The sequence below is a fragment of the Streptomyces sp. NPDC007971 genome (genome assembly GCF_042958635.1).
Classification (GTDB): domain Bacteria; phylum Actinomycetota; class Actinomycetes; order Streptomycetales; family Streptomycetaceae; genus Streptomyces.
Genome location: NZ_JBIBJK010000001.1, coordinates 645870 through 703540, shown reverse-complemented (window position 1 = coordinate 703540; position 57671 = coordinate 645870). Strand labels below are relative to the sequence as shown.

At 70.7% G+C, this 57671-nt stretch carries 47 protein-coding genes, 1 tRNA gene and 2 pseudogenes (2 of these 50 cut by a window edge); 25 read left to right on the top strand and 25 right to left on the bottom strand.

Going from position 1 to position 57671, the window contains the following annotated elements:
• The 4 genes from ACFZCP_RS03190 to ACFZCP_RS03175 form a co-directional block, all read right to left on the bottom strand.
• On the bottom strand, positions 1–937 hold the 5' portion of the coding sequence (locus ACFZCP_RS03190) for a homoserine dehydrogenase (RefSeq protein ID WP_362692265.1). 356 nt of this gene lie to the left of the window's left edge; the window shows 937 of its 1293 coding nt (coding positions 1–937); the start codon lies at positions 935–937; its stop codon lies beyond the left edge, outside the window.
• Positions 938–1083: 146 nt separating this feature from the next.
• Positions 1084–2475, bottom strand: a complete 1392-nt coding sequence (gene lysA / locus ACFZCP_RS03185; RefSeq protein ID WP_391423512.1) for a diaminopimelate decarboxylase — start codon at positions 2473–2475, stop codon at positions 1084–1086.
• Positions 2476–2534: 59 nt separating this feature from the next.
• Entirely contained in the window at positions 2535–3518 is a 984-nt protein-coding gene (gene nrtL / locus ACFZCP_RS03180) for an ArgS-related anticodon-binding protein NrtL (protein WP_391423510.1), read from the bottom strand.
• A gap of 329 nt (positions 3519–3847) precedes the next feature.
• Positions 3848–4444 carry a response regulator gene (locus ACFZCP_RS03175; protein WP_391423508.1) on the bottom strand — a complete coding sequence of 199 codons (597 nt, stop codon included), beginning with the start codon at positions 4442–4444 and terminating at the stop codon, positions 3848–3850.
• A 288-nt stretch (positions 4445–4732) separates the two neighbouring features.
• Between ACFZCP_RS03175 and ACFZCP_RS03170 the strand changes: the two genes are divergently transcribed.
• Both ACFZCP_RS03170 and ACFZCP_RS03165 read left to right on the top strand, forming a co-directional pair.
• A tRNA-Arg gene (locus ACFZCP_RS03170) sits at positions 4733–4804 on the top strand.
• Positions 4805–5203: 399 nt separating this feature from the next.
• Positions 5204–5653 carry a hypothetical protein gene (locus tag ACFZCP_RS03165; RefSeq protein WP_391423506.1) on the top strand — a complete coding sequence of 150 codons (450 nt, stop codon included), beginning with the start codon at positions 5204–5206 and terminating at the stop codon, positions 5651–5653.
• A 104-nt stretch (positions 5654–5757) separates the two neighbouring features.
• Here the strand turns inward: ACFZCP_RS03165 and ACFZCP_RS03160 are convergent.
• Positions 5758–6641, bottom strand: a protein-coding gene (locus ACFZCP_RS03160) for an IS5 family transposase (RefSeq protein ID WP_391423505.1) whose coding sequence is annotated in 2 segments (ribosomal slippage) — positions 5758–6593 and positions 6593–6641 — 885 coding nt in all. Because the reading frame shifts where the segments join, the coding sequence is not laid out codon by codon here.
• A 1379-nt stretch (positions 6642–8020) separates the two neighbouring features.
• Between ACFZCP_RS03160 and ACFZCP_RS03155 the strand changes: the two genes are divergently transcribed.
• Complete coding sequence (locus ACFZCP_RS03155; protein ID WP_391423503.1) at positions 8021–8221, top strand: SCO3870 family protein; 201 nt, start codon at positions 8021–8023, stop codon at positions 8219–8221.
• Positions 8222–8481: 260 nt separating this feature from the next.
• Here the strand turns inward: ACFZCP_RS03155 and ACFZCP_RS03150 are convergent, their stop codons facing one another.
• Positions 8482–8856 (bottom strand): MerR family transcriptional regulator, encoded by a 375-nt coding sequence (locus ACFZCP_RS03150; protein WP_391423501.1) that lies wholly within the window; start codon positions 8854–8856, stop codon positions 8482–8484.
• A gap of 45 nt (positions 8857–8901) precedes the next feature.
• On the opposite strand from ACFZCP_RS03150, the gene ACFZCP_RS03145 reads away from it, so the two are divergent.
• Positions 8902–9783 carry an NAD(P)H-binding protein gene (locus ACFZCP_RS03145; RefSeq protein ID WP_391423499.1) on the top strand — a complete coding sequence of 294 codons (882 nt, stop codon included), beginning with the start codon at positions 8902–8904 and terminating at the stop codon, positions 9781–9783.
• Between the two features lie 99 nt (positions 9784–9882).
• Positions 9883–10803: pseudogene (locus tag ACFZCP_RS03140) on the top strand (IS481 family transposase); the annotation flags it as partial.
• Between the two features lie 442 nt (positions 10804–11245).
• Here the strand turns inward: ACFZCP_RS03140 and ACFZCP_RS03135 are convergent.
• From ACFZCP_RS03135 to ACFZCP_RS03125, 3 genes are all read right to left on the bottom strand, one after another.
• Positions 11246–11464: a hypothetical protein gene (locus tag ACFZCP_RS03135; RefSeq protein WP_391423497.1), complete on the bottom strand. Its 219-nt coding sequence runs from the start codon at positions 11462–11464 to the stop codon at positions 11246–11248.
• A gap of 805 nt (positions 11465–12269) precedes the next feature.
• Entirely contained in the window at positions 12270–12683 is a 414-nt protein-coding gene (locus tag ACFZCP_RS03130) for a hypothetical protein (RefSeq protein WP_391423495.1), read from the bottom strand.
• A gap of 1147 nt (positions 12684–13830) precedes the next feature.
• Positions 13831–14934, bottom strand: a complete 1104-nt coding sequence (locus ACFZCP_RS03125; protein ID WP_391423494.1) for a hypothetical protein — start codon at positions 14932–14934, stop codon at positions 13831–13833.
• A 200-nt stretch (positions 14935–15134) separates the two neighbouring features.
• On the opposite strand from ACFZCP_RS03125, the gene ACFZCP_RS03120 reads away from it, so the two are divergent.
• The 3 genes from ACFZCP_RS03120 to ACFZCP_RS03110 all read left to right on the top strand — a co-directional run bounded on the left by ACFZCP_RS03120 (position 15135) and on the right by ACFZCP_RS03110 (position 18011).
• Complete coding sequence (locus tag ACFZCP_RS03120) at positions 15135–16406, top strand: hypothetical protein (protein ID WP_391423492.1); 1272 nt, start codon at positions 15135–15137, stop codon at positions 16404–16406.
• A gap of 133 nt (positions 16407–16539) precedes the next feature.
• On the top strand, positions 16540–17706 hold the full coding sequence (locus ACFZCP_RS03115) for a hypothetical protein (protein WP_391423490.1): 1167 nt from the start codon (positions 16540–16542) through the stop codon (positions 17704–17706).
• Positions 17703–18011, top strand: a complete 309-nt coding sequence (locus ACFZCP_RS03110; RefSeq protein WP_391423488.1) for a hypothetical protein — start codon at positions 17703–17705, stop codon at positions 18009–18011. Before ACFZCP_RS03115 ends, ACFZCP_RS03110 begins: the two co-directional genes overlap by 4 nt.
• 31 nt (positions 18012–18042) lie before the next feature.
• On the opposite strand, the gene ACFZCP_RS03105 is transcribed toward ACFZCP_RS03110, so the two are convergent.
• Positions 18043–19476: a DUF234 domain-containing protein gene (locus tag ACFZCP_RS03105; RefSeq protein WP_391423709.1), complete on the bottom strand. Its 1434-nt coding sequence runs from the start codon at positions 19474–19476 to the stop codon at positions 18043–18045.
• A 718-nt stretch (positions 19477–20194) separates the two neighbouring features.
• Here ACFZCP_RS03105 and ACFZCP_RS03100 point away from each other — a divergent pair.
• Positions 20195–21046: a LysR substrate-binding domain-containing protein gene (locus ACFZCP_RS03100; protein WP_391423486.1), complete on the top strand. Its 852-nt coding sequence runs from the start codon at positions 20195–20197 to the stop codon at positions 21044–21046.
• 118 nt (positions 21047–21164) lie between these two features.
• Here ACFZCP_RS03100 and ACFZCP_RS03095 read toward each other — a convergent pair whose 3' ends face one another.
• On the bottom strand, positions 21165–22166 hold the full coding sequence (locus ACFZCP_RS03095) for a helix-turn-helix domain-containing protein (RefSeq protein ID WP_391423484.1): 1002 nt from the start codon (positions 22164–22166) through the stop codon (positions 21165–21167).
• Positions 22167–22348: 182 nt separating this feature from the next.
• On the opposite strand from ACFZCP_RS03095, the gene ACFZCP_RS03090 reads away from it, so the two are divergent.
• Both ACFZCP_RS03090 and ACFZCP_RS03085 read left to right on the top strand, forming a co-directional pair.
• On the top strand, positions 22349–23119 hold the full coding sequence (locus ACFZCP_RS03090; RefSeq protein WP_391423482.1) for a glucose 1-dehydrogenase: 771 nt from the start codon (positions 22349–22351) through the stop codon (positions 23117–23119).
• Positions 23120–23240: 121 nt separating this feature from the next.
• A complete protein-coding gene (locus tag ACFZCP_RS03085) occupies positions 23241–24200 on the top strand; it encodes an NAD(P)-dependent oxidoreductase (protein WP_391423480.1) in 960 nt (319 codons plus the stop codon).
• 241 nt (positions 24201–24441) lie between these two features.
• Here the strand turns inward: ACFZCP_RS03085 and ACFZCP_RS03080 are convergent, their stop codons facing one another.
• Positions 24442–25512, bottom strand: coding sequence for a hypothetical protein (locus ACFZCP_RS03080; RefSeq protein ID WP_391423478.1), 1071 nt, complete (start codon positions 25510–25512; stop codon positions 24442–24444).
• A 278-nt stretch (positions 25513–25790) separates the two neighbouring features.
• On the bottom strand, positions 25791–26912 hold the full coding sequence (locus ACFZCP_RS03075) for a Ku protein (protein WP_391423477.1): 1122 nt from the start codon (positions 26910–26912) through the stop codon (positions 25791–25793).
• A 62-nt stretch (positions 26913–26974) separates the two neighbouring features.
• Here ACFZCP_RS03075 and ligD point away from each other — a divergent pair, with 62 nt between their 5' ends.
• Positions 26975–27856, top strand: a complete 882-nt coding sequence (ligD, locus tag ACFZCP_RS03070) for a non-homologous end-joining DNA ligase (RefSeq protein ID WP_391423475.1) — start codon at positions 26975–26977, stop codon at positions 27854–27856.
• A 237-nt stretch (positions 27857–28093) separates the two neighbouring features.
• Here the strand turns inward: ligD and ACFZCP_RS03065 are convergent, their stop codons facing one another.
• Entirely contained in the window at positions 28094–28897 is an 804-nt protein-coding gene (locus ACFZCP_RS03065; RefSeq protein ID WP_391423473.1) for an NERD domain-containing protein, read from the bottom strand.
• Between the two features lie 102 nt (positions 28898–28999).
• On the opposite strand from ACFZCP_RS03065, the gene ACFZCP_RS03060 reads away from it, so the two are divergent.
• The 5 genes from ACFZCP_RS03060 to ACFZCP_RS03040 all read left to right on the top strand — a co-directional run bounded on the left by ACFZCP_RS03060 (position 29000) and on the right by ACFZCP_RS03040 (position 34862).
• Complete coding sequence (locus ACFZCP_RS03060; RefSeq protein ID WP_391423471.1) at positions 29000–29506, top strand: protein phosphatase; 507 nt, start codon at positions 29000–29002, stop codon at positions 29504–29506.
• Positions 29507–29601: 95 nt separating this feature from the next.
• Complete coding sequence (locus tag ACFZCP_RS03055) at positions 29602–30336, top strand: hypothetical protein (protein ID WP_391423469.1); 735 nt, start codon at positions 29602–29604, stop codon at positions 30334–30336.
• Positions 30333–31586 (top strand): ATP-binding protein, encoded by a 1254-nt coding sequence (locus ACFZCP_RS03050; RefSeq protein ID WP_391423467.1) that lies wholly within the window; start codon positions 30333–30335, stop codon positions 31584–31586. The genes ACFZCP_RS03055 and ACFZCP_RS03050 overlap by 4 nt, the downstream gene beginning before the upstream one ends.
• A gap of 433 nt (positions 31587–32019) precedes the next feature.
• Complete coding sequence (locus tag ACFZCP_RS03045) at positions 32020–33381, top strand: FtsW/RodA/SpoVE family cell cycle protein (protein WP_391423466.1); 1362 nt, start codon at positions 32020–32022, stop codon at positions 33379–33381.
• Positions 33382–33404: 23 nt separating this feature from the next.
• Complete coding sequence (locus ACFZCP_RS03040) at positions 33405–34862, top strand: penicillin-binding transpeptidase domain-containing protein (RefSeq protein WP_391423707.1); 1458 nt, start codon at positions 33405–33407, stop codon at positions 34860–34862.
• Positions 34863–34988: 126 nt separating this feature from the next.
• Here the strand turns inward: ACFZCP_RS03040 and ACFZCP_RS03035 are convergent, their stop codons facing one another.
• Complete coding sequence (locus ACFZCP_RS03035; protein ID WP_391423705.1) at positions 34989–35825, bottom strand: hypothetical protein; 837 nt, start codon at positions 35823–35825, stop codon at positions 34989–34991.
• A gap of 86 nt (positions 35826–35911) precedes the next feature.
• A complete protein-coding gene (locus ACFZCP_RS03030; protein WP_391423464.1) occupies positions 35912–37021 on the bottom strand; it encodes a diiron oxygenase in 1110 nt (369 codons plus the stop codon).
• Positions 37022–37144: 123 nt separating this feature from the next.
• On the opposite strand from ACFZCP_RS03030, the gene ACFZCP_RS03025 reads away from it, so the two are divergent.
• The 5 genes from ACFZCP_RS03025 to ACFZCP_RS03005 all read left to right on the top strand — a co-directional run bounded on the left by ACFZCP_RS03025 (position 37145) and on the right by ACFZCP_RS03005 (position 40895).
• On the top strand, positions 37145–38083 hold the full coding sequence (locus ACFZCP_RS03025) for a diiron oxygenase (protein ID WP_362692168.1): 939 nt from the start codon (positions 37145–37147) through the stop codon (positions 38081–38083).
• A gap of 93 nt (positions 38084–38176) precedes the next feature.
• Entirely contained in the window at positions 38177–38533 is a 357-nt protein-coding gene (locus tag ACFZCP_RS03020; RefSeq protein WP_362692165.1) for a peptidase inhibitor family I36 protein, read from the top strand.
• 227 nt (positions 38534–38760) lie between these two features.
• On the top strand, positions 38761–39420 hold the full coding sequence (locus ACFZCP_RS03015; RefSeq protein ID WP_362692163.1) for a TetR/AcrR family transcriptional regulator: 660 nt from the start codon (positions 38761–38763) through the stop codon (positions 39418–39420).
• Complete coding sequence (locus ACFZCP_RS03010; RefSeq protein WP_391423461.1) at positions 39407–39730, top strand: hypothetical protein; 324 nt, start codon at positions 39407–39409, stop codon at positions 39728–39730. Before ACFZCP_RS03015 ends, ACFZCP_RS03010 begins: the two co-directional genes overlap by 14 nt.
• A gap of 112 nt (positions 39731–39842) precedes the next feature.
• Positions 39843–40895, top strand: a complete 1053-nt coding sequence (locus ACFZCP_RS03005) for an NlpC/P60 family protein (RefSeq protein WP_391423460.1) — start codon at positions 39843–39845, stop codon at positions 40893–40895.
• Positions 40896–41166: 271 nt separating this feature from the next.
• On the opposite strand, the gene ACFZCP_RS03000 is transcribed toward ACFZCP_RS03005, so the two are convergent.
• From ACFZCP_RS03000 to ACFZCP_RS02975, 6 genes are all read right to left on the bottom strand, one after another.
• Positions 41167–42669 carry a tyrosinase family protein gene (locus ACFZCP_RS03000; protein ID WP_391423459.1) on the bottom strand — a complete coding sequence of 501 codons (1503 nt, stop codon included), beginning with the start codon at positions 42667–42669 and terminating at the stop codon, positions 41167–41169.
• A gap of 668 nt (positions 42670–43337) precedes the next feature.
• A complete protein-coding gene (locus ACFZCP_RS02995) occupies positions 43338–44591 on the bottom strand; it encodes a styrene monooxygenase/indole monooxygenase family protein (protein WP_391423458.1) in 1254 nt (417 codons plus the stop codon).
• Positions 44592–44620: 29 nt separating this feature from the next.
• Positions 44621–45283 carry an ATP/GTP-binding protein gene (locus ACFZCP_RS02990; RefSeq protein WP_391423456.1) on the bottom strand — a complete coding sequence of 221 codons (663 nt, stop codon included), beginning with the start codon at positions 45281–45283 and terminating at the stop codon, positions 44621–44623.
• The gene (locus tag ACFZCP_RS02985; RefSeq protein ID WP_391423454.1) at positions 45264–45698 is read right to left on the bottom strand and encodes a DUF742 domain-containing protein; all 435 of its coding nucleotides are present in this window, start codon (positions 45696–45698) and stop codon (positions 45264–45266) included. Before ACFZCP_RS02985 ends, ACFZCP_RS02990 begins: the two co-directional genes overlap by 20 nt.
• On the bottom strand, positions 45695–46192 hold the full coding sequence (locus tag ACFZCP_RS02980) for a roadblock/LC7 domain-containing protein (protein WP_362692139.1): 498 nt from the start codon (positions 46190–46192) through the stop codon (positions 45695–45697). The genes ACFZCP_RS02985 and ACFZCP_RS02980 overlap by 4 nt, the downstream gene beginning before the upstream one ends.
• Positions 46189–49143 carry a nitrate- and nitrite sensing domain-containing protein gene (locus ACFZCP_RS02975; protein WP_391423451.1) on the bottom strand — a complete coding sequence of 985 codons (2955 nt, stop codon included), beginning with the start codon at positions 49141–49143 and terminating at the stop codon, positions 46189–46191. The genes ACFZCP_RS02980 and ACFZCP_RS02975 overlap by 4 nt, the downstream gene beginning before the upstream one ends.
• Positions 49144–49528: 385 nt before the next feature.
• Between ACFZCP_RS02975 and ACFZCP_RS02970 the strand changes: the two genes are divergently transcribed.
• A complete protein-coding gene (locus ACFZCP_RS02970) occupies positions 49529–50317 on the top strand; it encodes a hypothetical protein (protein ID WP_391423449.1) in 789 nt (262 codons plus the stop codon).
• Between the two features lie 38 nt (positions 50318–50355).
• On the opposite strand, the gene ACFZCP_RS02965 is transcribed toward ACFZCP_RS02970, so the two are convergent.
• Entirely contained in the window at positions 50356–50847 is a 492-nt protein-coding gene (locus ACFZCP_RS02965) for a MarR family transcriptional regulator (protein ID WP_362692130.1), read from the bottom strand.
• A gap of 229 nt (positions 50848–51076) precedes the next feature.
• Here ACFZCP_RS02965 and ACFZCP_RS02960 point away from each other — a divergent pair, with 229 nt between their 5' ends.
• Together ACFZCP_RS02960 and ACFZCP_RS02955 are read left to right on the top strand one after the other, a co-directional pair.
• Complete coding sequence (locus ACFZCP_RS02960; protein WP_391423447.1) at positions 51077–51901, top strand: GH25 family lysozyme; 825 nt, start codon at positions 51077–51079, stop codon at positions 51899–51901.
• 344 nt (positions 51902–52245) lie between these two features.
• Positions 52246–54654 (top strand): SpoIIE family protein phosphatase, encoded by a 2409-nt coding sequence (locus ACFZCP_RS02955; RefSeq protein ID WP_391423445.1) that lies wholly within the window; start codon positions 52246–52248, stop codon positions 54652–54654.
• A 714-nt stretch (positions 54655–55368) separates the two neighbouring features.
• Here ACFZCP_RS02955 and ACFZCP_RS02950 read toward each other — a convergent pair.
• Positions 55369–55536: pseudogene (locus ACFZCP_RS02950) on the bottom strand (serine/threonine protein kinase); the annotation flags it as partial.
• Positions 55537–55671: 135 nt separating this feature from the next.
• Positions 55672–57671, bottom strand: partial view of an endopeptidase La gene (gene lon, locus ACFZCP_RS02945; protein ID WP_391423443.1) — the 3' portion only. The gene runs 421 nt beyond the window's last position; the window shows 2000 of its 2421 coding nt (coding positions 422–2421); its start codon lies off the right edge, out of view; the stop codon is at positions 55672–55674.

Genomic DNA, 57671 nt, shown 5'->3' with positions numbered 1-57671 from the left:
CGGAGGCCGTGGGCGCACCGCCGGCGCCGGGGCCGTAGAACATGAGCTGCCCGGCCGCGTCGGACTCCACGAAGACGGCGTTGTACGCGCCGCGCACGGAGGCGAGCGGGTGGGTCAGCGGAATCATGGCGGGGTGCACCCGCGCGGTGACCGACGCGCCGTCCTTCGAGCGCTCGCAGATGGCGAGCAGCTTGATGGTGCAGCCCATCTCCTTGGCGGAGCGGAAGTCGGCGGCGGTGACCTCGGCCATGCCCTCGCGGTAGACGTCGTCCAGGCGCACGCGCGTGTGGAAGGCGATGCCGGCGAGGATGGCGGCCTTGGCGGCGGCGTCGAACCCCTCGACGTCGGCGGTCGGGTCGGCCTCCGCGTAGCCGAGGGCGGTGGCCTCGTCTAGGGCCTCCTGGTAGCCCGCCCCGGTGCTGTCCATCTTGTCGAGGATGAAGTTGGTGGTGCCGTTCACGATCCCCAGCACCCGGTTGACCTTGTCGCCGGCGAGGGACTCGCGCAGCGGCCGGATCAGCGGGATGGCACCGGCGACGGCGGCCTCGTAGTAGAGGTCCTTGCCGTGCTCCTCGGCCGCCGCGTGGAGGGCGGCCCCGTCCTGGGCGAGCAGCGCCTTGTTGGCGGAGACGACGGACGCCCCGTGCCCGAAGGCGGTGGTGATCAGGGTCCGGGCGGGTTCGATGCCGCCGATGACCTCCACCACGACGTCGATGTCGCCGCGTTTGACCAGGGCGGTGGCGTCGGTGGTGACGAGTTCCGCGGGAATGCCCTCGCGCACCTTGGAGGGCCGCCGCACCGCGACCCCCGCGAGCTCCACGGGGGCCCCGATCCGGGCGGCGAGGTCGTCGGCGTGCGTCGTCATGATGCGCGCCACCTCTGAGCCGACAACTCCACAGCCCAGCAGCGCCACCTTCAGCGGACGCGTACGCATCATCCGACCTCGTTTCCTCTTACCGTCTACGGTTGGACCAGTCTCACTCACCGGACGGGGGTTTCTACCCTTCGTCCGGATCGTGAGACATCTATTTCATTTGTACAGGGGTGCAGGACCGAAGATCTTCCGCCCCCGGGGCTTTTGCGTCACCCGACGTCGAGACGCAGGAGATCCTCCTCCGTCTCGCGCCGGACGATGACGCGGGCCTCGCCGTCCCGCACGGAGACGACGGGCGGCCGCAGCACGTGGTTGTAGTTGCTGGCCATGGACCGGCAGTAGGCGCCGGTCGCCGGTACGGCGATGAGGTCACCGGGTGCCAGGTCCGCCGGCAGGAACGCGTCCTTGACCACGATGTCCCCGCTCTCGCAGTGCTTGCCGACGACACGGGCGAGCATCGGCGCGGCGTCGGAGGTGCGGGAGACGAGGGCGACGCTGTACTCGGCGTCGTAGAGCGCGGTCCGGATGTTGTCGGACATGCCCCCGTCGACGGAGACGTACGTCCGCAGCCCGTCGAGGGGCTTGACGGTGCCGACCTCGTAGAGCGTGAAGGCGGTGGGGCCGACGACGGCGCGTCCCGGCTCGACCGAGATCCGCGGGGTGCGCAGCCTGGCCGCGTCGCACTCGCGGCTGACGATCTCGGTCAGCGCCTTGGCGATCTCGTGCGGCTCACGGGGGTCGTCGTCGCTGGTGTAGGCGATACCGAGGCCGCCCCCGAGGTCGATCTCGGGCAGCTCGACGCCGTGCTCGTCCCGGATGTCCCTGAGCAGCCCGACCACGCGGTGCGCGGCGACCTCGAAGCCGGACATGTCGAAGATCTGCGACCCGATGTGGGAGTGGATCCCGATCAGTTCGAGCCCGTCGAGCTGGAGGGCCCTCCGTACGGCCTCGGCGGCCTGCCCGCCGGCCAGCGGGATCCCGAACTTCTGGTCCTCGTGGGCGGTGGCGATGAACTCGTGCGTGTGGGCCTCGACCCCGACGGTGATCCGGATCTGGACCTTCTGCCGCTTGCCCAGGGACTGCGCGATGTGGGCGACCCGCACGATCTCCTGGAAGGAGTCGAGGACGATCCGCCCGACGCCGGCCTCCACGGCCCTGGTGATCTCCTGGACGGACTTGTTGTTGCCGTGGAAGGCGATGCGCTCGGCGGGCATGCCGGCGGACAGGGCGGTGGCCAGCTCCCCGCCCGAACACACGTCCAGGTTGAGCCCCTCCTCGTGCAGCCAGCGCACGACGGCACGGGACAGGAAGGCCTTGCCGGCGTAGAACACGTCGGCGCCTGCGCCGAAGGCGTTGCGCCAGGCACGCGCCCGGGCACGGAAGTCGGCCTCGTCGAGGATGTAGGCGGGGGTGCCGAACTCCTCGGCGAGCCGGGTCACGGTGATCCCGCCGACGGTGAGCACGCCGTCGGCGTCACGGCCGACGGTCTGGGCCCAGACCTTGGGGTCGAGGGTGTTGAGGTCGGCGGGCGGGGCCGAGTAGTGCCCCTCGGGAAGGACGTCGGCGTGACGGGGCCCGGCAGGGTGCGCGGAACGGCTCATGACGTAGCTCTCAGACTCTCTGTCTCTTCTCCGGGGCGCATGACTTCGGTCTCCGGCCCTCAGAGGTGATCGGGTGCGTCGATGCCGAGCAGGGACAGGCCACCGGCCAGCACCGTCCCGGCGGCTTCGGCGAGAGCCAGCCGGGCGCGGTGGGCGGCCGAGGGTTTCTCCTCGCCGCGCGGAAGCACGGAGGGCAGCAGCGGCAGGACGGCATCGGCGACGGTGACGAGATGCCGGGCGAGCCGGTCCGGGGCGCGATGGGTGGCGGCCGCGGTGAGGATGCGGGGGTGGTCGGCAAGGGCGGTGAGCAGCTCACGCACCCCTTCCCCGACAGGTACGGGCCCGGGCTCGGCACCGAACCCGAGGCGCCCGGCGTTGCGGGTCAGCGCCCGGACACGTGCGTGGGCGTACCGCACCCGGAACAGCGGATTGCTCTCCCGCTGGACGAGGTGATCGGCGGTGATCCGGGGTCTGTCGTGCGCGGCGGGGTGCAGCAGGGCCCACTGAGCGGCATCCGCCCCGAGCGGCGCGGGATCCTCCGGCGCCGGGACGGGCCTCAGGTTCACGGGCTCGGCGTGCTCGACCTCGCCGCGTCCGCCCTGGGTCGCGACGATGCGCACGACGGCATCGGCGACGGCCTCGGCCCGCGCCTCGTAGGGCACGCGCATGACGACGACCTGCCCGGCGAGGGCGTCACCGCAGCCGTAGGCGGCGCCGCGCTCGCGGATGTCCCGCACCAGGCCGCCCGCGAGGTCGCCCTGCGCCTCCAGGCCGATGTTGAGAAACCCGGGCCCGGTGACGACGACGTCCCGGATCCCCTCGGCACGGAGGAGATGCGACCGCAGAATCTCGGCCACCTGCCGTGGGGGCAGCCCGGCCGGCCCTGCGAGCTGCAGGGCGACATTGGTGGCGTAGTCCCCGCACCCCCCGGCCCCCGGCTCCCCCACCACAACCCGCTCCGGCACGGTCACATTCAGCTCCCCCCGCTCAACAGCACACCGCACCGCACACAGCACGGTACGAGAGAGCTCCACGGGGGTCACGGGACAAGCGTAGGGGAGGAGGGGGGTGGGTATGCGAGGCGGTTTCCGCCGGGGAGGGAGGGGCGGGGCGCGTTGGGGGGTGAGTCGGGTGTGCGTTGGGGGTGAGTCAGGGGTGAGTCATGGGGGGAGGTGATTCGGCGGTGAGTCATGGGAGGAGGTGATGGGGGCACGGTGAGGCCATGGGTGGTGAGGGCGATCGGGTGAAGGCCCTGGTCGGGTGGGAGGGATTGCGGAGGGAACTACGGAAGGGCCTGGTGGGAGGTGGGGCGGGGTCGGACGGGCCAGCGCGATCGCCGGGCACAGTGCCGGACCTGCCGGGAAAGGGTCGGCTACCTCGATCCCCCGCCCGGAACGGTGTCGGCTGCCTCAGGCGCCGCGACGTGGGGAGCCGAATCGCTCACCCCGCCGCCCTCACCGCCTTCGCCTTCACCGTCGTCCCCGTCGCCGTCCCTCTCACTTCCACCATCACCTTGGCTCCGCTCCCTTCTCCTGCTCCCCTCCGGCCTCCGCTCGATGAGGTGCTTGACGAGCCGGACGAGTTCGGCGGGTTCGAAGGGCTTGGCGAGGAAGGCGTCGACACCGACGTCGAGGCCGGTCTCCACCTCGTACTGCGTGCAGGCGCTGATGATGGCGAGGGGCAGGTCATGGGTGCGGGGATCGGCCCGCAGCCGGGCGGCGGTGCGGAGCCCGTCCAGTCGCGGCATGACGACGTCGAGCGTCACGACGTCGGGCCGCACCTGATGCACCACATCCAGACACTCGGCACCATCGGCCGCGGTCACGACCTCAAGCCCCTCAAGCTCAAGGTTGACCCTGATCAGCTGCCGGATGACCTTGTTGTCGTCCACAACAAGCACCCGACCCGACGCGCCTGGCACAAGTCGAGAGTAGGTCCGCCCCGGCCACCGCGTCCGGGTTTTCCCCACTTCCGCCCCCACCGGGGGACCCGTTCCGCTCCCACGGAGGAGATCCGTTCCGTCCCCACGGAGGATCCGCTCCGTCCCCGCCGAGGATCCCCACGGAAGATCCGTCCCGTCCCCGCCGAGGATCCGTCCCGTCCCGGCCGAGGGACCGTTCCGTCCCCGCCGAGGGACCGTTCCGCGACCACCAGGGGCTCACCCTTGCTGGGCGCCGGGAAACCTGTTCCTGATCACCCCGAAAGACCTGCTAGGGTTCTACCCGTCGCCGCGAGCGAGAAGCTCAGCGCCCGACACGCCCCCGTAGCTCAGGGGATAGAGCAACGGCCTCCGGAGCCGTGTGCGCAGGTTCGAATCCTGCCGGGGGCACTTCGCCTCAACCAGCACAATCATGTGGTTGACCAGCGTAGATGCCTAACGCGAAGAGCGGGATCCAGTCTCACTGGATCCCGCTCTTTCTCGTTGTTGCGCGCTGATCGCGTGTGAGTGGCGTGTGAGCCAACCGGCGATGCACGCACGCTGGTCGTCGGCGGCCACAGCCGACAACGTCTTCGATGGCGCCCCGGATCCGAATCGCCTAGGGGCTGTCCGATGAGTCGCGTGAGCTGATCAGGGCCGTGGCCTCAGGCGTAGATGGGCTTCTCCGAAGGCGTCGTCGTCGGGCTCGCTGGCATGGAGAGCTCGTCGCCAATCCGCCCACCGTTGCCTGAGTCGGCCGGTTGAGGAATTCGGTTGCGGTGGATTAGGCGGATGCGGTGATACTCCGGCATGAGTAGAGATGCCGAGGTCATCGTGCTCGCCCGCTGGTCGGACGAGGTGATGGAACCGCTGACCCAGGACGATCCGGAACGCATGTGGCGAGGCCGCTTCGTCCCGATAGCGGGGCAATGGGGCTACGAGTTCGGGTGGGCCCTGGAGTTCGAGAAAATGCGTGCCCGCAAGGGCCTGCTCAAGCACCTGGAGTCGCTGCCGTGGCCGCATCCGCATACGGTGCAGGTTCTGCTTCGCGACCAGGACGACGACTGCTTCGGGCTATGGATGTTCCAGGAGGGCCGACTGGTGGAAGTCACCATTCCGCGCACCGAGCGTTTCCACCAGCCGGCACCGCCCAATGAGGACTTCGAACCCGACCCGGGCATGCTGCTGCGCACCGACCAAGACACGGCTCTGCCCGAGCAGACCCCGGAAGCACGCCGCGACACCCGCCCACCCTGGTAGACCGAGTTCGACAGCTCATCGTGGGACGTCAGGGCTGTCGACGCGCGCGCTCGGCGAACTGCGCCACCGCTACCCGGGTGCCGATAGGCTCTGAACGGGGCGTTTCACTGCGGACGGAGCCATAGCCGGATAGCAGCCACGGTAACGGTCCCGTGGAAGACGTACGCCCGCTTGTCGAAGCGTGTGGCGACGGCTCGGAAAATCTTGAGCTGGTTGATGGTCCGCTCGACTTCGTTGCGTCGGCGGTAGATCGTCTTGTCGAACGCTGCGGGTCGGCCGCCTTGGCTGCCGCGCCGTCGACGGTTGGCCCGCTGGTCCCTCGGTTCGGGGATAGTGTGTTTGATCTGGCGTCTGCGCAGGTGGCGCCGGTTACTACGTGATGAGTACGCCTTGTCTCCTCCGACGTGGCCGGGCCGAGTGCGCGGTCGTCCACCAGCCTGCCGGGGCACACGGATCTCTTCCAGGACGGGAATCATCTGTGGTGCGTCCCCCCACTGGCCGGGCGTGATGACAAACCCGAGCGGGCGGAGCCCGCCCTCTCCCGCAAGGTGGATCTTGCTTGTGAGCCCACCTCGCGAGCGTCCCAGGGTCTCATCGGAGCGGTGGCGCGACGGGCTCTTGCGCCGTCCCTGGGTCTTCGGGGCGCGGGTGGAGGCGCCAGCCGCGTGCTGATGAGCGCGGCAGGTCGTGGAATCGACGCTGACCATGCTCCAGTCGATCCGGCCCTCGGCATCGGCGTTGGTCTGGACGGCCCGCAGGACTTTCTCCCACGTGCCGTCCGCCGACCACCTGCGATGACGGTCATGAACCGTCTTCCAGCTACCGAAGCAGGGAGGCAGGTCCCGCCAGGGGAGGCCGGTCCGCTGCCGGAACAGAATCCCGTTGATCACACGACGGTGGCATTGCCAGCGTCCGCCCCGCCCGTGATTCGTTGGCAAGGCGGCTCCAGCCGAGCCCACTCTTCATCCGACAGATCTCCCCGCCCCATGTCCCACAGAACGAGTGCCCAGCGGGAGCATCACGCGAGCCATCGGACACGACCTGGCGCTGCGACCGGAAACCTTTGCCGGGTCGCCTGTTGCGCTGGGCCGACTTGCGGTTCCGGACACGCTTCGAGAAGGCCTCGACGTATGCCTCGAACTTCGGAGACTTCACGATCTCCGTGACGATCGCCTGCACAAGGACACCGTTTGCTTGCCGAGTATTCGAGAGGCCGCGAAAGAGGAGGAAAACCGCAGGAAGCGATAGGAGAGCCCACCACCTCCCAACGTGGACGGCAGCCACAAAGCTCAGGAGAATGGCAACCGCTCCGACGTTGACCTTAAGATCTGCTTCAGCGGCCAGGCGATCGTAGTCACCGTACAAATCCTTGTTCGCCCCATACAGGCGGGTGCGCAACTGAGGCAGATCCTCAAGCAGGGTGAAGCATGCTACGAGATCCATTCAGCAGCGGGGTCGAAGCTCCACGTGCCGACCTCTTTCCAGTAGAAAACCGGTCTTTTCGAAGAGGCAATCGAGCCGAGGGGAGTCAGCTGGAAAAGTGCGTCATGGATGACCTCGACATCCTGGGTCTTGGTGCGACGCCGTGCACAAATGGGCTGCTACAGCCGCGGGCGTAGTCGCCCTAGCCTTTTCGCTGTATAACTTCACAGAACTTCAAAAGAAACCTGAAATCGATCTGGCGCTTCCTCATCTCATGCGCATTGGACTGGTGGGCAAGGACACCCATTTCTATCTTCAGCCGACGGTGTCCACGAAACGACTACTCCGAGACGTCGTCGCCGCGTCATCGCTGTCGACCATGCTCTTATCTTGGCCAAGATCGCAGCCCTCAACCCGTTGCACTGCTCCATATGGCCAGCAAAATCAACAACCCAGCCAGAGCGTTCACTCGTCCTGCGACGAGGTACATGCCGCCAGCACCGCCGCAAGGTGCTGCGCCTGCGCACCTCAGTCGCAGGGAGCGCCCTGCGAGCCCCGCCCGTCACGATGGGCGGGGCAGGGGTGGCGTCGTCAGATCAGACCTGCCCCACCTCAAGCGGCGTCGGTGTCAGCAGAGCGATCGGACGGGTTAAGCCATCCATCCCATAGCCACCTCGATCCTCCTGTTGTTCTCAGCCTCGCTGTCGTCGATACAGCCCGCGTAGCGACGGTGAATGACCTCCGGCGAGTTGCCGGCGCGCCGGGCCACCTCAGCTACCGGGAGGCCTGCGCGGACGCCCGCTCCACGGTGTGTGGGTCGACGGCGGACGGGATGGGAGCTGGGGTGGGTGGTGGGTTGGGCAGGACTTCGGCTGCACCTTCTGAAATCGCGCTGCATGTAGTCTCGGTTGTGATCAGTCGTCTCTTGGCTTGGGGGAAGTACCAATGACGAAGGGCCCGTTCGTCGCCATGGCCGCCGCTACCGCATCGCTTGGGACCGCACTTGGTTCCCTCGCGCTCCAGCTTCGTGCAAACGGCCACGAGCAGTACGTCGAATCCGTAGCCACCTTCAGTGTCCTGATGTACGTCACCGCGGTTCTGGCTGTGGTGACATGGGTCCGTGACGGTCGACCGCACGCGAACTGAAGCGCGTCGGCGGGTGTGTCAAGGGCGTTCCTCTGCTCTGACACCAACGCCTGACACCAACAGGCACGAACAGCGGCGATCGATGCCGAAGCCCACCGGACGTACAGGCGAGACGTGAGCCGGTTCAACCTCGATCGCTAGATGTTGCGGGACATGACGTTGGTGACGGCAGAGCAGGCCACACGTTGCTGCTGGGCCGTGAGGAAAAGCCAAAGGGGGGCCACTCGGCGCTTGAGCTTGCCGGCGGGTGGGTGGGTGGCTCAGGCTTCACGGACGAAAGTCGCGCAATCTGGACATTCGTCGAGATATCGATGCCGACACTCAACGGTGTGTTGCAGGAAGGCAATCGCCTCCTGCCTCTGTATGACTTCACCTTCAAGTTCAGCGATCTTCGCCCTCACGACTGCCTGCGCTGCCGACTTCTTCGGCGCCATGGCGGCGGTGGCCTCGGGCAATGAGAGACCAACACGCCGCAGTTTCAGGACCGTGCGTGCCTGTTCCACAGCCTTGTCGTCGTAGACGCGGTAGCCATTGCCATCGCGACGCACGGTGAGTGCCCCAACATCTTCCCAGTGCCGCAGCACGTGGGCTTCGATTCCGAGTTCTGCGGCTACTTCTCCGATCGTCTTCACCATTCGCGCCTTGCCTTCATGTCGACCTGAACCCTTAGCGTCTCGATCATGCCTGATACCACTGGCCCCACGGGCACCCCTTGCCGTTCATCAATCCTGGTCACCGGCGCCGCCGGCAACCTCGGCCGTGAGGTCGTCGACCGTCTCCAAGCACACGGTGCGCTCGTACGATGCCTTGTGCGCGATCAGACCGGTCCGCGTCCCGGAGTCGAGTGGACGGTCGGCGACCTCACAGACGCCGCTGCCGTGCGCGCGGCGCTCGTGGGCATCGACGCCGTCTTTCTGATCTGGCCACTGCTCGATTCGGCCCCTGCCCACGACCTGGTTGCGGAACTCGTCGCAGCGGCCCCCCGTGTCGTCTACCTGTCCTCGACAGCCATAGACGACGAAGCCGCTCGCCAGAGTGATCCCATCGTTCAGGTGCACGCGGACATGGAAGCCCTGCTGCGCAATGCTGGTCTGCGCCCCCTGGTACTACGTAGCGACACATTGGCGTCCAACGCGCGGGGCTGGGCGCCGCAGCTACGGGCGGGCGACGTGGTGTCCGGCCCGGACATGGCTCGCACAGCCGTCGTCGACGAGCGCGATGTCGCTGATGCGGCCGTAGCCGTATTGCTCGCGCAGCACAACCCACTAGATCACGAACCACACCTGTTGACGGGCCCCGAGGTACTAAGTCGCACCGACCAGGTCGCTCTCCTTGGTGCCGCGCTCCGGCGCCGTCTGCGCTTCCACGCGGTCACCGCCGACCTCGCACGGTCACGGATGCTCGCAGACGGACGCCCCGAGCGGCTGGTGGAAGCGCTGATCGCCGCCTCGATGCGCCGGCCAGAGTCAAACCGCGCCACCGATCATATTGAGCGCCTCACTGGCCGACCGGCCGGCACCTTCGCGAGGTGGGCCATCGACCATGCGGCCGAGTTCAGCTGACGGAAGATCCGCGGCACGGCCCACCCGCCCCTTACGGACATACTCGATGACCTGCGTGGATCGCCAGGTCCACCATCGGTTGTCGACAGGAAGGCACTCATGGCGCACGCCAACGCTCCGCTGTCCATCGAAGGGCGACGTCGCCTTGTCGAGCGATGTCGCACACGGCCGATCTCACATGTTGCTGCCGAGATGGGCATCTCCCGTGCCTGCGCGTCGAAGTGGGTCAACCGCTACCGACGCCACGGTGAGCTCGGCCTGCTGAACCGATCCTCAACACCCCACTGTCAGCCGACCGCGACAGACACCAATGTCGTGCGCCGGATCGAGGAGCTCCGTCGTACTCATAAGTGGTCGGCAGTGCGGATCGCGTTTTAGCTCCAGACCGAAGGTGTCTCGCTCAGTCGCCACACGGTATCGCGGCACTTGGTCGCGCTCGGGCTGAACCGCCGCCGGTTCATCGACCCCAACGGCGAGAGCAACCGAAAACAGCAGAAAATAACCGCTCGCCGCCCCGGGCACATGATCCACGTCGATGTAAAGAAGGTTGGCCGCATCCCGGACGGCGGCGGCTGGCGCGTTCATGGCAAGAACAGCGACCACGCCCGTGAGGTCGCACGACGCAAAAACAAGAGTAAGCGCGGCGGCTACGTCTACCTGCACTCCGCTGTCGACGGATTCTCTCGGCTCGCATACACCGAAGCGCTACCCGACGAGAAAGCAGCAACTGCGGTCAGGTTCCTCCACAGAGCCAGAGCCTGGTTCGCCGCTCACAGCATCACCCACATCGAGCGCATCGTCACCGACAACGGCGCGTGCTATCGCGCCGACGCATTCGCCCGCGCGCTGCTCCACTCTCGCCACCAGCGGATCACGCCTTGCACTCCTCGCCACAACGGCAAGGTCGAGCGCTATAACCGCATCCTCGCCGAAGAGTTCCTCTCCGCCCACACCTGGCTGTCCGAAGCCCAGCGGCGCGAGGCCCTCCGAGTCTGGAACATCCACTACAGCGTCCGCCGCTGATCAAGGAATGCTTGGAGCTGCTTCGGGAGCCGGTCTACAGGGTCAGAATCCAAACAACGGTCCCGACTGCTGTGAGTGCGCAGACCAAGCCAACACACAGGAACAGAACGGCCAGGACCTTGAACTCCTTGTGCCGCTGGGCCCGACACGCGGCGAAACACGTGAAACTGACGATGGCGAGGCACGGCAACGCAACGCAACGCAACGAAGGACAAGGCCAGTACTTCCACGGATCCCCCTGATCACGGCTGCCGTACAGCAGGAAAGTACAGCAACGGACGCGACGCCAGCAGTCCGCTACCGACCTCGAAATCGAGGGGTCGTGGCACGGTCCCCGGCCGTGCCACTCTCGTGCCAGGACGAGCGGGGACTCACGGGGAACTGCTACACAGAGCTACGGATCAGAAGGTGATGCCCTCGGAGCGATACCCCCAGGGCATCACGTCTCCGGGCCCCAGCGCTCCGGCCCTACTCCGCGCCAGTCGATCCACGGCACCCCTGCCACCTCCGCCGGGTCGATCTCCAGCCCGGCACGGCGCAGGAACTCCGCGACGTCGACCACACTGTGGGCTAGTCCGAGGATCTCGCCGTCCACGCGTACGCGCCGGCCACCCGTGGGCGACGGCGGATGCACGATCACGCGAATCGGTCCGGACATGCCTTCAGGATCATCCGGGACATGCGACCCCGCATTCCAGCACGTCATCGATGACGCCGCTCACTCACGCCCCCGTCGTAGCGTCCCAGATATTCAGGGAAGGGCCAGCTCACTCCACGCAACAGAGTCCGCCGGCCTCGGTTACTGTCTGGGGGCTCGAGAGTCGGGCGCAGCGAAGGGGATGCCACCGTCGTGTCGATACGCAAGAACTTCGCCAAGCTCTTCCAGAGCACGGCCAAGACTCCCCACGGCGACCCGTTCGCGGAAGAGCGCGCGTGCCAATGCTCGCCGGGGTGGCCCGGCTTGGAGACGACGGCGAACGGGCACATGCTCCCGGCTCAGCCCTCCAGCCACTACAGCCCTCTCACGAACCCTGAGGTCGGTCCGTTCGTCGCGCGCTGCACCGGTTGTCACGCTCGCTATCCCCACCCTTGGTTGATTCCACAGGGCGCGCCGATGCCTTTCGACTGGGCTCGTGAGACTCCGCCGACCGCATGAGCACCGAGCAGGCTCAGCATGGGAAGAATCAGACTCGCGGCTGAGGAAGCCAGGCGAAGGCCACGCGTGCCCCCTGCGTGCCCGATCGGACGGTCATAGGCGGGGAACAGCGGGGAACGTCGGCGAGTCGCCCGGAGACTCGCAGGTCAGCTTCTTGCCAGGTCAGGCCCGGCGCTGTTACGCCATCTTCCAAGGAAGGTATGCACAGCCCGACCGGCCGCCCACACGACGCATGGCCATCCGCCGGAACTGGTTACTGACGTTCCAGGCGTGATGTCGTCAGGGGCACCTCAGCCATTGAAGATCTCTAGAGGCTGCTAGGGGGCAGCAGGTGCGGGGCGCGTACACCGAGGATGCCGAAGACCTCCTCCTTCGCCAGGCTGCGCAGTTCCGCCAGGAAGGCGGGGTCCACGTGGCCCTCCCTGGCCCAGATTCCGGCGAGGGACTCGGCGCAGCCTTGGGCCAAGTCGCTGCGGAAGTCCCCCGCCCGGATAGCCCGGATCAAGGCCGCTTCGACGAATGGACCGGAGAGGTACTCCAGAGCCGACGCCGCGTCGTCCTGCTCGTCCTCGCGCGCCGTGGGGTCTTCGATGAGGCGTACGAGCAGAACCGCCCGCTCCTCGTCCGGGATCTCCGGATCGATCCACATCGGGCCCGGCGACGAGACCGCCGCCAAGTCCTCATCCGCACCGCGGGGCCGCTCCTTCCCGAATAGCCTCACCAGCCAGTTCCTCATCTAGAACAGATCCTCGATCCCGTCCACAATGCCTTCGCCGATCGCGCTGGCGACCACGCTGCCGACCGGCCCGCCGAAGGAGCCGGCCTCGGCGCCGAACTCCGCGCCCGCGAGCCCGGCCGCCAGGCCGGCCCGTGGTGGATCGCCGTCTGCGTGCGCTCGCCCCTCGGTGCGGTCGCCACATCGTAGACGTCGTAGGCGGCGGTCGCAGCGATCAGTAGTCTGGAGCGCCTGGCACCCAGGACGCCCGCCTGCAAACGAAGCGGTCGGTCGTGCCACACGCGTGCCAGATCGTGCGGGGAACCACGGGGAACACTGGGGAATCAACGGACGTGCCACCGGTCGGCGACGCCCTGCCGCAGCAGGTCAGGCCCGCAGCGGGTCCTGGATCACCTCAGCTTCCCAAGCTGAGAGCTTCACCAGGCGGTCGACTGCTCCGTCCCCACGGCCCAGCCGGCGCGGCTTGTGTCCTACGTGTCCGGCTGTCCGATTAGAGCTCTGGCGTGCACAAAGGGGTGGGACAGCGAGATTCGCCAGTGTCCCACCTGTCCGGCCTGCGTACCGGACTGCAACACCCCGGTGTTGCAGCCCCTCACGTCGTCGCTCCCTATCGGGCCTCAACAACCGGAGGTGACCTCCCGTCCTTCCCCCCGTGCGCGTGTGAGGGGCGTGTGAGCGAGACGAGATCACGCACCCTGCCCAGCTCCCTTGCAGGTCAGAGTCATAATCAAGCACGCCATGAGCATGCTCTTCGGAGCCGTGTGCGCAGGTTCGAATCCTGCCCAGAAGAACCTCCTGCGCAAGCAAAGCTGCTGGTCAGAAGGCATATGTCCGCTTGCCACCTGCAGGCTCACGATGCAACGACCTGCTCCCTCTCAGGCATCGCCGTAGGTCGAAACGTGTTGTCCATCTGTTGACCGTGCGCAGGTTCATCCCCACCCGGAAACCCGCAAGAGGGGAAGGCTGCCCAGGCTGGCTCACTAGGCACGCGCAACACGATGCCTCTCCGTGGGGTGCAGGCGATGCCCATGCACCCTGGCCCTGGCCCTGGCCCTGGCCCTGGCCCTGGCCCTGGCCCTGGCAAGAGCAACGCCTACTGGTCGTAGAGGGGCCGTTTTCGCGCCTTCGGTGCTTACAAAGCGCCTGTCAGCAGTCGGCCGACGAAGTCCACGTGCTGCGTGTGCCCCGCCTGGAGCCACGTCTCGGCATTGCCGGAGCCCTTCGAGCCGTCACCGTGCGCGCAGGCTCGCAGCCAGCGCTCACCTTCGGCGTGGCCCGGATCGCCGAGTCCGCGGAAGCCGTTGTGCTCGACTATCCAGCGGGCCTGAGCGCGTACCCGGGAGACGTGGTCGGGGCCCCTGGTCGGTGCTCGGGTGATGAGGAAGCCGTCCGGTGTGGTGTAGCGCAGCAGGCTCCAGCCCGGGCCTGGTTGCCGGACGGGGGCGATGTTGGCGCTGCAGGCGTGCTCCACGGAGTAGTCGCCGTACACGATCCTCCTCGCCAACTCCGGGCGGGCGGTGCGCACCAGGTGGTGCAGCCGCCAGTCGTGGCGCACGGTGGTACGGGTGGGTTGCCTGTCGATGTCGTCCATGAGCCGGGGGAAGGCGCCGGCGGTGAGGACGAGCGTGCGCCACGGGACGAGGGTGCCGAGGAGGTCGATCGCGATGAGGGCGGTCTTGACGGCTTCCCCGGCGTCCGTGACCGGTCCGAGGTCCAGGATGAGGTCGAGGCGGGAGGGTGGCAGGCAGAGGCGGTCGATCAAGTCGAGGAGCTGCGGGCGGAGGCTGCCGTGCGGGTCCAGGGGTTCGTGGAGCGCGAGCCGTATGCCGAGGCTGCGACCGCTGAGGAAGGTGAGGTCGGCGGCGTAGCGCTGCTGCCTCGGGGCGCGCTCGGGCCCGGTGACCAGGCGCAGGCGGCTTCTGACGGCTAGGCGCCACAGGCTGTTCGCGGACCCGTGGATCAAACGCTCGACGTGGGCCGCGTCGACCCAACCGGGATTGTCGCCCATCGTCTCGATGAGGTCGTTCACGCGCGGGGTGAGCCAGTCACTCAGCAGGGTCTCGTCGGTCTCCGGGTCGGACAGCGGAGGTGCGTCCCGAAGACGCTCAGGCCCGACGCGCGGTACCACGGTCCACAACGGCTCGATCCGGCGCCTCACCGACGCGTCCACGTGTTCGTAGGCCCGCCTGGCGGCTCGGGTGGTCGGCAGTACCGGTACGTAGACGGTTCTGACCATCGCGGCTCCCCCGTCGGTCCCGCAGCATGGGCGTATCGCGCCTGATCGAAGGGTGCGGGGAGAGCTTTCATGACGAAAGAGGGCTATTCAGGCCACGGCGGCGGTTGGAACCGCGTCGGCGTGCCCGCGCCGTCACTCCAGCGGGGGCTGTCCTCGACCGTCCGGTCCGCGTTCCACCCTGCTCTGCCAGACTCGATGGCATGCCGAAGAGCCGTGGCCGCCGCAAGCCGGGTGGCGGTAAGGCGCCCGTACGCCGTTCGCCGCATCCCCTGCGCCTGTCGGGTCGTGTCCTGCGGGAGGCCCGAACGCAGCGTCTGGAAGACAGGGATGTCCTCGCGGTGGAGGCGTGGGCGAGCGGGTGTCTGGGCGAGGCGTGGCTGGCCGCCGGGATGACGGAGCGCGAGCCGGAGCAGACGCTGTGTCTTGAGGTGGTGGGACGGGCTTCGACGACACCGTCCCCGCATGGCCTTGCCACGGTGGCCGCGCTGGAGCGGGTCGGCCCGCCCGACAGCCGCTCCCTGCTCGGCGAGACGGTGGAGATCCTCGCCAAGTCGCAGCCGCTGCCCGCCTGGTACGCGGCCGCGCCGCACCGCCCGGTGCGGGCCTGGCGTGCGGTGGATGTGTGGGACAGCGAGCGGGTGCTGTTCGTCGAGTACAACGGTCCCGTCCCGCACATGCTGATGGCGCAGATCAGCGAGGTCGGCGGCACGATGGTCGACAAGCTGGCGCTGCTGACGCCGGCGGCGGCCGAAGCGTGGGAGGCGATGCGGGAGGACGGCGAGGTGCCGATGCCGCCGGCCGAACAGGACGCGGACGAGGTGCTCGCGGATCTCGCCCTGGCGCTGCGGCTGACGGACATGACCTGGCCCCGCCAGGACGACGAGGACGTCGTCGCCCTGCGGGCCCTGGCCTGGGCGCGCTGCCGAGACCACCTGCCCGACTGGCCCGAACACCAGCCGCTCGACGAAGCCGAACGCGCCCGCCTGCTGGACGCGTTCACCGCCTCCCGCACCCATGCGGCACAGGAATCCGACACCGTCAGGTCGCTGGCCGATCTGTTCCTGGACTACGGAGAGAACTACCTCGGCCGCGGTCCGCTGTGCTGGAGCCCCGGCCAGGCCGCCGGCTTCCTGGAGGACTGGCTGCCCCGCAAGGCCGTACTCGATCAGGAGCACCGCATGCTCTTGCCTGCCGTGCTGACGCAATGGGTGACTTTCGCGCTCACCGAACGCGGTGTCGAGGAGCCATGGACCTCTCCCGTCGTCGCCGCAGTCGATGCGCACGCGTCCGCCTTTCGCGCGGCCTTCGACGACGAGGAGGCGTGGGGTCCGGCCAAGCAGATCTCGGCCGCCCTCGCCACGCGGGGCGTCGACCTCACCGACCGCGATGCCGTCGACGCCGCCGTGCGCACCCTCAACGCCGAACGGCTCGCCCATCAACTCACGGGTCGGCCCCGGCCGTCCGGCTCCTGACACATACCCCCAGCCAGACGCGCGCCGCGCTCGCAGGCGGCGGCTCGTGTCGTACGGCAGAAACTTGAAGAGCAGGAAGGAAGAAGTGGACCAGAGCGGTTCCCCCACGGCGCGTCCCCCAGTCGCAAGGCTGGTGGCACGGAGCGGAGATCTCAAGAGCGAACTGGTGGCGTTCGCGCAGGGTCCGCGCTTCGCCCGGCGGCTGGATGCCCGGCTCGACGAGGCCGAGGACCGACTCGGCTTCCTGGACGAGGCAACCGCAATCCAGACGATCGATCACTTCGCGCTGCAGTACCGGCTGGCCGACGGCTCCACGGTCGTCGAGCAGTTCGTGGCCCAGCGTCGGCCGCCGCTGTCGGAGGACGAGCGTGCGATGCTGCTCGGCTGGCGCGACGTGGTCGAGGGGATCTTCGAGGTACAGGGCCTCGATCGAGGCGCCGCCATCCTGCACAACCTGCTGGACGACCTCGTCTACCAGGTCCACTCCAACCTGGGGCGGCGCGCTCTGGGGAAACTGCGTGAGGGGATGTTCGTTGTCGCGCGCATCGTGCCCGTCCACCCCGACACCGACGCCTGGGTGGTCAGCGGCAACCTCACCACCTACCCGCCCGGCGACGGTTCGGAGTTGGCGCAGGTCGCCGTCCAGACCCTGGCTGTCAATCCGCAGCTGCTGCACCGCAATCCCGAGATGCTGCGCATGGCCTGGGAGATGCAGACCGAAGCCCGTTCCGACTTCATCGAACTGTTCGGCACCGACCTGCTCGTCCTGGACCCGGCAGAGGCGCAAGTCCGGTTGCGGGAGTATCACCATCACCGGCAGGAGAAGGCCCTCGCCGAACTTGACGACGAGGCCGCCGCGCGGGCGAGGAACAACGGGCCCTCGGTAGACGAACTGAGCAGCCTGCCCGAAGAGCTTCTCGACTCGGACGACGTCGCTGTGATCTGTGACGAGACCGAAGGCATCTGCTATTACGCCGACTTCGGCCGCCTCGACGCACTGTTCGCCGATCCCTCTCTGACCCGTAACCGCACCTACCTGACGCAGCTCCGGAAGTACCTGAACGACGACTCCGTCTCCCCCATGGTCATCCGCCGCCTGGTCCAGCGGCATCCCGAGAACGCCGATGCCGTGTTCCGCGCGCTCCTGCGCAAGCCCGCGTTCACCTGGGAGCAGGATGGGGACGAACTGCTGCGCCGTCGCAAGAAGAGTCACTACACACACGAGCCCCTGCCGAGCATCGCCCCCGTCGGCGCCCGCCTCGCCGAACTCCTGCGCGCGGAAAGGCACCACGGACGATGAGGCCCACCACCACAGCACTCGCCGCCATGGTCGCGGAGGCGATGGTCGATGCCTACGACGAGTACGAACAACTCGCCGCTCTCCATGCAGTCATCGAGGACCGCCTCGCCCTCCCGTTCGACACGGCCGTGCTCGGCGTCACCGTAACCGTCACCGCCGTCCGGCTCCGGTCCGGCAGCGGCATCGTCGCCCTGTGCAGGCGCGGTCGACACCGTCAGGCGATCGGTCTTCTCGACCTACCGCTGCCCGAACCCGCGCCTGAGGGGTGGGCCTGGGTGGAGGCCTACCGGCACTGGGCATGCTGAGCGACGAATTCGATGCCTCATCGTCTCTCCGCTACCGCCAGGCGCGGACCAGATCTTCAGGTCCCCAGTGGGCCGCAAGCGGCAGGCTGCCGACGACGCCGCTGCGGGACGCCGCGACCAGCGGGGTGTCCGGCCCGGCACCGGGCACCGCGAGTACGTCCCGGGCCAGGGCGTCGTATTCGCGCCGGCCGAACGGCTGGGACTCCAGCCACTTGATGGAGCCGACGAAGTGCACCGCGCCCGCGACGGATTCACGGTCGGTGCCGACCAGGTCGATCTCGGGGTTGTTCTGCCGGTTCCACCAGCCGCCGACCGCTTCGGTCTCCGGCCATCGCTCGTCGGGCAACAGCCGCAGCAGCGACTCGCGGATGAGCGGCTCGACCGCGCGCCCCCGCCAAGTGGTCCAGGACCGCTCGATGCGCTCCAGGGCAAGATCGCCCCGGCCGCGCTCGATGAGCGGGATACCCCGCTGCAGGAACGCCAGCCAGAAACGGAGATACGGATCGGCGATGCGGTAGCGCTTGTTCTTGGTGTCGGCCTTTGCGGACAGCGGCAGGTCGGCCGCCAGAACCCGCTTTGCCTGCAGGGTGTTCAGCAGCGGGGACAGCGTGCCCGATGGCAGGGCACCTGTTCCCCCGGCCTGTGCAGCGATGGTGGAGAAGGTCCGCTCGCCGCTGCCCACCGCCTCCAGCACCGCCCGCGAGTGTGACGCCTCGGGGAACTCCCCCAGCAGCGACAGCTCGCCCGCCACCAGTAGCGGAGACAGCGGATTCGCCACCGCCTCGCGCAGGAAGTCGGCCCGGCCCACCCCTGGCCGCCACGACTGGACGATTTCCGGAAAGCCTCCCGTGATCAGCAGCGCGTCCACCGCGTCCGCCGCGTCCAGCCCGGTCATGGCCTGCACATCGCCCAGGTGCAGCGGCCGTACGGTCATCTTGGCCGCCCGCCCGAAGAACGGGCGGCCGTACGACTGCAGCGCCTCCATCACCGACATGTCGCTGCCGACCAGGATGAGCAGGACCGGCTTGGCGGACAGGTGACGGTCCCAGACGGTCTGCAGAGCCCCCTCGAACTCCGCGTCCTGCTCGACCAACCACGGCACCTCGTCGATCACCGCGATGCTCGGAGCGTCGTCCGGAACCGCGACGGCCAGTGAGCGCAGCGCCTGATTCCAATCCGCGGCCTGCAGCCCGGCCACCAGCTCCGCCTCCGGTAGGGCGGACTGGGCGAGCGCCCCGGTGAAGTCCGCCCGCTCGGCCGCGGCATTGCGGCCCCGGGTCGCCTGGAAGACCACATACGGAACCCGGGACCGGTCACAGAACTCCTGAACCAGGCGAGACTTCCCGACCCGGCGCCGACCGGTCATGATCACGGCCCGCCCACGGGTAGCACCCGCGCCCTCGATCACCAGGCCCAGCTGCCCAGCCAGCAGATCCAGATCGGCTGCCCTGCCCTTGAATTCCACAGGCAGCACCCTCTCGACCAAAACACAGTTTCGATATTACGTAGATTGAATCTTACTTAGATGTTAGCTCGCTTCCTATGTCAGCGTGAACCCGTCGGAAGCATGGATGGGCGCGCCACACCGTTTCGGGCTCGGGTAGATGGACCACATCGGGCAACCAGAGAATCCCGCAGGTCACAGCGGGTCCGGAACGACCGTCCCTTGCTTGTGGCTCCTGCCGGGACCCGAAACTCGCAGCAATCAATCGCCGCCGATCTGCCGCTCCGACCGGACAACCGTCTCGATCACCAGCTGCCCGCCGCCGACCAGCGGTTCCGTCCGCCCCCATGCCCCGAGTACCCCGCCGGGGGCACTCGCCCAGGATCAGCAGAAATCAAGCGCTGACCAGGGCGGATGCCGACTTGTAAGAGCGGGGCCCAATCTCACTTGGCCCCGCTCAGGATCGCCCGCGTGGCATAACCGAGCGAAACCAACGGTGGCCTCGACCAGCGATTCAAGAAGGCCCTAGCCGCCCGTCATACGACCGGCGATCCTGTGACGGAGCCTGCGCGGAGCCGCTGAGCCGTCCCAGCGACCACAGAACGCAGATCTGCAGATCACCGATCCACATGATCTCCGGCTGCAGTGCCGGGAGCCCCGGCCCCCTCGATCCGACCGCGGCCCGGCCCTCGGCGGACGGCCGGGCGGTGTCGATACCGTGCGGGTATCGTCGCCGGTCATGGAGCTACGGACGTTGCGCTATTTCGTGGCGGTCGCCGAGGAACTCCACTTCGGCCGGGCCGCCGCCCGGCTGCACATGAGCCAGCCTCCGCTGAGCCGGGCGATCAAGCAGCTGGAGACCGACCTCGGCACCCCTCTGTTGCACCGCTCCGCCGCCGGCGTCACCCTCACCCCCGCCGGGGCGACGCTGCTGGACGAGGCGCGCACCCTGCTCGGCCGGGTCGACCAGGTGCGCGTGCGCGTGGCCGCGGCGGGCGGCGCCGCGACCCTCACCGTCGGCATGCTGGGCGACAGCACCGACCGGGGTGCCACCAAGCTGGCCGCCGCGTACCGCCGGCACCACCCGGGCATCGAGGTCCGCATCCGCGAGACCGACCTGACCGATCCGGCCTGCGGGCTGCGCGCCGGGCTGGTCGACATCGCCCTGACCCGCGCGCCGTTCGACGAGACCGGTCTGACGGTGCACGAGCTGCGCGCCGACCCGGTGGGCGCGGTGCTCCGCGCCGACGACCCGCTGGCCCGCCGCGGCCGGCTGGAACTGGCGGACCTGGCCGGCCGGCGCTGGTTCCGGTTCCCGGAGGGCACCGACCCGCTCTGGCAGTCGTACTGGAACGGCGGCGAGCCCCGCGAAGGTCCGGTGGTGCGCGGTGTCCAGGAATGCGTGCAGGCCGTGCTCTGGAACGGCACGGTCGGCATGACCCCGCTCGGGCACGACCTGCCCGAGGAGCTGACCGTGGTCCCGCTCGCCGACATGGCGCCGAGTCGCGTGGTGGTGGCGGCGAACGAGGGCGACGCAAACCCGTTGATCGGGTCGTTCGTGCGGATCGCGACGGCCGCATACCGCCACTGAGCACCCCAGTGCGGGCTACGTCCATCCGCAGGCCGCAGGCCACAGGCCGCCGCTGGGATACCCAGCGCCTCTACGCCTCTACGATGTGGACGGCTCCCCCACGGCCTGATCAGCACCCCTACGGTGTGCTCGGCTTCGTGTCGCCGGATCCGCGTGCGAACTCGGCAGGCGTCCGGCCGTACTGGCGCTTGAAGGCACGGATGAAGTGACTGCTGTCGGCGAACTGCCAGTGGGCGGCGAGATCCGAGATGCTCGGCCTGCCTGTGGCGGCGAGGAGTTCGCGCCGGGCCCGTTCGAGCCTGCGGCGGCGGATGCAGCCGCCGACGGTCTCCTCGGTGGCCGCGAACGCCCGGTGCAGCGTCCGTACGGAGACGCCGAGTTCGCGGGCGAGCATCTGCGGGGAGAGATCCGGATCGGCGAGCCGGCTGTCCACGAGGTCCTGCGCCGACCGGGCCAGCGCGTGGGCCAGCTGCGGCTCGGTACCGTCGGCCCGCTGTCTCAACACCCCCTTGAGCAGCTCGATCAGCGCGTTGTGGGCGGCCTGCACGCCGGCCGGGGTGAGGTCCTGGACGGATTCGTGGACCAGGTTCACATGGGCCAGCAGCAGCCGCATCTCCGCCGAGGCCGCGGGCCCCGCGATCAGCCGGTCCCGGATCAGCGGTCCGAGGTCGGACGCGGGCACGATCAGTACGCTCGCCGCCGTGTGCCGCGCCACCTCGAACGTCGGCGGACCGGTGCGCTGCACCATGAAGTTCCCGGCCGGGACGATGAGTTCGCCGTCGCGCCGCCGGGAGAAGCGCCAGGCGTTCTCCCGGACCACGTGCATCAGCACCTGATCGTCGCGAGGCGGGGAGGCACCCCTGTCGGCGCCCCCGACGCCGGCGCTGTCGGCACCGGCGCCGAACCCGCCGTTGGTGCCGATCATCGACTCGCTGCGGACGTCGGCGATGACCGAGTCGTGCGCCTTGACCGCTCGGGCGCTGATCCGGAAGTCGCCTCGGCGGCCCGGTGTGAACCGGGGCGCCGGATACGCCTCGCCCGTCTGCGCCTCCCAGCCGCGCCGGAAGACGTCGAAGCCGTGCTTCGGGGTGCCCGATGCGGTCACGGCGGTCACGTCCACGGCGAACACGGCACTGGGCCTCGGCCTGTTCGTCACCGTCACGGCCCTCTCGCTTCCGCTGTGGCGCTGATGTTCCACGGGGATGGCACTGCGGTCCAAGCGTATGCGGTGCCGCTCTTCCTAGCGTGGACGGAGCCGGACGGACAGGTGCGGCAGCCCAGGCCCAGGAGAGGACCGACGTGATGAGTGAGGGTACCGAGCGAGTGGTCGTGGTCACCGGAGCCGGATCGGGCATCGGCGCCGCGGTCGCGCACCGGTTCGCCGCCGAAGGCGCTGCCGTCGTGCTCGTCGGGCGGACGCGGGAGAAGCTCGACAGGACCGCCGCGACGGCTCCTGACGGAGGGACCTTCCTCGCGCGCACGGCCGACCTCACCGTGCCGGACGAGGTCGATGCGCTGATCGCCTCCGTCGTGGCCGATCTGGGACGCCTCGATGTCCTGGTCAACAACGCGGGAGTGCCCTCGCTCGGCACCGTCGAGACCGTCACCCCCGAGGAATGGCGCGCGGTGATGGCGATCGACCTCGACGCCGTCTATCACACCAGCCGGGCGTCGATCCGGCATCTGCGTGCCACGGGCGGCTGCATCGTCAACGTCGGATCGACGGCAGGGCTGGGCGGCGACCACGGCATGGTCGCCTACAACACGGCCAAAGGCGCGCTGGTCAACCTCACGCGCGCCATGGCGCTGGATCACTCCCCCGAGGTCCGCGTCAACGCCGTCCACCCCGGGTTCACGCTGAACACCGGCATCACCGCCGGCGCCACCCCGGAGGCACCCCTCGTGCGGGCCTTCGCGGAGCGCATCCCCTTCGGCCGCGTCGCCGAGCCCGAGGAGGTCGCCGGGGTCGTCGCCTTCCTCGCCGGTCCCGACGCACGCTATGTGACCGGCGCCCAGATCCCGGTCGACGGCGGCCTCGGCGCCATGAGCGGGCAGCCCCGCATCGTGGTGTGAGCGCTCGGGACGTGCCCCGGGGAACCGGGGGAAGAGTCCCTCGGCGAGGATCATCCTGCCGGGCGGCCTCGGACGGGGTGGCCCGCGTGCCCCGACAGCGAGATCCCCCGGGAGGAACGACATGCCATTCCGCTGCGCCGTACTCGACGACTTCCAGAACGTGGCGGCCGCCTCCGCCGACTGGTCGACGCTGGGCGACCGGGTGGAACTCGTCCCGTTCACCGAGCACTTCGCCTCCGAGGACGAGCTCACCGCCGCCCTCGCCGGTTTCGACTGCGTGGTCACCCTGCGGGAACGCGTGCCCTTCCCGGCGTCCGTGCTGAACCGGCTGCCCCGCCTGAAGCTGCTGATCGCCTCCGGCATGCGCAACTCGGTGATCGACTACGCGGCGGCGAGGGCCGGCGGTGTCACCGTGTGCGGGACCGAGAGCTCCTCCACCCCGCCGGTCGAACTCACCTGGGCCCTGATCCTCGGCCTCGCCCGGGGCATCGTCCAGGAGAACAACGCCCTGCGCGAGGGCGGCCCCTGGCAGTCCACCGTCGGCGCCGACCTGCACGGCCGCACGCTCGGGCTGCTCGGCCTGGGCAGGATCGGCAGCCAGGTGGCCCGCGTCGGGCTCGCCTTCGGCATGCAGGTCACCGCCTGGAGCCGGCACCTCACCGAGAAACGCGCCGACGAGGTCGGCGTACGACTCGCCCTGTCCAAGGAGGAGTTGCTCACGAGCAGCGACTTCGTGTCGGTGCACCTCGCGCTGGGCGACCGCACCCGGGGACTGCTCGGAGCCGCCGAGCTCGCCCTGCTCAAGCCGACCGCGTACCTGGTCAACACCTCGCGGGCCGCGATCGTCGACCAGGACGCGCTGCTCGCCGCGCTGCACGAGGGCCGTATCGCCGGCGCCGGCATCGACGTCTACGACGTCGAGCCGCTGCCCGCCGGCCACCCGATGCGCACCGCGCCCCGCCTGCTCGCCACCCCGCACCTGGGCTATGTGTCCCGCGCCAACTACGAGCGCTACTACGGCCAGGCCGTGGAGGACATCCGGGCGTACCTCGACGGCGCTCCTCTGCGGGTCCTCGGCTGAGGGACCGCGTGCAGGGGCGGCTCGCACCGTCGGCAACACCCGGGCACGTCGAGGTACCGGCTGCGGCTGCCGACGGGGGGCCGACGACGGGGGGCTGACGGCTGCGGCCAGGACCGGGGCCGCCAGTTGCGCCAGACGGCTGCGGCTGCGGCTGCGGCAGGGACAGGGACAGGGGGCCAACGGAGGGACCCCGGCTTCGGCGAACTTGCCGGGACCGGGGTCCTCTCGTGCGCGGGGTCGGCTAGTCCGGCAGCCCCTGGAGCGTCTCCTCCTCGTCGTTCGCGGCGTACGGATGGACGGACCGCTCGCCGTCGAACGGCGTGAACCAGTCGCCGGACTGGCTGGGCAGGACGTCCAGGTGGTCGACCGCCGCGTTCTCGCGCACGCCGTCCGCGAAGGTCTCCAGGGCGATGGCGATCTCCTCGGTGAGGAGGCCGTACATGTCGGCGGTCACCTCGGCCTGGGTCAGCAGGAGGCCCAGCAGGAGTTCCTCGGCCACGCAGTTCACCTGGCCGAACTGCGGCTGGGTGAGGCGGCCCGTCAGGAACACCGCCGTGACGACCAGGCGGCGCACGAACAGGACCGTGTACTCGTCGGCGAACTGCGAGGGCAGGTCGTCCAGGATCATGAAGGCGGTGTCGCTGTCCGCGACCGTCGGGCCCTCCTCCTCCAGGGCCGCCAGGTCCGTGAAGAGTTCGTCGATCAGGAGGTCGATGGCGTACACGACGGCGCCGGCCGCGACCTCCGCCGCCTCCCGGCCGACGGTCCGCTCCTCGGGAGCGGAGGAGTGGCCGAAGGCGTCCAGGGAGAAGGCCTTCAGGCTCGGGGCCAGCGCGCGGAGGGTGGCGCGCATGGCCTCCGCCTCGGCCCGGTCCGGGCCTCCCGGTGTCACGGGAGCCGCGGCCGCATGGCGCCGGGCGCGTTCCGCCGGGTCGTCCGGCGGGGCGTCGGGGCCGTCGGCCGCGGCCAGGCTCTCCTGGAGCAGTTCGCAGTTCAGTTCCACCGCGCACCGGGTGATCTGCCAGTCGGCGAGCGGTTCGGTGCGTTCCAGGAGTTCTGCCGCGACCTCGCGGGCGGCACCCTCCGCGAACTCCAGTGCCGGTGCGTCCACGAAGAGTTTCAGCAGGACTCCTCCGGGATGGGCGGCGATGACGTCGTCCATCAACGCGATCTCCATCCCGTCGGGCCCCTCGATCGCCTCCAGCGAGTCGAAGCCCTTGCGCAGCAGGAAGATCACGCCCTCCCGCTGCAGCACGTCGAGTTCCGGAGCTCCCTTGGGGAGGGCCATGGCCACGGTCACCACGTATGTCACCCCCTCATCGTGCCCGAGTCACCTCATTTCAAGGGCGGGAATTCCGGTCTGTCCGTCTGCCCCGGGTCCGGCCCGCCCCCGCTCGCCCCTCCCCGCGTCCCTCTGCGCCCCCCTGCGTCCTCCTGCCCTCCCCCTATCGTTCTCCTGTTCTCTCCCCCGCGCCCCTCCCACGCTCCTCCCGCGCCCCCCTGCGCTCTCCTGCGCTCTTTCCGCGCCCCTCCTCCTCGGACGGCTCTCGCGGGGCCGGCCGCCCGGTGCCGTCGGTCCCGGGGCGGGTGTCACGCCGTGCGTTTGCGTGCGGCCGCCTTCTTCGCCGTCCCCTTCGCCGTCGCCTTCTTCGCCCCGGTCTTCTTCGCCGCCGCCGGCGTCCTCTCCGTCGACTTGGCCGTGGTCCTGCCGGTCGTCCTGGCTGTCGCCGTCGTCTTCGCGGTTGTCTTCGCGGTTGTCTTCGCCGTGGTCCTCTGTGCGGGCTGCTCGGCGGCCGTGGACTTCTTCGGGGCCGCGGTCTTCTTCTCGGCGGCCTTCTTCGCCGCCGCGGACGTCGACTTCTTGCCGCCCGTCTCCTTGGGGGTCGTACGGCCCCGGGCCAGGTGTCTGACCTCGGCCTCCTCGGCCGGTTCCGCGCCACGGGACTCGCGAGCCGCGCGCACGCTGTTCTCCAGGGCCGCCATCAGATCGAGCACCTTGCCGCCGGCGGCGGCCTCGGGGGCCTCGGGCGGCACCTCACCGGCCGCCTTCGCGGCGATGACCTCCTCCAGCGCCTCCCGGTACTCGTCGTGCAGGTCGTCCAGGTCGACCTCGCCGAGGGTGTCCATCAGGGCGTCCGCGAGGTCCAGCTCCTTGTCGCGGACGGTGACGTCCACGTCCGGTGCGACGCCCTCGGGGGCGCGGACCTCGTCCGGCCACAGCAGGCCGTGCATGGCGATCGCGTCGCCGACCACGCGCAGCATGCCCAGGCGTTCCCGGCCGCGCAGCGCGTACTTGGCGATGGCGACCTTGTGGCTCCGCTTGAGGGCCTCGCGCAGAAGGGTGTACGGCTTCGCGGCGGGGGCTCCGCTGGCGGCGAGGTAGTAGGCCGCGTCCATCTGGAGCGGGTCGATCCGGTCGGCCGGCACGAAGGCGACGATCTCGATCGTGCGGGTGGTGGGGATCGGGAGGTGGGAGAGGTCCTCGTCGGTGATCGGGATGATCGTGCCGTCCGCGTCCTCGTACCCCTTGCCGATCTCCCCCTGGCTGACCTCGCGGTCCTCCAGTTCGCACACCTTGCGGTAGCGGATGCGGCCGTTGTCCTCGGCGTGGATCTGGCGGAAGGAGATCGAGTGGCTCTCGGTGGCGTTCACCAGCTTGATCGGAATGCTGACGAGACCGAAGGAGATGGCGCCGTTCCATATGGATCGCACGTGCAGCGGCCTTCCTTTCGGTTTCTGGTGCCAGGTAGGCGAATGTCTGGAATTGTCATCCTATGACGCCTATCACAGAGGTGGAGGGGCGACGGGTCGCGCTCAGCAACCTGGAGAAGGTGCTGTATCCGGAGACCGGCTTCACCAAGGGGGAACTGCTCCACTACTACGCGACCACCGCCGAGGTGCTGCTGCCTCATCTGCGCGACCGCGCCGTGTCCTTCCTGCGCTATCCGGACGGGCCGGACGGGCAGGTGTTCTTCACCAAGAACGTGCCGCCGGGTACACCCGAGTGGGTGGCGACGGCCGAGGTGCCGCGGTCCGAGGGGCCCGCCCGCATGGTCGTCGTACAGGACCTGGCGTCCCTGGTCTGGGCGGCGAACCTGGTCACCGAGTTCCACACGCACCAGTGGCTGGTCCGGTCACCGGACGAGGCGGACCGGCTGGTCCTCGACCTCGACCCCGGGGCGCCCGCGACGATCGTCCACTGCTGCGAGGTCGCCCTGTGGCTGCGGGAGCGGCTGGCGGCGGACGGGATCGAGGCGTACGCGAAGACGGCCGGGTCGAAGGGGCTGCATCTGCTGGCGGCCGTGCGGGGGAGTTCGTCCGAGCGGACCAGCGAGTACGCGAAGGAGCTTGCCGTGGAGGCCGAGCGGGCGCTGCCGCGGCTGGTGGTGCACCGGATGACGAAGAGTCTGCGGCCGGGGAAGGTGTTCGTCGACTGGAGCCAGAACGCCGGGCGCAAGACGACGGCGGCGCCCTACACGCTGCGGGCCCGGCGGCTTCCGCTGGTGTCGGCGCCGGTGCGGTGGGGGGAGGTTGCGGAGTGCCGGAACGCTGCTCAGCTGGAGTTTCTGGCCGACGACGTGGCGCCGCGTCTGCAGGACCACGGGGATCTGCTGGCCGGGCTGCTGGATCCCGGCCGGGCGGTGCCGCTGCCCTGAAGGCCCCGAACGAGGCCCTCGCCAAGGCCCTGCACGAGGCCATGCGGGAGGCCCAGCGGCAGACCCTGAGGCAGGCCCCGCAGCAGACCCTGAGGCAGGCCCCCCCGCAGGAGACCCTGAGGCAGGCCCAGCAGGAGGCCCCGAGGCAGGACCGCGGGAGGTCCCGAGGCAGGACCGCGGGAGGTCCCGGAGGCAGGACCGCGGGAGGTACGAAGTGGCGATTTCGCCCCGTCGCCCCTACACCCTCCCCCACGTGTTCCGGTCCCTGGCCATGGCGTGGAGGGCCTCCGCGTCCGCCGGCTTCAGCACCCCGGCGAGTCGGGCCAGGGACGACAGGTCGGGGTCCTGGAGGATGCGGATGCCCCGTGGCGGGGCCGTGATCCTCAGGTCGGCCGGGCCCGCGAGCGCCAGGACCGGGCGGACCTCGGCGGTCAGGGCGTAGGTAGCACGGTCGGCATCGGCGCGCAGGCGGCGCAGCAGCGGCTCGGCCTCGCGGCGGCCCAGGGTGACCATCGGGTCGGCCACCAGGACCCGCCGCTTGCGGGCGTACAGGGCGTGGACGGCGAAGAGGCCGCCGGGGCCGATGAGCAGGTGGTGGATGCGGTCGCCGCCGGGCAGGGGGACGGAGTGCAGGGTGTGCCAGCCCGCCCCCTCCAGTCCGTCCAGGGCCTCGCCGACCGTCTGCTCGGCGGCGAGGGCCCGTCGGCGCAGGTCGGGTCGGATCCGGTGCGCGGGGCCCGGATCACGGTCCAGGGCGACGATCAGCGCCTCGCCGGGGCGGTTGGGCGCGAGGTCGTCGTCCGGGTGCAGGGTCAGCCGGGCCAGTTCGGCGGGCGTGGGCACCGGCGGCGGCCCCACGGTCACCGGGCCGGTGAGGAACGGCTTCAGGGCTTCGAGCACGTCCTGCCGGCGATCCTCGCCGATCAGGTTGACCCGGCCCGTCTCACGGTCGTACCAGGCGACATTGCCTCCGTCAGGGCCGCAGACGTACAGCCGCTCACGGCCGTGCCGCCAGGTCGGCACCACGCGCAGTCCGCTCATGCGCCATCACCCCTCGACCATGGGAACAGGAGGGGTGCTCATGGGGCAAGAACCCCGTTACTTTGGAGGGTGGCCCGGTGAGCGGGAGTTGGGGAGGCAGCGTTGCGGACCCACGAGAAGCAGCAGGACGTACCGGCTCCGGACCGCCCGTGGAGCGAGATCGAACCCGGCCTGTGGATGGGCGGGCACAAGTTCCGGGGCCGTTCGGGCCGCATGGAGTTCGCCCTCGTGCGGGACGAGTTCGATGTGGTGCAGACACTGCTGCAGCTGCCCGGGTACGGGCCCGGCCCGAGGGCCGAGCATCACGTCTGGCCGATACCGGACGGCCCGCTGGACGGGACGCAGCTCGCGGGGGTGATACGGCTCGCGCGGGCGGCGGACGAGGCCCTGGAGTGCGGCCGCTCGGTCCTGGTCCGCTGCTACCACGGGTACAACCGTTCGGGGCTGGTGGTCGCGCACGCCCTGGTCGGGCGGGGCCGCACCCCCGAGGAGGCGATCCGTCTGATCCGGGCCAGGCGCTCCCCGTGGGCACTGCACAACGAGCTGTTCGTGGACTACCTGCGCGCGGGGCTGGCCACCGCCCGGTTCCTGGAGGAACTGGCCGAGTAGCCTCTGGTCCAGCACACCCCCTTGGTGCGCAAAAAGGACTTCCCTACGAATAAGGTGTACGGGGCCACGACCGTCCCCCGGAGCCCAGGAGCACAGTGTCAGCCCGTCGCCCCGTGCGCACCGCCCTCGCCGCGGCCACCGTCGCCCTGCTCTGGGCCACGGCGTCGGCCTGCGGGGACGCGGGCGGCCTGGAGGGGGGCGGGGCGACCCCGACCGCGGTCAGCCCGGCGAAGCTGTGGCCGGACCTCAGGCCGGCGTCCAGCCCGGCCTATCCGTACGACGTGGCGACCAGGGTGACCGTCAAGGGCGTCACGGTTCCCGGTGACGACATCCGCAAGGTCGATCCGGTGGACGTGGTGGAGGCCGAGATCGCCGCGCATCCGGACGACTACGGCTCGAAGGGGGCGTACCACGCGACCGTGGACCGGATGAGGGAGTGCCGTCCGGGCGGGGTCCGGGCGCAGTGCCCGCTGCTGAAGGCGTACTACCGGGACCTGACCGGGGACGGCCGGGACGACATGACGCTCGGATTCCGGCTCTACCCGACCAACCAGACGGCCGTGCGGGTCTACACCGTCGAGCGGCACAAGCTGGTCCAGGTGCTGGCCGACAACGACGCGATCCTCGGGGTGGAGCTGGCGGGCCGGGCGCTGATCGAGCGCTCTCCGGCCGGGATCGTCGGCTACGAGTACCGCACCACCTGGACCTGGGACCCGCAGCAGCGCGCGATGGTGTTCTCCCGCGACGAGTTCCTGCGCACCGGCAAGGTCCCGCGCGGCCACAAGCCGTCCCCGTCGCCGTCCGTCACGCCCTCCGCGAGCACGCGATGAGGGTCACGGTGCCCCGGTGGACCGGGACACTCGCGGTGAAGGCCGCCACGTTCATCACGGTGATGTGCTGCGCGCTGGCCGCGCTGCTCGGCATCCTGGTGCATGTGTCGGTGACCAACCAGACCGTCGGCCAGGCGCGTGGTCTGGCGCTGTCGCGGCTGCAGGACGCCACCGAGGCGTACGAGGCGGGTGATGCGCTGCTGCCGGGCGCCGGGGTGGATCCGCAGGGTCTGCCCGCGCGGCTGCGGGCGCTCGCCGTGGCCGGCAGGCGCGGCACGATGGTCTCCTCGCACCGGGGACGGCCGACCATGTGGGCGGCGGGCCCGGCCGAGGGCCGACGGGCGCTCGCGGTGGAGGTCGACTACTCGCAGCAGTCCGGCACGATCGCCGGTCTCGACCACTCGATCCTGTGGTCGTCGGGGCTGGCGATCGGGGCGACGGTCCTGGTCGGCGCGTTCGCGGTGACCCGGGTGACGCGCCGGCTGCACGGCACCGCGCGGGTGGCCCGCCGGATCAGCGCGGGCGATCTGGACGCCCGTGTGAACGATCCCCGGACGAAGGACCCGACCCGCCCCCTGGACGAGGTGGCCGTGGTGGCGGCCGCGCTGGACACCATGGCCTCGTCGCTGCAGAGCAAGCTGCTGAGCGAGCAGCGGTTCACCGCGGACGTGGCCCATGAGCTGCGCACCCCGCTGACCGGGCTGCACGCGGCCGCCGAGCTGCTGCCGCCGGGCCGGCCGACCGAGCTGGTGCGGGACCGGGTGGCGGCGCTGCGCACGCTCACCGAGGACCTGCTGGAGATCTCCCGGCTGGACACCGGCCGGGAGCAGCTGGACGTGGACACCGAGGAGCTGGGCGCGCTGACCCTGCGGGTGGTGCGGGCCTCGGGCACCGACACCGAGGTGCGGATCGTGCGGGACGCACGGGTGGAGACCGACCGGCGGCGTCTGGAGCGGGTGCTGGGGAATCTGGTGGCCAACGCGCACAAGCACGGGCGGGCGCCGGTGGTGCTGACGGTGAACGGGCCCGTGGTGACCGTACGGGATCACGGGGACGGCTATCCGGGGTACCTGGTGGCGCACGGCCCGCAGCGCTTCCGCACGGAGGGCGGGGCCAAGGGCCACGGGCTCGGGCTGACCATCGCGCTGGGGCAGGCGGAGGTGCTGGGCGCCCGGCTGGTGTTCCGCAATGCGGTGGAGGGCGGGGCGGTGGCGACCCTGAGCCTGCCCCCGGCCGAGGAGCGCCCCTAGGGCTCGGCGCCCCAGCCGATCCGCACGGGACGTGCCACGCGCGGCACACCACGAGCGGCCTGTGCCCCACGTCGCGAACGGCGCCTGCCCCACGCCGCGAACGGCCCGTGCCCCGCGCCGCGAGGGACCTGTGCAACACGCCGTGAGGAGCCTGTGCGGCGTTTCGCGCCAGGAGCCGGCACACCGCGAGGAGCCTGTGCGGCTTTTCCGCCAGGGGCTCGTGCGGCGCACCGCGAGGAGCCTGTGCCCCAGGTCGCGAAGGCCCTGTGCGGCGCGGCGGGAGGGACCCGGGCGGCGCAGCGCGAGGAGTCCGGGCGGCACGTCGTGGGCATGCGGCCGAGCCGTGTGTGTCACGTCTCCGCGCCCCTTCGGGCGCTTCACGCCCCCGGGGCGCCTGCTCAGATGAACTGCCCTGTTTGGGTAGGTTCCGGACATGACCAAGGCCGGAACCGTCGCGGCGGGGACCCAGGGAGCCGCTCCTGCCGTACGTCTCCCCCGGCGCCGTGGCATCGAACTCGCCCTGATCGTGCTGGCCGTCCTGCTGTCCGTGTACGGCTACTGTGCCGTGGGCCTGGCGCGCACCGGCACCGTCCCGCCCGGCGCCGCGGTGTACGGTGCCGGGCTCGGCGTGCTCGCCCTGTGCGCGCACGGCGCGGTGCGCCTGCGGGCGCCGTACGCCGACCCGCTGCCGCTGCCCATCGGGGTGCTGCTCAACGGGCTCGGCCTGGTACTGATCTACCGGCTGGACCTGGAGACGCCGGGCGACCGGGCGGCACCCGCCCAACTGGTGTGGTCGACGCTCGGAGTGGGCCTGTTCATCGTCGTCGTCCTGATGCTGCGCGACCACCGGGTGCTCCAGCGCTACTCCTACGTCTGTGTGGTCGCGGCCCTCGTCCTCCTCCTGCTGCCGATCCTCTTCCCGGCGGTCAACGGCGCCCGCATCTGGATCCGGATCGCCGGATTCTCCATCCAGCCCAGCGAGTTCGCGAAGGTGCTCCTCGCGGTGTTCTTCGCCGCCTATCTGGCCGCCAACCGCAACGCGCTCGCCTACACGGGCCGCCGGCTGTGGCGCCTGCAGTTCCCGACCGGGCGGGTGCTCGGCCCGATCGTGGCGATCTGGCTGCTGAGCGTAGGCGTCCTGATCCTGGAACGGGACCTCGGCACCTCGCTGCTCTTCTTCGGCCTGTTCGTGGTCCTGCTGTACGTCGCCACCGGCCGCACCGGCTGGATCGCGGTCGGCCTGCTGCTCGCCACGCTCGGTGCCACCGCCGTCGGCCGCCTCGAACCGCACGTGGGCGGCCGGATCCAGGACTGGCTGCACCCCTTCGCCACGATCGAGGCCGGCCTCGGCCCCAACCAGCTCTCCCAGTCCCTGTTCGCCTTCGCGGCCGGCGGTGTCCTCGGCGCCGGGCTGGGCCGCGGCCACTCCGTCCTCATCGGCTTCGCCACCAAGTCGGACTTCATCCTGGCGACGGCGGGCGAGGAGCTGGGCCTCGCCGGTCTCGCCGCGATCTTCCTGCTGTACGCGCTGCTCGTGGAGCGCGGCTACCGGGCCGGCCTCGCGCTGCGGGAACCCTTCGGCCGGCTCCTCGCAGTCGGCCTCGCCTCGATCGTCGCGCTCCAGGTGTTCGTGATCGCGGGCGGGGTCACCGGCCTGATCCCGCTAACCGGCATGGCGATGCCGTTCCTCGCCCAGGGCGGCTCCTCGGTCGTCACCAACTGGGCGATCGTGGCCCTGCTGATCCGGGTGAGCGACTCGGCGCGCAGCCAGTACGACGGGCGGGTGGCCCCGTGACCGAGTACGGCAGCGGCCGGCCGATGGCCAGGTACATCCGGCACGCCTGGGGGTTCTGCGCCCTGCTGCTGGTCGCCCTGCTCGCCAACGCCGCCCGCGTCCAGGTCGTCCAAGCCGGCACCTACGACGGAAATCCGGCCAACCGCCGCCCCGCGATCGCCCGTTACCAGCAGCCGCGCGGCGACATCCTGGTCGGCGGCGCACCGGTCACCGGCTCCACGGACACCGGAGAGCAGCTGCGTTACGAGCGCACCTACCGGGACGGCCCTCTGTACGCCCCGGTCACCGGCTTCGCCTCGCAGAAGTACGGCACCTCGCTGCTGGAGAGCGCGGAGGACGGGGTGCTCTCCGGCAGCGACCCGATGCTGTCGCTCTTCCCGCTGTGGCACGACGTGACGCGGCGTCCCAGCCCCGGCGGGAACGTGGTCACCACCCTGAACCGGGGCGCGCAGCAGGCGGCGTACCAGGGGCTGAGGGGGCGCAAGGGTGCGGTCGCCGCGATCGAGCCGGCCACCGGGCGCGTGCTGGCGCTGGTGTCGACGCCGTCGTACGATCCGGCCGCGCTGTCCGGCAACAGCGAGGCGACGGCCTCGGCGTGGGAGCGGCTCAACCACGACCCGGAGAAGCCGATGCTCAACCGGGCGGTGCTGCAGACCTATCCGCCGGGGTCGACGTTCAAGGTGGTCACCGCGGCGGCGGCGCTGGACGCGGGCGTGGTCACGGACCTGGACGCCGCCACCCGCTCCCCCGACCCCTACCGGCTGCCCGGCACCCGCACCCGGCTGGTCAACGAGGGCGACGGCTGCCGCGACGCCTCGGTGCGGGAGGCCTTCACGTGGTCGTGCAACACGGTGTTCGCCAAGCTCGGCGTGGACGTCGGGGTGGCGAACATGTCGGCCACCGCCCAGGCGTTCGGCTTCAACGACAGACGGCTGCGGATCCCCTTCCCCGTCTCCCCCAGCACCTTCGACCCGCAGGTGGACAAGGCCCAGCTGGCGCTGTCCTCGATCGGGCAGTACAACACGCGGGCGACCCCGCTGCAGATGGCGATGGTCGCGGCGGCCGTGGCGGACGGCGGGCGGCTGCGGGCGCCGTACCTGGTGGAGCGCACCACCCGGCGCGGCGGCGAGACGCTCCTGGGCGACGGGGTGCGGCCCGACCGGCAGGTGATGCGTCCGTCGACGGCCCTGCGGCTCAGGGAGCTGATGACCGACGTGGTCCGCGAGGGCACCGGCACCAACGCGGCCATCCCGGGCGCCACGGTGGGCGGCAAGACCGGCACGGCCCAGCACGGCCTCGGCAACTCCGGTGTGCCGTACGCCTGGTTCGTCTCCTGGGCGCAGGCCGACGCCGACCCGGAGCCGAAGGTCGCGGTGGCGGTGGTGGTCGAGGACGCGGCGGCGAACCGGGGTGAGATCAGCGGGGGCGGGGACGCGGCACCGATCGCGAAGGAGGTGATGCGGGCCGTTCTCGGGTTGTGAGAGGGGGCCGGCGCCGGCGCGGGCCGACCGCGGAGGTTCTTCGGTCCCGGGAGCCCGAGGGAGAGGAGGAGTCGTCGTCGGTGGCGGTGGCGACGACGGCGACGACGACGGCGACGGCGACGGCGGTCAGCCGATCGGCCGGATCGTCTCGGAGCGGATCTGGCGGGTGAACTTCGCGTAGAAGGCGAGGTCCACGTCCGACGGGTCCTGATGGGCCGTCTTGGGGGTCATCACCGCGACCGCGGCCCCCGTGTTGCCGTCGTTCCAGGCGCACAGGGGGTAGGTCATGGTCACGCCGAGCTTCTTCTGGGTGAGCACCTCACAGCTGATCGTGGGTGCGCCGTCCTGGGTGAAGTCCCTTCGCGTCACGGCCACCGTCACACCTTCCGCACCGGCGGCGCCCTTCAGCATGTTGCCGCGGGCCTCGTCGGTGTTCCTGAACCGGCCGTACATGCCGGAGATCACCAACTGCCCCTCGGAGACGTCGTCCGCCACGCCGTACCGGCCGATCACAGCGACGACGTCCCTGGCGTCCCAGGCGCCGTCGGCCTCCCCCTCGATCTTCTGCCCCGCGCTGTCGGAGAGATCCTGGGCAAGCTCGAAACGGCCGTCGGCCAGCGTCCTGGGCAGGGTGAGCTTGTTCTTCGCCGTGGGAAAGCCGCTCTCGAACAGCGCCCCGATCGCCAGGACCCCCGCGATGCCGACCGCGACGACGCCGCCCACGATCCCGAGCACCAGGCCGACCCGCCGCTTCTTCGGCGGCGGCCCCATGGGCGGCACACCCCACCCGGGGTACTGCTGCTGCGGACCGGGGGGCTGCGGAGGATACGGCTGCTGCTGGGGGTACGGAGTGCCGTACTGCCCCGGCGCCTGCGGGAGCTGCTGACCGTACGGGTACGGCTGGTGCGGGTACGGCTGCTGGGGCTGGTGCGGGTACGGCTGCTGGTGCGGCGGCGGAGGCATGGACACGCCAGCACGCTACTGCACCGGGACGGACAGGCCGGAACTGCACCCGGCGGCGGTCGCTCCTCGGCCACGCCCGGCAGCGGTCAGGCCTCGGCCGCCCCCGAGTCGATCGCCTCCCGCACCTCCGCCACCCGTTCCCGCTCCTCCGCGGCGAAGCGTTCGGCGTCGAGCTGCTCGGCGATCTCCTCGTCCTGCGCCATCAGCAGGTCCAGGTTCGAGTCGCCCATCTCGAAGACGCCCATGTCGACGTAGGCCTCCTGGAGCCGCTTGCCCCACAGGCCGATGTCCTTGACGCAGGGCACGATCCGGCTGAAGAGCAGGCGCCGGAAGAGCTGGAGGAACTCGGAGTTCTCGCTGAGCTTCCCGGCCTCTGCCCTCGGTATGCCGAAGTTCTCCAGGACCTCGGTGCCGCGCAGCCGGTCGCGCATCAGATAGCAGCCCTCGATGACGAACTCCTCGCGCTCGCGCAGTTCGGCGTCGGTGAGCTGCTGGTAGTAGTCGCGCAGCGCCATGCGGCCGAAGGCCACGTGCCGGGCCTCGTCCTGCATGACGTAGGCGAGGATCTGCTTGGGGAGCGGCTTGGTCGTGGTGTCGCGGATCATGCCGAACGCGGCGAGGGCCAGGCCTTCTATGAGCACCTGCATGCCGAGGTAGGGCATGTCCCAGCGGCTGTCGCACAGGGTGTCACCGAGGAGGGACTGGAGGTTGTCGTTGATCGGGTAGAGCATCCCGATCTTCTCGTGCAGGAAGCGGCCGTAGACCTCGGCGTGCCGCGCCTCGTCCATCGTCTGGGTCGCCGAGTAGAACTTGGCGTCCAGGTCGGGCACCGACTCCACGATGCGTGCCGCGCAGATCATCGCGCCCTGCTCGCCGTGCAGGAACTGGCTGAACTGCCAGGAGGCGTAGTGCCGCCGCAGGTCGCTCTTGTCCTTGTCGGTGAGTTTGGGCCAGTACGGGGTGCCGTAGAGCGCCATCGACTCGTCGGGGGTGCCCAGCGGGTCGTACGGGTCGACGTCCAGGTCCCAGTCGATGCGCTTCTGTCCGTCCCACTGCTTGTCCTTGCCCTTCTGGTACAGGGCGAGCAAACGGTCCCTGCCCTCGTCGTACTCCCAGCTGAACCGGGCTGCACCGGTCGCGGGGACCTGCCAGGGGGAGGCCTCGGGCTCGTTGGCGTACAGGTCGTAGGTCGGCATACCTCGCAGGCTCACACGTAGACGCCGAGTCAACAAGTCATGTGCAAGGGATTGACGACCTTGCTGACAAGCAGTCTCATAAGATGCGGACGATGTACCCCCGGGTAACGAGGTGAGGGAGCCATGACGACCCTGACGGAGGCGGACGCGCTGGACGGACTGCGCGACGCGCTCGGCCTGCTCAAGGACCGCGAACAGGTGGCCGAACGGCTGCTCGTCTCTTCCGCCAAGCACTCCTTCGACCCCGACAAGGAGCTGGACTGGGACGCCCCCTTCGAGGAGGGCAAGTGGTTCTGGCCGCCGGAGCTGGTCTCGCTGTACGGCACGCCGATGTGGAAGCGGATGAGCGAGGAGCAGCAGATCCGGCTCTCGCAGCACGAGTCCGCGGCGCTCGCCTCGCTGGGTATCTGGTTCGAACTCATCCTGATGCAGCTGCTCGTCCGGCACATCTACGACAAGGCTGCCACGAGCGCGCACGTGCGGTACGCCCTCACCGAGATCGAGGACGAGTGCCGGCACTCGAAGATGTTCGCGCGGCTGATCGCACGGGGCGACGCCCCCTGGTACCCGGTGAGCCGGGCCCATCTGAACCTCGGCCGCCTGTTCAAGACGATCTCGACGACACCCGGCTCCTTCACGGCCACCCTGCTCGGCGAGGAGGTGCTGGACTGGATGCAGCGGCTGACCTTCCCGGACGAGCGGGTGCAGCCCCTGGTCCGCGGGGTCACCCGCATCCACGTGGTCGAGGAGGCCCGGCACGTCCGCTACGCCCGCGAGGAGCTGCGCCGCCAGATGCTGACGGCGCCGAGGTGGTCCCAGGAGTTCACCCGGCTCACCTCCGGCGAGTTCGCACGGATCTTCTCGGTGGCCTTCGTCAACCCCGAGGTGTACACCAACGTCGGCCTCGACAAGCGGGAGGCCGTGGCCCAGGTGAAGGCCAGCGGACACCGCCGGGAGGTCATGCAGAGCGGGGCGAAGCGCCTGACGGACTTCCTGGACGACATCGGGGTGCTGCGCGGGGCCGGCAGGCGGCTGTGGAGGTCCTCCGGGCTGCTCGCGTAGCCGATGGCTAGACTGACGATCGGGACCGTGATGATCATCCGATTGTTCGCGGTCGCGATCGTCAAATGACGTCTGAACCACGGGGATTATCCAGTGACTTTTCTCAAGCGCATCGTTCGCTCGGCGGGTGTGACGGCGGCGGCCGGCTGTGTCGGCGTGGCCGTCATGACCACTCCCGCGCACGCCGCGAGCGGGGCCTGCGAGACCAACTACACGTGCGTGTGGTCCAAGGAGCACTACACGGGCCGGTACGGAAAGGTGAACACCCAGCTCGGCAAGTGCAACAACAGCCGTTCCGTGCCGGTGCGGTCGATCAACAACAACACCCGGCACATGCTGAACCTGTACTCGAAGACGGGCTGCAAGGGCCAGGTCTTCTCGATGAACTGGGGCGTGAAGGTGCCCGACGGGTTCCCCTTCGGCGTGATGAGCTTCAAGGCCGTGAACTAGGCCCCGCTCCCACCGGGCCCCTCACCGGGTGGACCGGCACCGGGCACGGGCCGGAGCCGGTCCGCCCGGTGCGGTCCGCCCGGCGTGGTCCGCCCGGTGCGGTTCACTCCCGTGCGGTCCGCTCCGCCCGGGGGTGGCCAGGTTCCGGCCACGGGCCGGGGCCGGTCCGCCCCGGTGCGGACCGCTCCGTCCGGCGCCGCCCCGTCCGCCCGGTTACGCTGCCGGGCATGACCCCGCAGGCCCCCACCCCCGCCTACCGCCGGCTCAGCGTCGAGGAACGCCGCAGCCAGCTCCTCGCCGCCGCGCTGTCCCTCTTCGCGCACCGCGCCCCGGAGGACATCTCGCTCGACGACGTGGCCGAGGCGGCCGGGGTCTCGCGCCCGCTGGTGTACCGGTACTTCCCGGGCGGCAAGCAGCAGCTGTACGAGGCCGCGCTCAGGTCGGCCGGCGAGGCGCTCCAGCACTGCTTCGACGAGCCCCGGCAGGGCCCCATGCTGTCCCGCCTGTCCCGGGTCCTCGACCGCTATCTGACCTTCGTCGACGAGCACGACACCGGCTTCAGCGCGCTGCTCCAGGGCGGCAGCGTGGTGGAGACGTCCCGGACCACGGCCATCGTGGACGGGGTGCGCCGGGCCGCCGCCGAGCACATCTTCAGCCATCTCGGCGTCGGCGAACCGGGCCCACGGCTGCGCATGACCGTCCGGATGTGGATCACGGCGGTGGAGGCGGCCTCCCTGATCTGGCTGGACGAGGGCAAGCAGCCGCCCGTCGACGAACTGCGCGACTGGCTGGTCGAGCAGTTCGTGGCCGTTCTCACGGTGACCGCCGGCCGCGACCCGCAGACGGCGGACCTCGTCGGCACGCTCGCCGAGGATGGCCGAGACTGAAGCCGTGAAGAGTCAGGACACCCCCTTCGAGGGCGGCCCCATGGACGGGCGCGTGCTGCCCGTGCTGCTGGGCATGACCGGCCACCCCCCGAAGACGTATCGCATCCCCGTCCCGGACGCGGCCGGCGGCCCGCCCACCGTGCTCGTCTACCGCCGTGTGCCGAGGGCGCACAGCAGGAGGCTGGGCCTGGTGCAGGGGTGGAAGTACCAGTACGACCCCGAGGGGGTGCTGGGCCGCGGCCGCCCCCGGTGGCCCTGGTCCAAGCCGGACAGCGCGCCGTCCGGCAACCCGGGTGACCCGGCCGGGTGAGAAGGCTGCGCCGAACGGCGCACAGATGCTCTGCGCTTCGCACGTACACGTCTGATTATCACGATGCGGCAGTGGACGGACCGTCCGTCCGCTGAGCATCGGAGGTGATGACGTGTCAGGAGCGCTTCTGCGTCTGGCGTGTATGGCCACGGTGGCGGCCCAGGCCGTCCTCGCACCCGTACCCGCGACGGCCGCGCCCGACCCGCAGCGGTCCGTCTCCCAGCTGCTGACGGATCTTCAGAAGCAGTACCGGCAGGCCGAGCAGGCCACCGAGACCTACAACGCCACCGCGGAGAGACTCAGGCGGCAGCAGGCCGAGGTGACCCGCCTCGACGGCGAACTGGCCCGCGCCCGGCTGGCCCTGCAGGGCAGCCGGACCGAGGCCGGGCGCCTGGCCCGGCAGCAGTACCAGAACAGCTCCGACCTCTCCCCCTACGTCCGCCTGCTGCTCGCCCGCGACCCGCAGCACGCGCTGGACGAGGGGCATGTCATCGGGCAGCTGGCCCGCGAACGCGCCGAGACGGTGGCCCGGCTGACCGGTTCCGAGAGGAGGAAGGACGCGCTGGCCAGGGCCGCCCGCAAGGCCCTGGACACCCAGCTCGCCCTCGCCGGCCGGCAGAAGAAGGAGCGCGACGCCGTGCGGGCCCGGGTCGCCGACGTCGAGCGGCTCCTCGCCTCGCTCACCCCGGGCCAGCTGAGCGCGGTGGCCAGGCTGGAGCAGCAGGGCGTCGCCGACGCCCAGCAAAAGCTCACCGACTCGGGCACCCTCGACGACGGCCGGCCCCCGTCCACCGCGGGGAACCGCGCGGTCCAGTACGCCATGGACCAGATCGGCAAGCCGTACCAGTGGGGCGCGCAGGGCCCCAGGTCCTACGACTGCTCGGGCCTGACCTCCCGGGCCTGGGACCACGCGGGCACCCCGATCCCCCGCACCAGCCAGGAGCAGTGGGCCCGCCTGAGGAGAGTCCCCCTGACCGAACTCCGCCCCGGCGACCTGGTCATCTACTTCCCCGAGGCGACCCATGTGGCGATGTACGTGGGGGCCGGCACCGTCGTACAGGCACCGAGAACCGGCGAGAAGGTGAAGCTCTCCCCGCTGGCGTCCTTTCCGGTCCTGGGCGCCGTACGCCCGGACGGCACCCACGAAACCCCGCCCTCGGCTTGAGACACGCCTCCACCCCTGCACCTCCTGCACCCTCTGCACGGCGGGCCGGCCATCGCACAGATGCGCGCCGAAGGCCGCACGGTGGAATCCGAGGTGCCGGCGCACGTCTCCCGGGCCCACGGTGAGGATGATCCTGGCCGGGGAAGGACCCCGGCGCGATCGCCCGGGTCCTTCCCCGCCTGTCACAGCACGCGCAGCGAACTCCGCTTCGCTCTATGAGGTCGTCCCCCGGAGCCCACCGGCGGCGTCTGCTCGGGCGGCGTCCCGATGGCTACACTTCCTGCACCAGCAGCCGCGCGTTGAGGGTGGGATTACCCGCCTGCGCGAGCGGGAAGGCCGTACCGATCTCCTCGGAGTGCCCGGGCAGGTCGATACGGACGGACAGTGTCCGGTCGAGAATCTGCCCTTGTGTCAGCCGGAAGTCGATGTTGACGATGCCGTGCTGCACACAAGTCGCACAGCTCCGTGGATCGTCCGGTTGGAAGAAGAAGCGCTTCGCGACCGGCTCACCGTCGGCGAGCAGACTCACGATGAACGACCCCGGGATTCTCAGCCGGTCGATCCCCTTCACCCGCACCGAGACCGGGTTGTCGCTCCGGAACGTGAAGGTGTGGGCGGCGTCGATGCTTCCGGCCAGATTCTCCAACATGCCCTCCGCGGGGCTGATGAGTTCCAGTCGATCGTAGGCGACTTCGGATTCGATCGTCTGGTCGGCGGTCGCGCTGAACGGTGGCAGTGCGTTGAACGGCGTCTTGAGCCAGTCGGTGTTCTGCCCCAGTGTGGATCGGAATCCGGTCAGTGTGGTCGCGCCGACGTGTGTCTGCCAGCTCAGCCAGAGGCGGTCGAGGTTGCAGTGGAAGAACCAGAACACCGGGTCGAAGGACGCGACATTCTGGTTGCCCATCGTCGGTCCGATCGATCCGTGGCCGCCGTCGTGGGCCTGGATCGAGAAGTCCTGGTAACCGCTCACATTGAACGAGCCCCACAGCGACTGGGTCAACGACGTGGCGATGTCGTCCAGGACCCCGAAGTCCGTGACGTTCTGCGCGATCTCAGCGACCGAGAAGCGTTGGGTCGTGTACGGGAAGAATCCGGTCACGGGCTGCGGCGTCGCGGTGCCGCCGGGATCGGCCGGCAGAACGTACTTGTCGAACGGCGGATGCTGCAGCCGGTCCGGCAGCTCGGTCGCGATGTCCCAGTAGGGAATCGTCACCTCCTCGCAGCCTGGGACAGAGCGCAGCGCGTCCTCGAACACACGCAGGTACTGGCGGTGCCAGGGGTTGTAGCGGTCTTCGTGGTGCAGGCACCAACGCTTCGGGAGGCCGTGCTGCCCGGCCAGGGCGAAGTAGCTGTCCGCAGCCCCCGGGTCGCGTTCCATCAGGCCGGTGAACGCTGCCGCCAGCAGGTCGAACTCGGCATCGCTCAGCGTCGTTACGTTCTTGCGCAGCCGGGTCGGGGGCTTCCCGTTCGCCAGGGGCTCGACCGGCATGGCCGTACCGAGCGGGAATCCGTTGACGATCCAGTTCCGGAACGTCTGCGAGCGTTCGGCACTCCATTTCCCCTCCGCATCCGGGGGCATCTGCGCGTTTGGCGGAGCGGTCTGTGCGTGAATCGAGAGTGCGTTGTTCCTCACCCCGTCATAGGTGCCGAGTTCGATTCCCTTGGCGGCCATGTGTTCCACGTCTTCGGGCCGGAAGAAGAAGCGAATGTCCGCCAGATAGGTCGGCGCTGCGACGACTTGATCAACGATCGGGCTTTTCTCGGTCGTGGTCATGCTTCCTCCGCTGGACTGGTAGCGATCTGCCTTGCGCGAGAGTCGGTCACCTGAGTCAATGTGATGAGAGCTCGGTTTGCGCGCGACCGATCGCCTGTGCTGGACGACCATGACCAAGTCCTCAGCGCCAACGGCTGCACCACTGGTCCCCGAGGTCGCACACCAGCGCATGGGGTATGCCCGGCACTACCGTGCGCCGATGAAGACCGCCGTCACCACCGTGATCTCTCCTTTCATGACCCATCCCTCTGGAGTTGACGGTTTCCCGTCGGCCACGGCGCCGTACCAGCACGGCGGTGAAAACACCCCGATATGACGCAGGCACGCTTGCACGGCATATGTCAGCGGTGTGACCACATCGCCTCGCATCCCCTCGCGAGCGGGAGCGACCCGACCGGGTGAAACTCGAACGCCGGAACACCGCCGACAGCGCTGCACGTATGCAGCACATGCCGCACACCTTGCCGCGTCCAGGCCGGCGCTCCTGCGGAAACCGCCGGTCATCGCCACCGACCGGCAGCCGAGCAGATTCCACACCGCTGCCCCGTACGCACGGAGCCGCCGCCCACGAGAAGTGAGCGGCGGCTCCGTAAGGTGAACCGGCGAGGGCGACCGGCATCAACCGGCAACGTCAGGCAGCGGCGGTCGAATGGCCGGTCAGAGGCTCGTCACGCCCCGGCGACCGAGGCCAGGTAGGCGGCTGTCTTCTCCGGCTCGTAGAAGAAGTTCTCGAAGTCGGCCGGGTCGTTGAACGCATTGGCGAAACGATCAGCCACCGGCTGCAGCTGACCGGCCGCGCCGAGGAGGTTCAGGACGTGCTCCGGCGGCGGCGCCAGCATCGCGTTGGTCCACTTGGTGACATGGGACGCGGTCGCCCAGTACCGGTCGAACGTCCCCTGCATCCACTCCTCGTCGAACGGCTTGTCGTCCCGCTCCAGGATCGAGGCGAGGTAGGCCGCCGCGCACTTGGAGGCGGAGTTGGAGCCCTGCCCGGTGATCGGGTCGTTGGCCACGACGACGTCGGCCACGCCGAGGACCAGTCCGCCGGAGGGCAGCCGGCCGATGGGGTTGCGCACGGTCGGGGCGTAGCGGCCCGCCAGCGTGCCTCCGGCGTCGGTCAGTTCGACCTTCGTGGCCCGCGCATACTCCCACGGAGTGAACTTCTCCATGAGTTCCAGGGTCAGGGAGAGGTGCTCCGAGGGGTCCTTGACGCCGTTGAAGACGTCGAGCGGGCCGCCGGGTATGCCCTCCCAGAACAGGATGTCGGCGCGGCCGGAGGTGGTGAGCGTCGGCATGATGAACAGCTCGCCGACGCCGGGGACCACGTTGCAGCGGACCGCGTCGAACTCCGGGTGCTCGGGGCGTGGGCCGAGCCCGTGGACGTACGAGACCGCGAGGGCGCGCTGCGGCTCGCTGTAGGGGGAGTGCTCCGGGTCGCGGGCGAACATCGACACCAGCTCGCCCTTGCCGGCCGAGACCAGGACGAGGTCGTAGGTGCGCGAGAAGTAGTCGAGGTCGCCGACCGCCGCGCCGTGGATGACCAGCTGGCCGCCGCGCTGGGCGAAGGTCTCCATCCAGCCGGCCATCTTCACCCGCTGGTCGACCGACTGCGCGTACCCGTCGAGCCGGCCCACCCAGTCGATCGCCCGCTGGGTCGGACCGGGGTCGTGCGAGCCGGGGGCCGCGACCGAGACGCCGAGTCCTTCGATCTTCGGGGCCTGGGACTCCCAGAAGTTCAGCTGGAGATCGCGCTCGTGCTGCAGGGCCGTGTCGAACATGCACTGCGTCGACATGACCCGGCCGGCGCGGATCTCGTCCGCGGTCCGGTTCGACATCAGGGTGACCTCGTAGCCGTGCGACTGCAGGCCGAGGGCGAGCTGGAGTCCGGACTGGCCGGCTCCGACGACGAGTATCTTCCGCATGCGGGTGGTTCTCCTACGGGGGCTGGGGACTACTCGGGGGTTTCGTCCAGCGCGTGGCCCACCAGGGCCAGGAGGGTCTCGATCACCGAGATCCGGCGCCGCGCGTCCATGATCATGACAGGGATGCGCGCGGGGATCGTCAGTGCCTCGCGCACGTCCTCCGGCTCGAACAGCTCGCTGTCGTCGAAGTGGTTGACCGCGACGACGTACGGCAGCCCGCAGCTCTCGAAGTAGTCCAGTGCGGGGAAGCAGTCCTTCAGCCGGCGGGTGTCGGCGAGCACGACGGCGCCGATCGCACCGCGCACCAGGTCGTCCCACATGAACCAGAACCGCTGCTGGCCCGGCGTGCCGAAGAGGTAGAGCACCAGGTCGTCGTCGAGCGTGAGGCGGCCGTAGTCCATGGCCACCGTGGTGGTCAGCTTGCCCGGCGTGGCGGAGAGGTCGTCGGTGCCCTCGCTCGCCTCGGTCATCAGAGCCTCGGTCTGCAGCGGCGTGATCTCCGAGACGGTGGTGACCAAAGTGGTCTTGCCGACGCCGAAGCCGCCCGCGACCACGATCTTCGTGGCGACGGGAGCCCGGCTGCGGTCCTGCTGCCAGGCCTTCAGATCCTCGTCGGGCTCGGCGAAACCGGCGACGAGGGGGGTGACACCGGTGGCGTCGGAGACGGCGGAGTCAGAGACGGCGGAGTCCACTCAGCACCCTTTCCAGCAGAGCGCGGTCCGGGCGTCCGGTGCCGTGACCGGTTCCGGTGCCGTACACACGGATCTTTCCCTGGTCCGCGAGATCGCTCAGCAGGACGCGGACCACGCCGAGCGGCATTCTCAGCAGCGCGGCTATCTCGGCCACCGTGCGCATACGGCGGCACAGTTCGACGATGGCCCGCATCTCCGGCATGATCCGGGTGGTGAGCGAGCCGCTCGTCAGTTCCTTGCGCTCCGCCGGGGCGTCGAGGGCGGCGGTGACGGCCGTGCTTCCCACGAACGTCTCCACGAGGAGGACGTGCCCGAAGCGGGTACGGCCGCCGGTGAGCGAGTAGGGGCGGACACGGGCCGGCTTTCGGTCGCCGCCGCGCACCGGGAGCCGGTGCTTGCTGGCCGGGCCGCTCATCGGGTGCTCCCGGTCGGCTCGGCCTCCATGGATTTCCGCAGCTCGCTGCGGAGTTCCGGGGTCAGGACATGGCCGGCACGGCCGACGAAGAGAGCCATGTGGTAGGCCACCACGCTCATGTCGCACTCCGCGGAACCGTGCACGCCGAGCAGCGAGCCGTCGCTGATCGACATCACGAAGAGGCTGCCCTCGTCCATCGCGATCATCGTGTGCTTGACCCCGCCGAACTGCATCAGCCGGGCGGCGCCGACGGTGAGGCTGCCGATGCCGGAGACGATGGTGGCGAGGTCGGCGGAGGAACCCCGGGGGCCCTTCGCCGGGCGCTTCTGCCTGGACTCCGCCGTCCGCGCGGGGTCGGAGGAGAGCAGAAGCAGGCCGTCGGAGGAGACGACCGCGACGGACTGGATGCCGGGTACTTCCTCGACCAGGTTGGTCAGCAGCCAGTGCAGATTGCGGGCTTCACTGCTCAGGCCGTAGGTACTGGGCGCGGTCAACTGCTTGCCTCCTCGGCTGTTCCCCCCGTGGCTGGTTCGGTACGTGCTGCGATCTCTGCCTCTACGTCTCGGTAGCCGGCCTGTGCTCCGTGGCGGAAGCCGCCGAGTCTGCGTCGGAGGGCCTCTGCGTCCACGCCGGTGCTGCGCTGGCGGGGCGGTGCCGCGGGTGCGGTGATCCTGGGCGTGCGCTTGGGAAGGCCCTTGCTGGTGACCGCCTCGGCTTCGCCCTCGGCCTCCTCGTCCCCACCCGTACCCCTTGCCCGGCTCTCGCCGCCGGGTGCGGGCTGTCCCAGCGGGGTGTCCCCGCCGTCGGCGGCCGCGGGGCCCGCCGCGATCTCCGGGAGCAACAGCTCCATCGTCGTCTCGGCGAAGGTCTCCACCGGCTCCTTCGGCCGGGCCGGCGACTGGCCGAAGCCGGGCTCGACGGCCTCGGCCCGCACGTGCGTCTCACGGCCGAAGGGATCCGCCTCGGCGGCGCGGGCCCCGGCGTCCGGCAGGACGCTCCCGGGCTCCGGGCCGGTGGTCCCGGCGTGCGGCCCGGTGGTCCCCGCGTCCGGCACGGCGGTTCCGGGCTCCGGGCCGGCGTCGTCCGCCGCGGCGTGCGAGCCGCCGTCGGCGGGCTTCGGGGCTGTCGTGTCCGGCTCGGTCCGTGGTGGGACGGAGGCGGGCTGCTGCGGCTCGGCCGCGCCGGCTTCCGGGCCGCCCTGTTCCGCCTCGTTCAGCGTCCTCTCCGCCAGGGCCACCAGCGGGTCCGGGTGCTTGGGGCGGGAGCGCAGGACGTTCGAGTTGGCCTCGGCGTCGGCACCGGGCAGGGAGACGGTGCCGGTGGTGTCGGAAAGGGGGGCGGGCGGCGGCGTCGCGGCGGACGGGGCCTCGGTGAGCAGGGTCTGCGGCAGGACGACGACCGCTGCCACCCCGCCCTGCTTCTGCTCGCGCAGCTGGACACGGACGCCGTGCCGGTGGGCGAGCCGGGCCACGACGTACAGGCCGAGGCCGAGACCGGCCTCGCCCTCCTGGTCGTAGGGCGACTCGGGGTCGAACTCGGTCAGGCGGGAGTTGAGGCTCTCGAGGCGGTCCGCCTCCATGCCTATGCCCTCGTCCTGGACCGACAGCATCACCTCACCGCTCTCCAGCAGCCAGCCGGAGACCTCCACGGGCAGGTCCGGCGGGGAGAACGAGGTGGCGTTCTCCATGAGTTCGGCGAGGAGATGGGAGAGGTCGTCGGCCGCGAAGCCCGCGACGTGGGCGTGCGGGGGCAGGGCGGCGATGCGGACGCGCTCGTAGCGCTCGATCTCGCTGACCGCCGCGCGGACCACGTCGACCAGCGGGACCGGGCCGTGGTGCGGCTGGACGTGCTCCGTGCCGGCGAGGACCAGGAGGTTCTCGCTGTGGCGGCGCATGACCGTGGCGAAGTGGTCGAGCTTGAAGAGGGTGGCGAGGCGCTCGGGGTCCTGCTCGCGCTCCTCCAGCCCCTCGATGACGGCCAGCTGGCGCTCGACCAGGCCCAGGGTGCGCAGGGCGAGGTTGACGAACGTACCGCCGATGCTGGTGCGCAGCCGCTCCAGCTGGGCGGCCGACTCGGTCAGTTCCGCGCGCAGTTCCTCGCGCGCGTCGGCCATCTTCTGCCGCTGCCCGACCAGGTGCTTGCGGTCGGTCTCCAGGGTCGTCACGCGTTCGTGCAGGGCGACGGCGTGCGTGTGCAGGGCGTTGACCGAGCGGACGACCTGGGCGAACTCGTCGTTGCGGCCGGTGAAGGCGATCGGCTCCTGGGCCGCCGGGTCCTCGGCCCCGGCCAGGCGGGCCGAGCCGCGGCGCAGGACCGACAGCGGACGGGTGAGGCTGCGGGCCATGGCGGTGGCGATGCCGACGGCGACCAGCATCAGGACGCCGAGGACGGCGACCCGGATCTCCAGGGCGGTGACGTCGTCGTCCCGGAGCCCCGCGAGATCCTTGGTGCGGTGGTCGTAGAGGGCCGACTCGGCACCCCGCATGAGGTCCACGCGGGCGGACAGGGCCGCGTCCAGCTTCTTGGTGCTGGTGGTCGTCTCGCTGTCGGAGAACGAGGGCTGGTCGGTGAGGGCCGCGAGGTACTTCTCGGCGGAGTTGACCTCGGGTCCGGTGACCGTGGAGTCGTAGGAGTCGACGGCCGCCTTGGGCGCGGTCTCGCGGAAGTCGGCGAGGGCCGCGTCGGCACGCAGGCGGGCCTGCTGGGCGGCGGCGGTGAGCGCGTCGCGCTGCTTGCGGTCGGCCTCGGTGGGGGTGGTGGTCGTGGTGGCCAGGCCGGTGAGGGGGTTGATCACCGTCCGGGTGGTGGCCGGGATGTTGAGCGCGGCCAGCAGCAGGCCGCGGGCGGCGGCGGACTGCTGGACGGCGGAGTCCAGTTCGGCGAGCGCGTAGGCGCCGGAGCCGGCCCGCGGGGGCAGCTGCTCGGCCAGGTCGTCGGCGAGCCGGTGGAGCTCGGCGATCGTGGCGGAGTAGGCCTGGTGGGTCTGGAGCGCGGTCGACCTGCCGGTGAGGGCGGCGCGGCGCAGGCCCGCGATGGCGGCCAGTTCGGAGCGCAGCCCGGCCGGGGTGTCGCTGTCGGCGCGCAGGTCCTCCACCTGGCGGTCGACCCGGGTGCTGCGCTGCTCGGAGGGGGCCTTGGACCTGGGCCGGCCCGCGGCGACGTAGGAGGTGACCTCGTCGCGTTCGTCGGCCAGCGAGTGGGCGAGCGCGAGCGCGTCCTGGGTGCGGGCGGCCAGCGTCACCAGGTCCTGCGAGTCACTGAGGTCCTGGGAGGCGGTGAGCAGCGCGGGGGCGCCCGCACCGGCGATGGCTGCGGCCACCACGGCCACGGCGACGATCAGCCGAGTGCGCACATGAGTGGGACGGCCGGTGCCCACGGGGGTCTGCTCGGCGGCCCCCTCGGGGGCCGTCTGCCTGCCTGTGCGCCGAGGCCGCTTCTTCTGCACCGGTGCTCGCAATCCTGAACTCGTCTACCCAAGGGCCCGGGTGGCGCCCCGTGGTCTTGGTGCCAAGTGGTGCGTACACCCGCGTTCGTACGGTTCCCGACCCTCCCAGCGCCGGTGGGCAGTGGTCGCGCATCACCTGACCCGCCACCCGAAGGAGTGAACATCGGAGGGGAGTTGGCGGGCAAGTTCCTCTGGCCCGTGCAGTGCTCCTGTACGGCGGGCCGGTTGGACGCGGGCGGCAGGCTTTGGCAGTATTCGCCACCACGCCTTTCCAGAGGGCCCCATTTACCCCCAAACCAGGCACCTGACCTGGGGGAGCGTGCCTGTTCGGCGGCGGTTGCCAGCCTTTGGCGGAGCCTGTGAAGGGGTCGTGCAGACTGGCCGGATGCGCACTGATCTCGTTTCGGAACCCGGCGACACGGCCCGCCCCAACGAGGACTTCGCCGGTGTCGGACTACCCGCCTCCGGTCAGGGAGGTTGCGTGATCTTGCTGGACGGGGTGACGCCTCCGCGGGACGGGACGGGGTGTCTGCATTCCGTCCCGTGGTTCACGGCGCGGCTCGGCGGCGCGCTGACCGAACTGACCGTTTCCGGCCGAGATCTGACACTCTCGGAGATTCTTTCGCGGGCGATCGGCCAGACCGCCGAGGCACATGCTCGAACCTGTGACCTTTCTCACCCGCGAACCCCTCAGGCGACCGTCGTCCTGACCCGCTGGTCGGCCGACACCCTGGAGTACCTGGTCCTGTCCGACTCCGTGCTGCTGCTGCGGTCCCCCGACGGCGCGGTCGGAGCGGTCCTGGACGACCGCCTCGCCCGACTGCCCCGCTCCGCCCTGGCCACGGACGCCCTGATCGACGCCCGGCTGCGCAACAAGGAGGGCGGGTTCTTCACGGCCGCCGCTGATCCCGCGGTCGCCGCCCGCGCGGTGACCGGCACCGTGGCCCGCCACGAGGTGCGGGCGCTGGCCGCGCTGACGGACGGGGCGGCCCGCTGGACGGAGAAGTTCCACGAGGGCGACTGGACCGCCCTGTTCGGCCTGGTCGCCGAGGAGGGCGCCCGGCGCCTGGTGGACCGGGTCCGTGAGCTGGAGGCGGCGGACGGCGAGGAGCGGGCGTTCCTGGGGCGCAGCAAGACGCACGACGACGCGACGGTGGTGTACGTGGAGCTGTGAGGCGGCCGGGAGGCACGGCCTGCTCCCCCGGCTGCTGCCTACTTCTCCATGACGCGGTTCAACTGGTTCAGCAGCCGGGCCAGTTCGGACACCTCGCGGCGGTCCCAGTGGGCGAGCTGGCGGACATAGCGGGCGCGACGGGCCTCGCGGACCGTGCCCACGCGGCGGCGGCCCTCCTCGGTGAGGGTGACGAGCCAGGCGCGGCCGTCCGCCGGGTCGGGCGTGCGGGCGATCAGGCCCAGTTCCTCCAGGGCGCGCAGCTGGCGGGACATCGTGGCCTTGCCGACGCCGATGTAGGCGGCGAGTTCGGTGGCGCGCTGGCCGCCGAGTTCGTCGAGCCGGATGAGCAGGCCGTACGCCGCGGACTCCAGGTCGGGGTGGACCTCGCGGGCCATCTCGCCCTGGCTGGCGCGGGCGCGCCTGAGCAGCACGCTCAACTCGCGCTCCAGCGCCAGGAATTCCTGGTCCGCACCACTCGGTGTCACCTGGCCGGCGGCGGGATGTCCGCCGCCGTTCTCGTCCTCGTGCACGTCAGCACCCCTGATCGGTTTCGCCGTCCTGAAAGTTTCCGTCAAACGACGCCATTGCCGCAGCTCCGTAAGTATTTCGCAGGCGTAGACCAACGACGGACTCCGGACCCCCTTCCCACGCCGACATCTACGTGCGTAGCTTCTTTATCAGGCAATTAATGGCATGCGCACGTCCAGTACGTCTGCGGTCGCCCCACGGTTCCCCCCACCCCACTCCCGGAGGCACGCCATGCCCGTGCACAGACCCGGCTCCATCCGCCCACGCCCCTTCGCCGTCCTCGTCACGGCCCTGCTCGCGGCGCTCTCCCTGTCCCTCCCCCTCACCACCGCCCACGCCGCGACCACCCCCGCCCGCGGCTCGGCCCACATGGGCATGGGCGTCCTCGCCCACGACGGCCGAAGCGGTACCCCCAGCACCGGTGACGCCACCCAGACCGAGGGCGTCGACGTCGCCGGCTACCAGGGCAACGTCGCCTGGAGCACCCTGTGGAGCAGCGGCGTCCGCTGGGCCTACACCAAGACCACGGAGGGCACGTACTACACGAACCCGTACTTCGCCCAGCAGTACAACGGCTCCTACAACGTCGGCATGATCCGCGGCGCCTACCACTTCGCGACCCCGGACACCACGAGCGGCGCGACCCAGGCCAACTACTTCGTCGACCACGGCGGCGGCTGGTCCCGGGACGGCAGGACGCTGCCCGGCGCGCTCGACATCGAGTGGAACCCGTACGGCGCCGCCTGCTACGGCAAGTCGGCCGGCGCGATGGTCGGCTGGATCGCCGACTTCCTGAACACCTACAAGGCGCGCACCGGCCGGGACGCCGTCATCTACACGGCGGCCAGCTGGTGGACCCAGTGCACCGGCAACTACGGCGGTTTCGCCGCCGCCAGCCCGCTGTGGATCGCCCGCTACGCCTCCGACCCCGGGACCCTGCCGGCGGGCTGGCCGTACTACACGATGTGGCAGTACACGTCCTCCGGCCCGACCGTCGGGGACCACGACAAGTTCAACGGGGCGCTGGACCGGGTCCAGGCCCTGGCCAACGGCTAGCGCGACAGCGCAACACCCACCCGGCCGGGGGGCCGGAGCTGCCCCGCGCCGGCACGGCAACGGGGCACCCGACCGGGCGCGGGCCCCGGTCGGACCCCACCGTGCAGGTGCGGGGGCCGAGCCCGCAGTACGTGTGCGGTGGCAGACCCCGCCGTGCAGGTGCGGGGGCCGACTCGCGCCGTGCAGGTGCGGACGCCGACCCCCGCCGTGCAGGTGCGGACGCCGACCCCCGCCGTGCAGGTGCGGCCGTCGTCCCCCGCCGTGCAGGTGCGGCCGTCGTCCCCGGCGGGCGGTCGCCTTCGCGGTGCGGATGCCTGCGTTGGTGCTCCGCGCCGCTCAGGATCATGCTGGTCAGGGAGAGCCTGCCGAGCAAGGGCGAGATGGCGATGGAGCGACACTCGACGTACACGGCCACGGCCACCATCGACGAGCAGGGCATCCTGACCGACTGGAGCGAAGGCGCCCAGCGGCTGCTCGGCTACGAGGCCCCGCAGGTCGTCGGACGGTCCGCCGCCGCCCTGCTCGCCGCCGATGTCGGCGCTGCCCGGCGGATGCTGGCCGGGCGGGACCGGTGGAACGGCACGGTGCCGGTGCGGCACCGGGACGGCCGGCGCCTCGAACTGGGGCTGCTCGCCCACCGCCGGACACCGGAGACCGGTACGGGCGACTGGTTCGTGGTGACCGCCGTCGCGGACCGGCCGCAGCCGCCCCGGGGCGAGCCGCTGGAGGAATGGGCGTTCCTCCAGTCCCCCTTCCCGCTCGCCGTCTTCGACAGCGAACTGCGTCTGACCCGCGCCAACCGCCGTCTCGAACGCGCGCTCTCCCTGCCCGAGGCGGCGATGCGCGGCCTGCGCCTGCCGCACATCGCGCCCGGCCCCGCGAGCGACGAGGCCGACCGGAGAATGCGCCAGGTGCTGGAGACCGGCGAACCGCGGGAGGCCGGGGCCGGCCTCGGCCCGGACCTCGGCCCGCCGACCGTCCTGACCCCGCTCAAGGACGGCACCGGCACCGTGCGCGCCGTCTGCCTCGCCGCGCAGCGGCGCGTCCAGGAGTCACCCGCCGGCCAGGGCCCCGAGGACGAGGCCGACTCGCGCGCCGGCCCGGACTCCGGCCTCGGGCGGGCCGCGCAGGAGCTGGCCGACGCCGCGGTCCCCCGCCTCGCCGACTTCGTCGCCGTGGACCTGCTCGACTCCCCGCGGGCCGCGGCAGGCCCGCCCGACGCCTACGAGGGCGCGGTGAGCCCGGTCGTCCTGCGCCGCGCGGCGCTGGGGGCAGCGGCCGGCGACGGCGCCCCCGCCACGGCCCGGGTGGGCGACGCGACCGCCTACGAGCCGGGTTCCCCGCCCGCGGACTGCCTGCTCTCGGGCCAGTCCGTCCTCTACGACATGACGGATCCCGTGGTCGCGGGATGGGTGGCCGTGGACCCGGCCGCCGCCTGGCTGCACGCCTGCGGCACGCACTCGCTGATGGTGGTGCCGATCCTCGCCGAGGGCAGCACGCTCGGGGTCGCGCTGTTCGGCCGCCACCGGCGCCCGGAACCGTTCGGTCCGGAAGACCTCCGGACCGCGGAGGACCTCACGGCCACGGCGGCCGCCGGCCTGCACAGCGCCCGCCGGTACTCCCGCGCCCGCACCACCACCATGGCCCTGCAGCGCAGCCTGCTCCCGCACGTCCTGCCCGACCAGGACGCGCTGGAGATCGCCACCCGCTACGTGCCCGCCGCCACCCGCGCCGGCATCGGCGGCGACTGGTTCGACGTGATCCCGCTGTCCGGCGCGCGGGTCGCCCTCGTCGTCGGCGACGTCGTCGGCCACGGCATCCGCGCCTCCGCCACCATGGGCCGGCTGCGTACGGCGGTGCGCACGCTGGCCGATGTCGACCTGCCCGCCGACGAGCTGCTCACCCACCTCGACGACCTCGTCCTGCGGCTGGCGGCGGACGAGGGCAGCACGGACCCGTCCGCCGACACCGCCGGCGGCATCGGCACCACGTGTCTCTACGCCGTCTACGACCCGGTCTCGCGGCGGTGCACGCTCGCCCGGGCCGGTCATCCACCGCCCGCCGTGGTCGCCCCGGACGGCGCAGTCCGCTTTCTCGACGTGCCCGCGGGGCCGCCCCTGGGGCTCGGCGGACTGCCCTTCGAGGCCTTCGAGACCGAACTGCCCGAGGGCTCCCTGCTCGCCCTCTACACCGACGGACTGCTCGAAGCCCGCGACCACGACATCGACGAGGCCCTGGACAAGCTGTTCGCCGCGCTCGGCCGCCCCGCGCCGACACTGGACTCGGTCTGCGACCGGGTGCTCACCGAGCTGCTGAGCCACCGCCCCGACGACGACATCGCCCTGCTGGTCGCCCGCACCCGGGCGCTGCACGCCGACCGGGTCGCCGTGTGGGAGCTGGACAGCGAGCCCACCGTGGTGGCCCGGGCCCGCAAGCACACGGGCGACCAGCTGTCCTCGTGGGGACTGGAGGAGGCCGCGTTCGCCACCGAGCTGATGGTCAGCGAGCTGGTCACCAACGCCATCCGCTACGGCCGGCCGCCCATCCGGCTACGCCTCATCCACCAGAACTCCACCCTGATCTGCGAGGTCTACGACTCCAGCGGCACCACCCCGCACATGCGGCGGGCCCGGATCTTCGACGAGGGGGGCCGGGGCCTGCTGCTCGTCGCGCAGCTCGCCGAGCGCTGGGGCACCCGGCACGACAGGGTCGGCAAGACCGTGTGGGCCGAGCAGTCACTGCCCGTGGGCTGACCCACGAGGACACCTTCAGTTGTATAGGCCTGTCCCGTACCTGCCTGTCCCGTACCTGCCTGCTCCGTACGGGCCTGTTCCTACGGGCCTGCTCTGTGCGGGCCCGCTCTGTGCAGGTCTCTTCCGTACGGGCCTGTTCCAGGTGACGCTCGCCTCTGCTCCAGGTGACGCTCGCCCCTGCGGGGCTCACCGGACGACCGCGTCCTGGGCCCTGTCCCCGACCGCGGGCCGGGCCTGGGCTAGGCCGGTCCCCCGAGGACCGGGCCGGCCCAGTCGGGCGGGTCGGGCACCGGGGGGTCGGCGGCGGGCAGGGTACCGGTGTCCGGGGAAGACGGAGTGCCGGGCGGAGTGCCGCTCTCCGGAGCGGGGCGGGCGCCGGTCCCGGGGACGGACAGGGCGGCGGTCTCCGGAGCGGAGAGAGCGCCGGTACCGGGAACGGGCGGGGTGGCGGTCCCAGGAGCGGGCGGGATGCGGTCCCGGGGACGGACAGGGCGGCGGTCTCCGGAGCGGGGAGGGCGCCGGGCGCGGGGGCATCCACCAGGGTCGGCGTGCGGTCGCGTGGTGCGGGGGCATCCACCAGGGTCGGCGTGCGGTCGCGCGGTGCGGGCTGCCCGGGCTGCCCGGCCATCGCGGCGCGCAGGGCCGCCCCGAACTCCAGGCAGGAGGCGTAGCGGTCGTCCGGCTGCTTCGCCAGCGCCTTCTTCAGCACCTCGTCCGCGGCCGCCGGGACACCGGGAGCGGCCCCTCCCGGTCGAGCAGGGCGCGCAGGTCCTGCCCGGGGACGTAGCACATCGCGATGTACAGGACGCCCTCGGTCTCGCCGGCCTCGAAGACGGGCACGATGTGCGGGTGCTCGATCGCGGCGGCCACCCGGGACTCGTGGAGCGCCGGGGACGCGCCACGCGGTGGGCCCGCCGCCGGCGCGCCGCCAAGGGTCTGCGCACCGTGCACACGAGCAGGGCGAAGGCCCGGGGCTCCCGCAGGGGACCCGGGCCTCCTCCTGTCCGGAGGCGTCCGTCACGCCGCCACCGGAACCTCCGGCTGCGCGCCGTTCACAGCGGGCGCGAGCGCCAGCTCCAGGACCTGGCGGACGTCGGTCACGGCGTGGACGTCGAGCCTGTCCAGCACCTCGGCCGGGACGTCGTCCAGGTCGGGTTCGTTGCGCTTGGGAATGATCACGGTGGTCACCCCGGCGCGGTGGGCGGCGAGCAGCTTCTGCTTCACACCGCCGATGGGCAGGACGCGGCCGGTCAGCGAGACCTCGCCGGTCATCGCCACGTCGGTGCGGACCAGGCGGCCGGAGAGCAGGGACGCGAGGGCCGTGGTCATCGTGATGCCCGCGCTCGGGCCGTCCTTGGGGACCGCGCCCGCCGGGAAGTGGATGTGCACCCCCCGGTCCTTCAGGTCGGCCACCGGCAGCTCCAGTTCGGCACCGTGGCTGCGCAGGAAGCTCAGCGCGATCTGCGCGGACTCCTTCATCACGTCGCCCAGCTGACCGGTCAGGGTCAGGCCCGCCGCGCCCGTCTCCGGGTCGGCGAGGGACGCCTCGACGAAGAGCACGTCGCCGCCGGCTCCGGTGACCGCGAGGCCGGTCGCCACGCCCGGCACGGCCGTACGGCGCTCGGCCGGGTCCTGGGCGGACTCGGGCACGTGGTGCGGGCGCCCGATCAGCGCGCGCAGGTCCTCGTCCCGGACGGTGAACGGCAGCTCCCGCTCCCCGAGTTCGTGCTGGGCCGCGACCTTGCGCAGCAGCCGCGCGATGGACCGCTCCAGGGTGCGCACGCCCGCCTCGCGGGTGTACTCGCCGGCGAGCCTGCGCAGCGCGCTCTCGTCGATCACGACCTCGTCCCCGGCCAGCCCCGCCCGCTCCAGCTGGCGCGGGAGCAGGTGGTCCCGGGCGATGACGACCTTCTCGTCCTCGGTGTAGCCGTCCAGCCGGACGATCTCCATGCGGTCGGCCAGCGCCTCCGGGATGGCTTCCAGGACGTTGGCGGTGGCGAGGAAGACCACGTCGGACAGGTCCAGCTCCACCTCCAGGTAGTGGTCGCGGAAGGTGTGGTTCTGCGCGGGGTCGAGGACCTCCAGCAGCGCCGCGGCGGGGTCGCCGCGAAAGTCGGAGCCCACCTTGTCGATCTCGTCGAGGAGCACGACCGGGTTCATGGACCCGGCCTCCTTGACGGCGCGGACGATCCGTCCGGGCAGCGCGCCGACGTAGGTACGCCGGTGGCCGCGGACCTCGGCCTCGTCCCGGACGCCGCCGAGCGCGACCCGGACGAACTTGCGCCCCATGGCGTGCGCGACGCTCTCGCCCAGGCTGGTCTTTCCGACACCGGGCGGCCCGACCAGCGCCAGCACGGCACCGCCGCGCCGCCCGCCGATCACGCCCAGCCCCCGGTCGCTGCGCCGCTTGCGCACGGCCAGGTACTCGGTGATGCGTTCCTTGACGTCCTCCAGGCCCGCGTGCTCGGCGTCCAGGATCGCCTTGGCGCCCTGGATGTCGTAGGCATCCTCGGTGCGCTCGTTCCACGGCATCTCCAGGACCGTGTCCAGCCAGGTCCTGATCCAGGAGCCCTCGGGCGACTGGTCGGAGGCCCGCTCCAGCTTGTCGACCTCCTTGAGGGCGGCCTCGCGGACCTTCTCCGGCAGGTCGGCGGCCTCGACGCGGGCGCGGTAGTCGTCGGACTCGTCGCCGTCCTGCTCGCCGTTCAGTTCGCGCAGTTCCTTGCGGACGGCCTCCAGCTGGCGGCGCAGCAGGAACTCGCGCTGCTGCTTGTCGACGCCTTCCTGGACGTCCTTGGCGATGGTCTCGGCCACGTCCTGCTCGGCGAGGTGGCCGCGCAGCTGCTGGGCGGCCAGCTTGAGGCGCTCCACCGGGTCGGCGGTCTCCAGGAGCTCGACCTTCTGCTCGGTGGTGAGGAAGGGCGAGTAGCCGGAGTTGTCGGCGAGCGCGGAGACGTCGTCGATGGCCTGGACCCGGTCGACGACCTGCCAGGCACCGCGCTTCTTCAGCCAGTTGG

Bases quoted from the DNA above. Each gene is read 5' to 3' on its own strand.
- ACFZCP_RS03010 (WP_391423461.1), top strand. From the start codon at position 39,407: ATGGCCGAGACTGAAGCCGTGAAGAGTCAGGACACCCCCTTCGAGGGC.
- ACFZCP_RS03110 (WP_391423488.1), top strand. From the start codon at position 17,703: ATGAGGCCCACCACCACAGCACTCGCCGCCATGGTCGCGGAGGCGATG.
- lysA (WP_391423512.1), bottom strand. From the start codon at position 2,475: ATGAGCCGTTCCGCGCACCCTGCCGGGCCCCGTCACGCCGACGTCCTT.
- ACFZCP_RS03100 (WP_391423486.1), top strand. From the start codon at position 20,195: ATGGAGCTACGGACGTTGCGCTATTTCGTGGCGGTCGCCGAGGAACTC.
- ACFZCP_RS03045 (WP_391423466.1), top strand. From the start codon at position 32,020: ATGACCAAGGCCGGAACCGTCGCGGCGGGGACCCAGGGAGCCGCTCCT.
- ligD (WP_391423475.1), top strand. From the start codon at position 26,975: ATGACGCCTATCACAGAGGTGGAGGGGCGACGGGTCGCGCTCAGCAAC.
- ACFZCP_RS02985 (WP_391423454.1), bottom strand. From the start codon at position 45,698: ATGAGCGGCCCGGCCAGCAAGCACCGGCTCCCGGTGCGCGGCGGCGAC.
- ACFZCP_RS03000 (WP_391423459.1), bottom strand. From the start codon at position 42,669: ATGACCACGACCGAGAAAAGCCCGATCGTTGATCAAGTCGTCGCAGCG.
- ACFZCP_RS03030 (WP_391423464.1), bottom strand. From the start codon at position 37,021: ATGCCGACCTACGACCTGTACGCCAACGAGCCCGAGGCCTCCCCCTGG.
- ACFZCP_RS02995 (WP_391423458.1), bottom strand. From the start codon at position 44,591: ATGCGGAAGATACTCGTCGTCGGAGCCGGCCAGTCCGGACTCCAGCTC.
- ACFZCP_RS03125 (WP_391423494.1), bottom strand. From the start codon at position 14,934: ATGGTCAGAACCGTCTACGTACCGGTACTGCCGACCACCCGAGCCGCC.
- ACFZCP_RS02960 (WP_391423447.1), top strand. From the start codon at position 51,077: ATGCCCGTGCACAGACCCGGCTCCATCCGCCCACGCCCCTTCGCCGTC.
- ACFZCP_RS03155 (WP_391423503.1), top strand. From the start codon at position 8,021: ATGACGAAGGGCCCGTTCGTCGCCATGGCCGCCGCTACCGCATCGCTT.
- ACFZCP_RS02955 (WP_391423445.1), top strand. From the start codon at position 52,246: ATGCTGGTCAGGGAGAGCCTGCCGAGCAAGGGCGAGATGGCGATGGAG.
- ACFZCP_RS03040 (WP_391423707.1), top strand. From the start codon at position 33,405: ATGGCCAGGTACATCCGGCACGCCTGGGGGTTCTGCGCCCTGCTGCTG.
- ACFZCP_RS03035 (WP_391423705.1), bottom strand. From the start codon at position 35,825: ATGCCTCCGCCGCCGCACCAGCAGCCGTACCCGCACCAGCCCCAGCAG.
- ACFZCP_RS03065 (WP_391423473.1), bottom strand. From the start codon at position 28,897: ATGAGCGGACTGCGCGTGGTGCCGACCTGGCGGCACGGCCGTGAGCGG.
- ACFZCP_RS03015 (WP_362692163.1), top strand. From the start codon at position 38,761: ATGACCCCGCAGGCCCCCACCCCCGCCTACCGCCGGCTCAGCGTCGAG.
- ACFZCP_RS03025 (WP_362692168.1), top strand. From the start codon at position 37,145: ATGACGACCCTGACGGAGGCGGACGCGCTGGACGGACTGCGCGACGCG.
- ACFZCP_RS03145 (WP_391423499.1), top strand. From the start codon at position 8,902: ATGCCTGATACCACTGGCCCCACGGGCACCCCTTGCCGTTCATCAATC.
- ACFZCP_RS03150 (WP_391423501.1), bottom strand. From the start codon at position 8,856: ATGGTGAAGACGATCGGAGAAGTAGCCGCAGAACTCGGAATCGAAGCC.
- ACFZCP_RS03120 (WP_391423492.1), top strand. From the start codon at position 15,135: ATGCCGAAGAGCCGTGGCCGCCGCAAGCCGGGTGGCGGTAAGGCGCCC.
- ACFZCP_RS03085 (WP_391423480.1), top strand. From the start codon at position 23,241: ATGCCATTCCGCTGCGCCGTACTCGACGACTTCCAGAACGTGGCGGCC.
- ACFZCP_RS03165 (WP_391423506.1), top strand. From the start codon at position 5,204: ATGAGTAGAGATGCCGAGGTCATCGTGCTCGCCCGCTGGTCGGACGAG.
- ACFZCP_RS03135 (WP_391423497.1), bottom strand. From the start codon at position 11,464: ATGTCCGGACCGATTCGCGTGATCGTGCATCCGCCGTCGCCCACGGGT.
- ACFZCP_RS03090 (WP_391423482.1), top strand. From the start codon at position 22,349: ATGAGTGAGGGTACCGAGCGAGTGGTCGTGGTCACCGGAGCCGGATCG.
- ACFZCP_RS02970 (WP_391423449.1), top strand. From the start codon at position 49,529: ATGCGCACTGATCTCGTTTCGGAACCCGGCGACACGGCCCGCCCCAAC.
- ACFZCP_RS03050 (WP_391423467.1), top strand. From the start codon at position 30,333: ATGAGGGTCACGGTGCCCCGGTGGACCGGGACACTCGCGGTGAAGGCC.